At 70.2% G+C, this 57,393-nt stretch carries 48 protein-coding genes (1 of these 48 only partly in view); 29 read left to right on the top strand and 19 right to left on the bottom strand.

Annotated features, from left to right (window positions below; translation table 11 throughout):
* The 5 genes from ACIBK4_RS18510 to ACIBK4_RS18490 all read left to right on the top strand — a co-directional run.
* Window positions 1-504, top strand: partial view of an ATP-binding protein gene (locus ACIBK4_RS18510; protein WP_366436545.1) — the 3' portion only. It extends 24 nt beyond the left edge of the window; the window shows 504 of its 528 coding nt (coding positions 25-528); its start codon lies beyond the left edge, outside the window; it ends in the stop codon at window positions 502-504.
* Window positions 505-681: 177 nt separating this feature from the next.
* A complete protein-coding gene (locus tag ACIBK4_RS18505) occupies window positions 682-1,386 on the top strand; it encodes an LPXTG cell wall anchor domain-containing protein (protein ID WP_398995827.1) in 705 nt (234 codons plus the stop codon).
* Between the two features lie 51 nt (window positions 1,387-1,437).
* Window positions 1,438-2,301 carry a hypothetical protein gene (locus tag ACIBK4_RS18500; RefSeq protein WP_398995826.1) on the top strand — a complete coding sequence of 288 codons (864 nt, stop codon included), beginning with the start codon at window positions 1,438-1,440 and terminating at the stop codon, window positions 2,299-2,301.
* Window positions 2,298-3,410, top strand: coding sequence for a hypothetical protein (locus tag ACIBK4_RS18495; RefSeq protein WP_398995825.1), 1,113 nt, complete (start codon window positions 2,298-2,300; stop codon window positions 3,408-3,410). The genes ACIBK4_RS18500 and ACIBK4_RS18495 overlap by 4 nt, the downstream gene beginning before the upstream one ends.
* Window positions 3,407-4,744 carry a hypothetical protein gene (locus ACIBK4_RS18490; protein WP_398995824.1) on the top strand — a complete coding sequence of 446 codons (1,338 nt, stop codon included), beginning with the start codon at window positions 3,407-3,409 and terminating at the stop codon, window positions 4,742-4,744. Before ACIBK4_RS18495 ends, ACIBK4_RS18490 begins: the two co-directional genes overlap by 4 nt.
* A gap of 600 nt (window positions 4,745-5,344) precedes the next feature.
* Here the strand turns inward: ACIBK4_RS18490 and ACIBK4_RS18485 are convergent.
* The gene (locus ACIBK4_RS18485) at window positions 5,345-6,841 is read right to left on the bottom strand and encodes an oligopeptide:H+ symporter (RefSeq protein WP_398995823.1); all 1,497 of its coding nucleotides are present in this window, start codon (window positions 6,839-6,841) and stop codon (window positions 5,345-5,347) included.
* A 374-nt stretch (window positions 6,842-7,215) separates the two neighbouring features.
* Here ACIBK4_RS18485 and ACIBK4_RS18480 point away from each other — a divergent pair, with 374 nt between their 5' ends.
* Window positions 7,216-7,893 (top strand): response regulator transcription factor, encoded by a 678-nt coding sequence (locus tag ACIBK4_RS18480; protein ID WP_174447603.1) that lies wholly within the window; start codon window positions 7,216-7,218, stop codon window positions 7,891-7,893.
* A 143-nt stretch (window positions 7,894-8,036) separates the two neighbouring features.
* The gene (locus ACIBK4_RS18475) at window positions 8,037-9,314 is read left to right on the top strand and encodes an ATP-binding protein (RefSeq protein WP_398995822.1); all 1,278 of its coding nucleotides are present in this window, start codon (window positions 8,037-8,039) and stop codon (window positions 9,312-9,314) included.
* Window positions 9,315-9,327: 13 nt separating this feature from the next.
* On the opposite strand, the gene ACIBK4_RS18470 is transcribed toward ACIBK4_RS18475, so the two are convergent.
* The gene (locus ACIBK4_RS18470; protein ID WP_398995821.1) at window positions 9,328-9,840 is read right to left on the bottom strand and encodes a GtrA family protein; all 513 of its coding nucleotides are present in this window, start codon (window positions 9,838-9,840) and stop codon (window positions 9,328-9,330) included.
* A 163-nt stretch (window positions 9,841-10,003) separates the two neighbouring features.
* Between ACIBK4_RS18470 and ACIBK4_RS18465 the strand changes: the two genes are divergently transcribed.
* From ACIBK4_RS18465 to ACIBK4_RS18450, 4 genes are all read left to right on the top strand, one after another.
* Window positions 10,004-11,143 (top strand): 5-(carboxyamino)imidazole ribonucleotide synthase, encoded by a 1,140-nt coding sequence (locus tag ACIBK4_RS18465; RefSeq protein ID WP_398995820.1) that lies wholly within the window; start codon window positions 10,004-10,006, stop codon window positions 11,141-11,143.
* Window positions 11,140-11,679, top strand: a complete 540-nt coding sequence (purE, locus tag ACIBK4_RS18460; RefSeq protein ID WP_398995819.1) for a 5-(carboxyamino)imidazole ribonucleotide mutase — start codon at window positions 11,140-11,142, stop codon at window positions 11,677-11,679. The genes ACIBK4_RS18465 and purE overlap by 4 nt, the downstream gene beginning before the upstream one ends.
* A gap of 23 nt (window positions 11,680-11,702) precedes the next feature.
* A complete protein-coding gene (locus tag ACIBK4_RS18455) occupies window positions 11,703-12,881 on the top strand; it encodes a dipeptidase (RefSeq protein ID WP_398995818.1) in 1,179 nt (392 codons plus the stop codon).
* Window positions 12,882-13,023: 142 nt separating this feature from the next.
* Entirely contained in the window at window positions 13,024-14,166 is a 1,143-nt protein-coding gene (locus ACIBK4_RS18450) for a dipeptidase (protein WP_033286631.1), read from the top strand.
* 11 nt (window positions 14,167-14,177) lie between these two features.
* Here ACIBK4_RS18450 and ACIBK4_RS18445 read toward each other — a convergent pair whose 3' ends face one another.
* Together ACIBK4_RS18445 and ACIBK4_RS18440 are read right to left on the bottom strand one after the other, a co-directional pair.
* Window positions 14,178-14,561, bottom strand: a complete 384-nt coding sequence (locus tag ACIBK4_RS18445; RefSeq protein ID WP_398995817.1) for a VOC family protein — start codon at window positions 14,559-14,561, stop codon at window positions 14,178-14,180.
* 31 nt (window positions 14,562-14,592) lie between these two features.
* Window positions 14,593-14,958: a VOC family protein gene (locus tag ACIBK4_RS18440; protein ID WP_398995816.1), complete on the bottom strand. Its 366-nt coding sequence runs from the start codon at window positions 14,956-14,958 to the stop codon at window positions 14,593-14,595.
* Window positions 14,959-15,059: 101 nt separating this feature from the next.
* Here ACIBK4_RS18440 and ACIBK4_RS18435 point away from each other — a divergent pair, with 101 nt between their 5' ends.
* Complete coding sequence (locus tag ACIBK4_RS18435) at window positions 15,060-15,560, top strand: CGNR zinc finger domain-containing protein (RefSeq protein WP_398995815.1); 501 nt, start codon at window positions 15,060-15,062, stop codon at window positions 15,558-15,560.
* A 127-nt stretch (window positions 15,561-15,687) separates the two neighbouring features.
* Here ACIBK4_RS18435 and ACIBK4_RS18430 read toward each other — a convergent pair whose 3' ends face one another.
* Window positions 15,688-17,031, bottom strand: coding sequence for a UDP-glucose dehydrogenase family protein (locus ACIBK4_RS18430; protein WP_398995814.1), 1,344 nt, complete (start codon window positions 17,029-17,031; stop codon window positions 15,688-15,690).
* 178 nt (window positions 17,032-17,209) lie between these two features.
* Between ACIBK4_RS18430 and ACIBK4_RS18425 the strand changes: the two genes are divergently transcribed.
* Entirely contained in the window at window positions 17,210-18,367 is a 1,158-nt protein-coding gene (locus ACIBK4_RS18425; RefSeq protein WP_317885619.1) for an acyl-CoA dehydrogenase, read from the top strand.
* Window positions 18,368-18,441: 74 nt separating this feature from the next.
* Here ACIBK4_RS18425 and ACIBK4_RS18420 read toward each other — a convergent pair whose 3' ends face one another.
* Window positions 18,442-19,734, bottom strand: coding sequence for an LCP family protein (locus ACIBK4_RS18420; RefSeq protein WP_398995812.1), 1,293 nt, complete (start codon window positions 19,732-19,734; stop codon window positions 18,442-18,444).
* A 118-nt stretch (window positions 19,735-19,852) separates the two neighbouring features.
* Between ACIBK4_RS18420 and ACIBK4_RS18415 the strand changes: the two genes are divergently transcribed.
* The gene (locus ACIBK4_RS18415; RefSeq protein ID WP_390166224.1) at window positions 19,853-20,377 is read left to right on the top strand and encodes an acyl-CoA thioesterase; all 525 of its coding nucleotides are present in this window, start codon (window positions 19,853-19,855) and stop codon (window positions 20,375-20,377) included.
* A gap of 58 nt (window positions 20,378-20,435) precedes the next feature.
* Here ACIBK4_RS18415 and ACIBK4_RS18410 read toward each other — a convergent pair whose 3' ends face one another.
* Window positions 20,436-21,893: an LCP family protein gene (locus ACIBK4_RS18410; protein ID WP_398995811.1), complete on the bottom strand. Its 1,458-nt coding sequence runs from the start codon at window positions 21,891-21,893 to the stop codon at window positions 20,436-20,438.
* Window positions 21,894-22,019: 126 nt separating this feature from the next.
* Here ACIBK4_RS18410 and ACIBK4_RS18405 point away from each other — a divergent pair, with 126 nt between their 5' ends.
* The gene (locus tag ACIBK4_RS18405; RefSeq protein WP_398995810.1) at window positions 22,020-23,054 is read left to right on the top strand and encodes a glycosyltransferase family 2 protein; all 1,035 of its coding nucleotides are present in this window, start codon (window positions 22,020-22,022) and stop codon (window positions 23,052-23,054) included.
* 33 nt (window positions 23,055-23,087) lie between these two features.
* Here the strand turns inward: ACIBK4_RS18405 and ACIBK4_RS18400 are convergent, their stop codons facing one another.
* The 4 genes from ACIBK4_RS18400 to ACIBK4_RS18385 all read right to left on the bottom strand — a co-directional run bounded on the left by ACIBK4_RS18400 (window position 23,088) and on the right by ACIBK4_RS18385 (window position 28,868).
* Complete coding sequence (locus tag ACIBK4_RS18400; RefSeq protein WP_398995809.1) at window positions 23,088-24,659, bottom strand: LCP family protein; 1,572 nt, start codon at window positions 24,657-24,659, stop codon at window positions 23,088-23,090.
* 127 nt (window positions 24,660-24,786) lie between these two features.
* Window positions 24,787-26,514: an LCP family protein gene (locus ACIBK4_RS18395; RefSeq protein ID WP_398995807.1), complete on the bottom strand. Its 1,728-nt coding sequence runs from the start codon at window positions 26,512-26,514 to the stop codon at window positions 24,787-24,789.
* Between the two features lie 214 nt (window positions 26,515-26,728).
* A complete protein-coding gene (locus tag ACIBK4_RS18390; RefSeq protein ID WP_398995806.1) occupies window positions 26,729-27,913 on the bottom strand; it encodes an LCP family protein in 1,185 nt (394 codons plus the stop codon).
* Between the two features lie 217 nt (window positions 27,914-28,130).
* Window positions 28,131-28,868: a TIGR03089 family protein gene (locus ACIBK4_RS18385; RefSeq protein ID WP_398995804.1), complete on the bottom strand. Its 738-nt coding sequence runs from the start codon at window positions 28,866-28,868 to the stop codon at window positions 28,131-28,133.
* A 138-nt stretch (window positions 28,869-29,006) separates the two neighbouring features.
* Here ACIBK4_RS18385 and ACIBK4_RS18380 point away from each other — a divergent pair, with 138 nt between their 5' ends.
* Window positions 29,007-30,350 carry a peptidoglycan recognition protein gene (locus ACIBK4_RS18380; RefSeq protein WP_398995803.1) on the top strand — a complete coding sequence of 448 codons (1,344 nt, stop codon included), beginning with the start codon at window positions 29,007-29,009 and terminating at the stop codon, window positions 30,348-30,350.
* A 153-nt stretch (window positions 30,351-30,503) separates the two neighbouring features.
* A complete protein-coding gene (locus ACIBK4_RS18375; RefSeq protein WP_398995802.1) occupies window positions 30,504-31,586 on the top strand; it encodes a sugar phosphate nucleotidyltransferase in 1,083 nt (360 codons plus the stop codon).
* A 169-nt stretch (window positions 31,587-31,755) separates the two neighbouring features.
* Here ACIBK4_RS18375 and ACIBK4_RS18370 read toward each other — a convergent pair whose 3' ends face one another.
* From ACIBK4_RS18370 to ACIBK4_RS18355, 4 genes are all read right to left on the bottom strand, one after another.
* Window positions 31,756-32,760, bottom strand: coding sequence for a DNA-3-methyladenine glycosylase family protein (locus tag ACIBK4_RS18370; RefSeq protein WP_398995801.1), 1,005 nt, complete (start codon window positions 32,758-32,760; stop codon window positions 31,756-31,758).
* A gap of 162 nt (window positions 32,761-32,922) precedes the next feature.
* Window positions 32,923-34,239, bottom strand: coding sequence for a coenzyme F420-0:L-glutamate ligase (locus ACIBK4_RS18365; RefSeq protein ID WP_398995800.1), 1,317 nt, complete (start codon window positions 34,237-34,239; stop codon window positions 32,923-32,925).
* A complete protein-coding gene (gene cofD, locus ACIBK4_RS18360; protein ID WP_366436571.1) occupies window positions 34,236-35,195 on the bottom strand; it encodes a 2-phospho-L-lactate transferase in 960 nt (319 codons plus the stop codon). The genes ACIBK4_RS18365 and cofD overlap by 4 nt, the downstream gene beginning before the upstream one ends.
* Before the next feature lie 55 nt (window positions 35,196-35,250).
* Window positions 35,251-35,760 carry a cysteine dioxygenase gene (locus ACIBK4_RS18355; protein ID WP_398995799.1) on the bottom strand — a complete coding sequence of 170 codons (510 nt, stop codon included), beginning with the start codon at window positions 35,758-35,760 and terminating at the stop codon, window positions 35,251-35,253.
* 612 nt (window positions 35,761-36,372) lie between these two features.
* On the opposite strand from ACIBK4_RS18355, the gene ACIBK4_RS18350 reads away from it, so the two are divergent.
* The 3 genes from ACIBK4_RS18350 to ACIBK4_RS18340 all read left to right on the top strand — a co-directional run bounded on the left by ACIBK4_RS18350 (window position 36,373) and on the right by ACIBK4_RS18340 (window position 42,035).
* The gene (locus ACIBK4_RS18350) at window positions 36,373-36,636 is read left to right on the top strand and encodes a WhiB family transcriptional regulator (protein ID WP_003975777.1); all 264 of its coding nucleotides are present in this window, start codon (window positions 36,373-36,375) and stop codon (window positions 36,634-36,636) included.
* A gap of 186 nt (window positions 36,637-36,822) precedes the next feature.
* Window positions 36,823-40,551 (top strand): glycosyltransferase, encoded by a 3,729-nt coding sequence (locus tag ACIBK4_RS18345; protein WP_398995798.1) that lies wholly within the window; start codon window positions 36,823-36,825, stop codon window positions 40,549-40,551.
* Window positions 40,548-42,035 (top strand): DUF5719 family protein, encoded by a 1,488-nt coding sequence (locus ACIBK4_RS18340; protein WP_398995797.1) that lies wholly within the window; start codon window positions 40,548-40,550, stop codon window positions 42,033-42,035. Before ACIBK4_RS18345 ends, ACIBK4_RS18340 begins: the two co-directional genes overlap by 4 nt.
* A gap of 30 nt (window positions 42,036-42,065) precedes the next feature.
* Here the strand turns inward: ACIBK4_RS18340 and ACIBK4_RS18335 are convergent, their stop codons facing one another.
* Window positions 42,066-42,515, bottom strand: coding sequence for a metallopeptidase family protein (locus ACIBK4_RS18335; RefSeq protein WP_366436593.1), 450 nt, complete (start codon window positions 42,513-42,515; stop codon window positions 42,066-42,068).
* 278 nt (window positions 42,516-42,793) lie between these two features.
* On the opposite strand from ACIBK4_RS18335, the gene ACIBK4_RS18330 reads away from it, so the two are divergent.
* The 6 genes from ACIBK4_RS18330 (at window position 42,794) to ACIBK4_RS18305 (ending at window position 48,785) form a co-directional block, all read left to right on the top strand.
* A complete protein-coding gene (locus tag ACIBK4_RS18330; RefSeq protein ID WP_355925093.1) occupies window positions 42,794-43,219 on the top strand; it encodes a DUF3499 domain-containing protein in 426 nt (141 codons plus the stop codon).
* Window positions 43,220-43,442: 223 nt separating this feature from the next.
* Window positions 43,443-44,807: a phosphomannomutase/phosphoglucomutase gene (locus tag ACIBK4_RS18325; protein ID WP_398995796.1), complete on the top strand. Its 1,365-nt coding sequence runs from the start codon at window positions 43,443-43,445 to the stop codon at window positions 44,805-44,807.
* Between the two features lie 272 nt (window positions 44,808-45,079).
* The gene (locus tag ACIBK4_RS18320; RefSeq protein ID WP_019072213.1) at window positions 45,080-45,250 is read left to right on the top strand and encodes a Trm112 family protein; all 171 of its coding nucleotides are present in this window, start codon (window positions 45,080-45,082) and stop codon (window positions 45,248-45,250) included.
* Window positions 45,251-45,281: 31 nt separating this feature from the next.
* A complete protein-coding gene (locus tag ACIBK4_RS18315) occupies window positions 45,282-46,409 on the top strand; it encodes an SIS domain-containing protein (protein ID WP_398995795.1) in 1,128 nt (375 codons plus the stop codon).
* 96 nt (window positions 46,410-46,505) lie between these two features.
* Complete coding sequence (gene manA / locus ACIBK4_RS18310) at window positions 46,506-47,657, top strand: mannose-6-phosphate isomerase, class I (RefSeq protein WP_398995794.1); 1,152 nt, start codon at window positions 46,506-46,508, stop codon at window positions 47,655-47,657.
* A 147-nt stretch (window positions 47,658-47,804) separates the two neighbouring features.
* On the top strand, window positions 47,805-48,785 hold the full coding sequence (locus tag ACIBK4_RS18305) for a cation diffusion facilitator family transporter (RefSeq protein WP_398995793.1): 981 nt from the start codon (window positions 47,805-47,807) through the stop codon (window positions 48,783-48,785).
* Between the two features lie 61 nt (window positions 48,786-48,846).
* Here ACIBK4_RS18305 and lepB read toward each other — a convergent pair whose 3' ends face one another.
* Window positions 48,847-49,527: a signal peptidase I gene (gene lepB, locus ACIBK4_RS18300; RefSeq protein WP_398995792.1), complete on the bottom strand. Its 681-nt coding sequence runs from the start codon at window positions 49,525-49,527 to the stop codon at window positions 48,847-48,849.
* Between the two features lie 212 nt (window positions 49,528-49,739).
* Window positions 49,740-52,112, bottom strand: coding sequence for a fructose-specific PTS transporter subunit EIIC (locus ACIBK4_RS18295; RefSeq protein ID WP_398995791.1), 2,373 nt, complete (start codon window positions 52,110-52,112; stop codon window positions 49,740-49,742).
* Between the two features lie 483 nt (window positions 52,113-52,595).
* Between ACIBK4_RS18295 and ahcY the strand changes: the two genes are divergently transcribed.
* Together ahcY and ACIBK4_RS18285 are read left to right on the top strand one after the other, a co-directional pair.
* Window positions 52,596-54,053 carry an adenosylhomocysteinase gene (gene ahcY, locus ACIBK4_RS18290; RefSeq protein ID WP_398995790.1) on the top strand — a complete coding sequence of 486 codons (1,458 nt, stop codon included), beginning with the start codon at window positions 52,596-52,598 and terminating at the stop codon, window positions 54,051-54,053.
* Between the two features lie 177 nt (window positions 54,054-54,230).
* Window positions 54,231-54,845, top strand: a complete 615-nt coding sequence (locus ACIBK4_RS18285; RefSeq protein ID WP_398995789.1) for a hypothetical protein — start codon at window positions 54,231-54,233, stop codon at window positions 54,843-54,845.
* A 29-nt stretch (window positions 54,846-54,874) separates the two neighbouring features.
* Here the strand turns inward: ACIBK4_RS18285 and ACIBK4_RS18280 are convergent, their stop codons facing one another.
* Window positions 54,875-55,867, bottom strand: coding sequence for an RDD family protein (locus ACIBK4_RS18280; protein ID WP_398995788.1), 993 nt, complete (start codon window positions 55,865-55,867; stop codon window positions 54,875-54,877).
* 129 nt (window positions 55,868-55,996) lie between these two features.
* On the opposite strand from ACIBK4_RS18280, the gene ACIBK4_RS18275 reads away from it, so the two are divergent.
* On the top strand, window positions 55,997-57,004 hold the full coding sequence (locus ACIBK4_RS18275; RefSeq protein ID WP_398995787.1) for a stage II sporulation protein M: 1,008 nt from the start codon (window positions 55,997-55,999) through the stop codon (window positions 57,002-57,004).
* Window positions 57,005-57,393: the final 389 nt, after the last annotated feature.

Here is a 57,393-nt window from a genome sequence, read left to right as displayed (position 1 = left end):
CCGGGCGACCGCCCGGAGTCCGGTGGCGCCGCGGAGGCGCCCGCCGGAGGCGCTTCCGTGCCGTCCGTCGGGGACGACGCCGAACCGGCCGTGGGCCGGGACACCCGCAGGCTCAGTTTCGCGGGCGAGAGCGGGGTCGTACCGCTGGCCCGCGACTTCGCCCGCCAGGCCCTGTACGCCTGGGGCTGGCTGCCCGCCGAGGGCGCCGACCGGCGCGCCGCCGCCGAGGACGTGCTCCTCGTCGTCTCCGAGCTGGTCACCAACGCCTGTCTGCACGCCGAGGGCCCGGACGAGATGTGGATCACCTGCGACAACAAGGTGATCCGGGTCGAGGTCTCCGACCGCGGCACGGGCCAGCCCGCCCCCAGAACCCCGCACCGCGCGGGCCGCCCCGGCGGCCACGGCATGTTCATCGTGCAGCGGCTCTGCCTGGACTGGGGGGTCGTCCGCGCCCCGGGCGTCACCGGCAAGACGGTCTGGGCGGAGCTGGGCGCACCCGCCTAGCCCTGACCTGGCCCGCCGCCCGTCCACCTCGGGTTACCTGCGGTCACCCTCTCCACTCGGCCACCCCTTCGCACACGTCGGATCGTCACAACTCCGGCGTGCGCCTTGTCTTCCCTCCTCACGACCCCGGGCGTACCTTGACGGCCGATCTGATGTGCCGTCAGGAATGAGGGGACCGTGTCGTACCAGAAACGAACCGCAGCGCTCGCGTCCGTCGCGGCCCTGGCCGGCTCGGCGGTATTCATGGCCGCCCCCGCAGCCCGGGCCGACGTGGTCGACGTCAACTACAAGTGCCAGACGCCCATCGGCGTCAAGACCGCCGTATCGCCGATCGACATCAAGGGCGTCAAGAGCGGCAGCGCCTACAAACTCACCATGTCCTGGCAGAAGGGCGTCTCCTCCAGCCCCGTCGAACTCGGCAAGGGCGCGATGAGCCCGAGCGCCACCATCAAGGTGGGCGGCGCGGACAGCGGCACGGTCTCGGTGTCGGGCCCGGCCAACCAGGCCGCGATCCCCGCCAACACCCCCATCAAAATCAACGACTTGACGGGTACGTACACCCCGAAGGCGTCCGGCAAGGTCACGTTCACGGCGGCCGTCCTCACCATCAAGGCCCTCGGTACGACGACGACGTGCACCCCCACCAACAGCCCTGGCCCGTCCCTCACGCTGGACGTCACGGCGGCCGGCGGTTCGTCCGGCGGTTCGACCGGTTCAACCGGCACCGGCACCGGTACGGACTCCAGCGGCACGCTCCCGAAGACCGGCCCCGACGACTCGGTCATCGCCCTCGGCACCCTCGGCGGCACGGTCCTGCTCGCGGGCGCGGCGGGCACCCTGTGGCTGACCCGGCGCAACCAGACGGCCCACACCCGCCGTTAGGCGCTCCGCCGAAGTGCCGGGAAGTGCCGTCGATCGGCTATGGAGCCGCCCATGCTGTCAACCGCCCGCGTCCTGTGCCTGTCCCTCCTCGCCCTCCTGACGGCCACACCGACCGCAACGGCCGCCGGGGGATGGACCGTTGCGCCCGCGGGCGGCGGCCGCCCGACGTTCTACGCGGAGGGCGAGCCCGGCACGACCTTGCAGGACACGGTGTCCGTGACCAACCCGACCGCCCGCCCGATCACGGTACGTCTGCGCGCTGTGGGCGTCCCGATCACCTTCGCGGACACGGGAGTTGGGGTACCGGCCCGCACCCGGGCAGACATCCCCTTCACGGTGAACGTCCCGGCGACCGCGGCCCCCGGCGACCACACCGCCACGATCACCGCGCGGGACGCGAGCGGCCGCGAGGCGACGACACGCCTCCAACTCCACGTGTCCGGCCCGGCGTTGTCGGCCCTGACCGTCGAACACGTGGCGTTCCACGGCAACCGCATCTCCTACGACCTGGTCAACCGCGGCACGACCCCCCTCACCCCGAAACTCGCCGTCCACGCCACCGGCATCCTCGGCACCGTCCTGAACCGCACCCCCCGCACCCTCCCGGTCCAACTCCCGCCGGGCCAACGCCTGAAGCTGACGGAACCCTGGCCCGACCACCCCACCCTGGACGCGGTCGACGTACGCCTCACGGTCACCGCGACGGGCGGCGCCCACGACACGGCGGACGTGTCGACGAGGTTCGTGCCGTGGGGCGTGGTGGCGGGGGCCGGGGGAGTGGTGACGGCCGGGGGAGCGCTGCTTCTCGTACGACTACGACTACGACTACTACGTCGACGGCGCCGTGCGGATGAAGGCGACGAGGCGGCCGAACCCCCGTACACACGGACTGAGTTGACGGGAGTGGGGACGTGAGCGGGAAGGTGCGGATTCCGGCGCTGGTGGCGGTACTCGCGCTGCTCCTGCTGCCGTTGGCGGGGACGACGACTGCCGCGGCGGCAGTCGGTCCCAGCGTGAAACTCTCCAAGCCGCAGGCGGGGACGGGCGGTTCGCTCACGGTCTCCGGGAGCGGCTGGCGGCCGCACGCGCTGCTGATGATGCTGATCTGCGGACAGGCGACACCGGCGCGCGGGGTGATCGGCGGCACCAACTCCTGTGCGAACGCGGACGGTAGAGCCGTGACGACCGACGCCAAGGGCATCTTCAGCAAGAAGCTGCCGGTGTCGGAGCCGCCGGTGCCGTGCCCGTGCGTGGTGCATGTGGCGACGGTGACGGGGGCGAGCGAGTCGGCGGACACGGCGTTCCAGGTGGCGGGCCACGCGGTCGAACCCCTCCCCGCGGAGTCGTCGGCCGGCCGCCTCTCGGTCCTCTCCGACACCCGGCTGGACGGTTCGAGCGGGCTGCTGACCTGGTTCGGGGCACCACCGTCCCGCACGCTGGTCTTCACCGTGGGCAACGCGGGCTCGTCCCCGGTCAAGAACCCGGTGTTCCAAGTCGGCACCTCCCACGGGGTGTTCGCGCCGCAGTGGGACGACCAGCAGTTCAGCGGCACGATCGCGCCCGGCGGAAAGGCGGAGATCAAACTCCCGGTCGAACTCGCGGCCGGAGCGCACGGCGACTACACCGTCTCGATGAAGTACGGCGGCCGGGTACTCGCCGAAGAACCGTGGGGCGTCGGCCGCCCCTGGGGCGTGACCCTGTTCTGGGTCCTGGTCTGCGTGGTCGTACCGGCGGCGGTGTTCCGCATCGGAATGGCCGTGGTGGATCGCCTACGGCCACGCAAGGCGGCCCGCAGCATGGGCCCGCCCCGGCACAGGGCCCTGCACATGCCCGCCCAAGTCACCCTGCGCATGCCGAAGTTGGGCAAGGCGGCCGCCTCCCAGGAAGCAGCTGCCCCTACGACCTCGACCCTGCCGTGGTTCACCCCGGACTCCGATCCGGGCACGGCGGCCGGTCGACTCTCCGCACCGCACGACGACAGCCCGACGAGTCCGACGACTCCCACCAGGAAGGGACTTACGTGAGCAAGCGAAGGAGAGTCATACCGGCCGGCGGAGGCGGTGTACGGAGAGCGGGCGCGGCCACGTTCGCGCTGGTCCTCGGCGGCGCGGGCCTCGCGCTCGGCCTGACCGCCGGGTCCGCGCAGGCCGCCGAGGTGTCCTACGCCACCCACTGCGTGCCGCCCGCCGGAATCGACCCGGTCGACGGCACCACCAAGGTCGAGATCACCGCGCCCGCCACGGCCAAGGTGGGCGACACGGTCGACGTCGTCTGGAAGTTCACCCAGGCCGCGTCCAAGAACCCCGACATCATCGACCTGCCCGCCAACTCGGTCCAGCCGTCCGGGATTCTGAAGGCGGCCGGCGCACAGACCGCCGACATCGCGATGCAGGGCCCGCGCACGAACCCGGCGATCCCCAAGGGCGCGGTGATGACCCTGTCCGACATGAAGGGCTCGTTGAAGCTGACGACGGCGGGGTCGGTGACGCTGACTCCGGACGCGTACACGGTCAACGCGTTCTCGACGGACACGAAGTGCACACCGACGGCGACGGTTTCGCCGTCGGCGACGATCAATGTGACGGCGGGGGACGGCAGTTCGTCCAGCACGTCCCCAACTCCATCGGATTCGACGACGACTTCGGCATCGGCGTCGGAATCAACGTCGGAGTCCGCGTCACCCAGTGATTCGACCTCGGCATCGGCGAGCGACGGCACTGGCACCGGCCAAACCGACTTCACCGGCAAGGAGGTCTCCGTCCCGTACGCGTGCAAGACCCCGATCGGCGACAAGAACGCGACCTCTCCCGTGCAGATCAACGCCACGAAGGACGGCGGGAGTTACGCCCTCACCGTGAAGTTCAACGGGTCGGTGATGGACAGCCCGGCCGACATCCCTGCGGACTCCGTGAAGCCGTCGATGGAGGTGGTCCTGGGCGGAGCGGACAAGGGCACGGTCCACGTAGAGGGCCCGACCAACTCCGCCGCCATCAAGTCCGGCGACCCGATAGAGATCCCGGACCTGACCGGCACATACAAACCGGGCGCGAGCGGTACGTCGACACTGTCCCCCGGCGTCCTGACGGTCAACGCCCTTGGCACGACGACGACTTGCACCCCCACGAAGTCCGAGGTCTCCCTGACCCTGGACACGACGGAACAGGCAAGCGGCGCGTCCGGCGGCTCTTCGACATCGGGCGGTACGTCGTCATCGTCGACATCCACTTCAGGGGGCTTGGCGGAGACGGGCTCGGACAGCCATGGCGGCCTGAAGGCGCTGGGCCTGGTCTCCGGTACGGCAATCCTGCTCGGCGTGGCGGTGTTCACGTTCCTGCCGGGGCGGAGGCGACTGCGCTGACAAGTACGGGTTGGCCGCCCGCTTCTTGTCCAGTGTCGGGATTGCGGGAGCCGAGTAAAGGGCGCTCCCTGCGGTCGCGTCGGCTGCGCCGATTCCGCTGCGCTCCACCCTTGACTCGTCTCCCGCAATCCCGTTTCAGAAGCGAGCGGGCGGCCCCGAGGGATGGGTGGCCCAGCCATGAACACCCTTGCCTGTACTGGGTCGGCGGCCGGTGTTGAGGGGTGCGCGTCCGCGTCTCGCCAGCACTCCACTTCGGCTTAGCGGCCAACTGTGGATGGGTGGGGACAACGGCCAGCGGCGGGTGGGTGGTTGCTGGAAGCCGGGGTTTTTTCTAACCAGTCAATGGGCGTGAGGGTGGTTAGTTTTACCTACGGCTTCCCGCAACCACCCGACCGGGGTTGGCCGCTGAGCCGAGGCGGCGTGCCGCCGAGACGCGAACGCGCCCCTCAACACAGGCCGCCGACATAGTTCAGGCAAGGGAATCCCCACCTGGCAAAGAAGCGAGTGGCCCAACGTCCACTGAGAAACGCCGGGACACGACACGGGCCGCCGTACCCCGAAGGATCCAGCGGCCCGTGTCACCGTTGCCGTAGACGAACGTCAGTGGACGTCGCCCATGAGTTCCCTGACCCTCTTGCGGTACATCCAGACCGCCGCGCCCGCGAGGACCGCCAGGGCGGCCTGCAGCGTGACGATGCCCGTCTTGTTGAGGTCTACGCCGGCGATGGACAGGAGGCCTGTCGTGGCGTCGCCTGCCGTGACCGCCAGGAACCAGACGCCCATCATCTGGGAGGCGTACTTCGCGGGAGCCATCTTCGTGGTGACGGAGAGGCCGACGGGGGAGAGGGTCAACTCGCCGACCGTCTGGACGAAGTAGATCGCCACCAGCCACATCGCCGCCGCCTTGTGACCGCCGTCGGCGATCGCGAGCGGGGCCAGGAAGAGGAAGAAGGACGCGCCGATCAGGATCAGGCCCATCGCGAACTTGGTCGCCGTGCTCGGCTCCTTGCCGCGGCGGGCCAGGGCCAGCCAGGCCCAGGCGAAGACCGGGGCGAGGGCCATGATGAGGACCGGGTTGACCGACTGGTACCAGGAGATCGGGAAGTTCCAGCCGAAGATGGTGTTCTTCGCCGAGGAGTCGGCGAACAGGGACACCGTCGAGCCGCCCTGGTCGTAGATCATCCAGAACACGGCCGCGGCGACGAAGAACCAGATGTACGCGGACATCTTCGACTGCTCGGAGCGGTCGAGGTCCTTGTCGCGCTTGATGCGGGCGATGACCAGGACCGGGATCAGCAGACCGGCGATCGTGATCGGGACCAGCAGCCAGTTCAGCGTGTAGTGGCCGGAGAAGCCGACGACCGCGTAGAAGACGACCGCGACGGCCGCCCAGAACGCCGACTTGCGGAGCGTGGTCGCCTTCTCCTCCGCGGACAGCGGCGTGGGGACGATGTCCGAGCGGGAGCTGAGGTGACGCGTGCCGATCAGGTACTGGGCGAGGCCGATGGCCATGCCGACCGCGGCGAGCGCGAAGCCGAGGTGCCAGTTGTAGTTCTCGCCGACCGTGCCGATCATCAGCGGCGCGGCGAACGCGCCGATGTTGATGCCGATGTAGAAGAGCGTGAAGCCACCGTCGCGGCGCGGGTCGTCCGGGCCCTCGTAGAGGTGGCCGACCATCGTCGAGATGTTGGCCTTCAGGAGACCGGAGCCGATCGCCACCAGGCCGAGGCCCGCGAAGAACGTGCCCGAGGACGGCAGGGCCAGGGTGAGGTGGCCGAGCATGATGATCACGCCCGCTACGGCGACCGTCTTGCGGGGGCCGAGGACGCGGTCCGCGAACCAGCCGCCGGGGAGGGCGAGCAGGTACACGAGCGACAGGTACACCGAGTAGATCGCGGTCGCGGTGGCCGCGCTCATGTGCAGGCCGCCCGGTGCCACCAGGTACAGCGGGAGCAGAGCCTTCATGCCGTAGTAGGAGAATCGCTCCCACATCTCGGTCATGAAGAGAGTGGCCAGTCCGCGGGGGTGGCCGAAGAAGGTCTTCTCGGAACCGGGGGTGCCCGGAGTCACCGAGTCCTTCGTCAGGCTGGACGCCATGGTCGTTCCTTGCTGCTGTGGGGGGGCGGCCGGCACCGGCGGCCACGGGTCATTCCTTTCAAGGCTGGCAATGGCCAGCCCGCACACAAAAGAGACCTTCAGCAGGAAATGCTCGCCAAAGGTCCCCGGTGTCGCTACAGGCGGTCAGGTCACCATACGGCAGGACACTGCCGGAAATGGAAGGACTTGAGACATCGATCACAGGGTGAAGTGGAACCGCGGGCGACTTTTCTAAGGTGGATACAAGGATGGCATCCCACAGGCACAGGTTCGGACCGGAATCTTCACCGCGGCGAATCCGACTTGCCCCAAGGTAAGAATCACTCGTGGCGATCACACCCCGACCGCTGTCCGAGGCGGACTACCATCACCTCATGACCCGTGTACTGCTCGCCGAGGACGACGCGTCCATCTCGGAGCCGCTGGCCCGCGCTTTGCGACGGGAAGGTTACGAGGTCGAGGTGCGCGAGGACGGACCGACAGCGCTCGACGCCGGCATCCAGGGCGGCATCGACCTGTGTGTCCTGGACCTGGGCCTGCCCGGCATGGACGGCCTGGAAGTCGCCCGCCGACTGCGCGCCGAGGGCCACACCGTCCCCATCCTCATCCTGACCGCGCGCGCCGACGAGGTGGACACCGTCGTCGGCCTCGACGCGGGCGCCGACGACTACGTCACCAAACCCTTCCGGCTCGCCGAACTGCTCGCGCGTGTCCGGGCCCTGCTCCGGCGCGGCGCGGCCGAGCCCGCGCAGCCGCCCGCCACGCACGGCGTCCGTATCGACGTCGAGTCCCACCGGGCGTGGATGGGCGACGAGGAACTCCAGCTCACCGCCAAGGAGTTCGACCTGTTGCGGGTGCTTGTGCGGGATGCCGGGCGGGTGGTGACGCGTGACCAGTTGATGCGCGAGGTGTGGGACACGACGTGGTGGTCGTCGACCAAGACCCTCGACATGCACATCTCCTGGCTGCGGAAGAAGCTCGGTGACGATGCGGCCAACCCTCGGTACATCGCCACGGTCCGGGGTGTCGGGTTCCGGTTCGAGAAGAGCTAGCCGGGTTTACGCGCGTCGTCGCCATGGTGGCTTGTGTGGGTGCGCGGGTGCGGGCCGGCTGTGGCTGGTCGCGCAGTTCCCCGCGCCCCTAAAAAGGGCGCTGCCCACACCGGTTCTTAAAAAGTCACCGCCCGGAGGGGCCCGTGCGTCGTCGTCTTATTCAGTCCACCCTCGCCGTGGTGCTGGTGGTCATCGCCGTGTTCGGTGTGTCCCTCGTCATCGTGGAGACACGCACCATCAGCAACAGTGCTCAAGAGCGCGTGGATTCCGAGGCGTTGCGGCTGGCCAGCATCGTGGACAGTCGGATTCTCGGGGCGGAGATCGTCGACTCCGAGGTGTTGCGGACGCAGGTCACGGAGGATCGGTACGCCGTGATCCGGATCCCGGGCGACCCGGTGATCGAGGTGGGCACCAAGCCGGCCGGTGACGTCATCCGCTCCACCGCGAAGGGCGAGGAGGGCGAGACGGTCACCGTGGAGGAGCCGCGGTCGACCGTCACCCGGGAGGTCGGGCGGACGCTGCTGATCATCGGCGCCGTCGCCCTGCTCGCCGTGGTCGCCGCCGTGCTGCTCGCCGTACGGCAGGCCAACCGGCTCGCCTCGCCGCTCACCGACCTCGCGGAGACCGCGGAGCGGCTCGGTTCGGGTGACCCGCGGCCCCGGCACAAGCGGTACAGCGTCCCGGAGTTGGACCGGGTCGCCGATGTTCTCGACTCGTCCGCCGAGCGCATCGCCCGCATGCTCACCGCCGAGCGACGGCTGGCGGCGGATGCCTCGCACCAGTTGCGTACGCCGCTGACCGCGCTGTCCATGCGGCTGGAGGAGATCACCCTCACGGATGACCCGGACACCGTGAAGGAGGAGGCGACGATCGCGCTGACGCAGGTCGAGCGGCTGACGGATGTCGTGGAGCGGCTGCTGACGAACGCGCGTGACCCTCGTACCGGATCCGCCGTCTCCTTCGATCTCGACGAGGTCATTCAGCAGCAGCTCGCCGAGTGGCGGCCCGCCTACCGCAGCGCAGGGCGCGCGATCGTCAGCTCGGGCAAGCGGCATCTCCAGGCCGTCGGCACCCCGGGCGCCGTCGCGCAGGTGCTGGCCGCGCTGATCGAGAACTCCCTGATGCACGGCGGCGGCACGGTCGCCCTGCGCACCCGCGTCACCGGCAACCAGGCCGTCGTAGAGGTCACGGACGAGGGGCCCGGGGTCCCGACCGACCTCGGCGCCCGGATCTTCGAGCGGACGATCAGCGGGCGTAACTCCACGGGGATCGGGCTGGCCGTCGCCCGGGATCTCGCCGAGGCGGACGGGGGGCGGCTGGAGATGTTGCAGGCGCAGCCGCCGGTGTTCGGGCTGTTCCTGTCGCGTACGCCGCCGGCCAAGCGGCTGCCCGTGGACGACGAGGAGCCCACGGTCCGCTGAGGGTGCGGGCGGTTCAGCTCACGTGCTGCTTGGGGCGGGGCACCGGCTCCGACTGCGGCGCCGGGAAGGCCTTGGGCTCCCCGGCTTCCTCGTCCTCCACCGGCAGCGCCTTGAACACCCAGCTGCGGTACGACCAGAAGCGGAACAGCGTCGCGATGCCGATGCCGAGCACCTTGAAGACGTTGCGCTGCAGCGAGCTGTCCCAGCCGAAGCCGTAGATCGCGGCGAACAGGATGCCGTTCTCGATCACCAGGCCGACCAGGCTGAACGCCAGGAACAGGCTGAGTTCCTTGGTGCGGGCGCTCTTGTCGCGGTCACGGTAGGTGAAGTACCGGAAGCCGATGTAGTTGCACCCGATGGCGACGATCGTCGCGATCACGTTGGCGCGCACAGCCTGCAGGCTGGTCAGATGCCACAGCAGATTGGAGACCGCGAAGTTCACCACGGTGCCCACCACGCCCACCGCGCCGAACTTGGCGACCTCGCGGGCTAGCCGTTTGAAAGGCCCTTCGGAACCAGGCTCCATGGTTGTGCGGGCCCCTGTCTTCTCGGATTCTCGACCCAGCCATGCTAACCACCGCTTTCCCCCGCCGCCCGCGAAGCCGCTCACAGGTCGGGAAGAGACCCGGAAAAGAACGGTAAGAGGTACGGAAATCAGGCCGCCGTGGCGTGACCGATACCCTGGGGGAGTGACGTTCCCGGTAGTCGGCATGGTCGGCGGGGGGCAGCTCGCTCGTATGACACACGAGGCGGGCATCCCGCTCGGCATCAAATTCAAGCTCCTCAGTGACACCCCTCAGGATTCCGCGGCGCAGGTCGTCGGCGATGTCGTCATCGGCGACTACCGCGACCTCGACACGCTGCGTGACTTCGCGCGGGGCTGCGACGTGATCACCTTCGATCACGAACACGTACCCACCGAGCATCTACGCGCCCTGGAGGCGGACGGCATCCCCGTGCGCCCCGGCCCGGACGCGCTCGTGCACGCCCAGGACAAGGGCGTGATGCGGGCCAAGCTCCTGGAGATCGGCGTGCCGTGCCCGCGGCACCGGCTCGTGAGCGACCCTGCGGATGTCGTCGCGTTCGCCGGGGAAGGGGACGGCTTTCCCGTCGTCCTCAAGACCGTCCGCGGCGGCTACGACGGCAAGGGTGTGTGGGTCGTCGACTCCGCGGAGGAGGCCGCCGACCCGTTCCGCGCCGGCGTCCCCGTGCTCGCCGAGGAGAAGGTCGACTTCGTGCGCGAGCTGGCGGCGAACGTCGTCCGCTCCCCGCACGGGCAGGCCGTCGCCTATCCCGTCGTCGAGTCCCAGCAGGTCAACGGCGTCTGCGACACGGTCATCGCGCCCGCCCCCGACCTGGACGAGGCCCTCGCGCTGCACGCCGAGGAGATGGCCCTGCGCATCGCCAAGGAACTCGGGGTCGTCGGCCATCTCGCCGTCGAGCTGTTCCAGACCCGCGACGGCCGCATCCTCGTCAACGAACTCGCCATGCGCCCGCACAACTCCGGTCACTGGACCCAGGACGGCGCGATCACCAGCCAGTTCGCGAACCACGTCCGCGCGGTCCTCGACCTCCCGCTGGGCGATCCGCGCACCCGGGCCCCCTGGACCGTGATGTGTAACGTTCTCGGCGGCGACTACCCGGACATGTACTCCGCGTACCTGCACTGCATGGCCCGGGACCCCCAGCTGAAGATCCACATGTACGGCAAGGACGTGAAGCCCGGCCGCAAGGTGGGCCACGTCAACACCTACGGCGACGACCTGGACGACGTCCTGGACCGCGCCCGTCACGCAGCCGGCTATCTGAGAGGCACGATCACCGAATGAGCCCCGTCGCAGGACCCGTCGTAGGAATCGTCATGGGGTCGGACTCCGACTGGCCCGTCATGGAGGGCGCCGCGAAGGCCCTCGACGAGTTCGAGATCGCGTACGAGGTCGACGTCGTCTCCGCGCACCGCATGCCCCGCGAGATGATCACGTACGGCGAGCGGGCCGACGGCCGCGGCCTCAAGGTGATCATCGCGGGCGCGGGCGGCGCCGCCCACCTCCCCGGCATGCTCGCCTCGGTGACCCCGCTGCCGGTGATCGGCGTGCCCGTGCCGCTGAAGTACCTGGACGGCATGGACTCGCTGCTGTCCATCGTGCAGATGCCGGCCGGTGTCCCCGTCGCCACCGTCTCGGTCGCCGGCGCGCGCAACGCGGGCCTGCTCGCCGCCCGCATCCTGGCCACGCACGACGACGAACTCCTCGTCCGCATGAGGGAGTTCCAGCAGGAGCTGAACGACCAGGCCACCGAGAAGGGCAAGCGGCTGCGCGCCAAGGTCGAGGGCGCGAGCGGCAGCGGCTTCGGCTTCGGGAAGTGACAGGGATGACGGGGGACACAGGCATGACGTCACTGGACCGAGCCCGGGAGCTGCTCCGCGAGTTCCCGGTCGTCGACGGGCACAACGACCTGCCCTGGGCGCTGCGCAAGCAGGTCACCTACGACCTCGACGCCCGCGACATCGCCGTCCACCAGAACGCCCATCTGCACACCGACATCCCGCGCCTGCGCGAGGGTGGCGTCGCCGCGCAGTACTGGTCGGTGTACGTGCGCTCGGACCTGCCCGACCCGGTGTCGATGACCCTCGAACAGATCGACTGCGTACGGCAGTTGCTCGCCCGCTACCCGCAGGACCTGGCGCCCGCGCTGACCGCCGCGGACATGGAGTCGGCGCGCGCGGAGGGCCGTATCGCCTCCCTTATGGGTGCGGAGGGCGGGCACTCGATCGCCAACTCCCTCGGCACGCTACGGGGGTTGTACGCCCTCGGCGTCCGCTACATGACGCTCACCCACAACGACAACGTGGCGTGGGCGGACTCGGCGACCGACGAACCGGGGGTCGGCGGACTGTCGGCGTTCGGCCGTGAGGTCGTGCGGGAGATGAACCGCGAGGGCATGCTCGTCGACCTCTCGCACGTGGCGGCGACGACGATGCGCGACGCGCTGGACACGTCGACGGCCCCGGTGATCTTCTCCCACTCGTCGTCCCGGGCCGTCTGCGACCACCCGCGCAACATCCCCGACGACGTCCTGGAACGCCTCCCCGGCAACGGCGGCATGGCGATGGTGACGTTCGTACCGAAGTTCGTGCTCCAGGCCGCCGTCGACTGGACGGCCGCGGCCGACGACAACATGCGCGCGCACGGCCTGCACCACCTGGAGACCACCGCCGAGGCGATGAAGGTGCACCACGCCTTCGAGGAACTCAACCCGCGCCCCGTCGCCACGGTCTCCACCGTCGCCGACCACCTCGACCACATGCGCGAGGTCGCCGGCATCGACCACCTCGGCATCGGCGGTGACTACGACGGCACGGCCTTCACCCCCGACGGCCTGAACGACGTCTCCGGCTACCCGAACCTCGTCGCGGAACTCCTCGACCGAGGCTGGTCCACGTCCGACCTGGCCAAGCTCACCTGGAAGAACGCGGTACGGGTGCTGGGCGCGGCGGAGGACGTGGCGCGGGGGATCCGGGCGACGCGGGGGCCGTCGAACGCGACGATCGAGTCGCTGGACGGCTGACCGAGCGGTTCGCATCAGGGCGGGACGGCCTCCGCACGACCGGCCGTTCCGCCCCCGTACCCCGAACGCCCCGCTCACCAGGTAGCCCCCTCGTCCGCGTGCGACGGTGACCGTACTGCCGTAACGACGTACGGAGCCCGCCATGGCCGACCTCCAGGACCAACTGCACGCGACGACCGAGGTCGGCGAGCTCGACGACTTGGTCCACGAGCCCTTTCCCGGTGGGGTCTTCCCGCCGGACACCGAGGAACCGTACGACCCCGTCTCCGACCCGGCCGCCGCCCCGCTGGAGCGCGCGCACGCCATCCTCGCCGCGCATCCGGTCGCGGACGGCTACAGCGGGCTGCCGTGGGCGCTGCGGCATCTGCCGTGGTTCGACCTGGAGCTGGGGGAGAGTTCCGTGGACACCGATGTGCCGCGGCTGCGCGAGGGGCATGTCGGCGCGCTGTTCTGGTCGCTGCACCTGCCCGAGGGGCTGGCCGGGGACCGGGCGGTCGGCGCCACCCTGGAGCAGCTCGACCTGGTCAACACGGTGGTCCGCGCCCACCCCGAGGGCCTGCGCCTCGCGTACACCGCCGGCGAGACCACCGACGTGCGCCACTGCGGCCGTATCGCCGTGCTGCTCGGCCCCGCCGGAGCCGCCGCGCTCGGCGACTCACTCGGCATCCTGCGGTCCCTGCACGCGCTGGGTCTACGGGTCCTCACGCTGTCCGGGGTGTCCTGGGCGAGCGAGGCGGGGCTGACCCGGTTCGGGGAGGAGGTCGTGCGCGAGATGAACCGGCTCGGCGTGCTCGCGGACCTCTCGGGCGCCTCCGACGGCACGATCCGCCGCACGCTGGCGGTCTCGAAGGCGCCGGTGCTGTTCACCCGCTCCGCCGCCCGCACGCTGCGCCCGCACCCGGCGAACCTCTCCGACGAACTCCTCGCCGCGGTCGGCGCCGCGAAGGGCCTGTGCATGGTGCCGCTCACCGCCGAGCAGACCGGGCCGTCCGTCCGGGACGTCGCCGACCATCTCGACCACGTCCACGAGGTCGCGGGCCGCGAGTGCGTCGCCCTGTCCGGCACGTACGACGCCGGTACGGCCCACCCGCAGGACCTCGCCGACGCCTCCTGCTACCCGAACCTCATCGCCGAGCTCCTCCACCGCGGCTGGTCCGAGCCCGACCTCGCCCTGCTCAGCTGGGGCAACGTCCAACGCGCCCTGCGCAGCGCCGACTTCACGGCCCGCGCCGCCCAGCAGCGCCGCGAGCCGTCGACGGCGAAGATCGCCGAGCTGGACGGGTAACACCCCGGGTTCTACGGGTGGTCGATCCGGCAGAGGCAGAAGGGATGCCCTGCCGGATCGGCGTACACCCGGAAGTCCTCCTTGTCCTGCCTGTCCAACTCCCGCGCGCCGAGCGCCAGTACGGCACTCTCCGCCGCCTCGATCTCCTCCCAGGTCGACCCGGCGTCGAAGTCGAGATGGAACTGCTGCGGCCGGTCCGCGCGCGGCCACTCCGGCGGGGTGTAGTCCGCCACCCGCTGGAAGGCGAGCCGCGGACCGTCCGGGATGGTGAGTACGACCCACTCGTCGTCGGCGGCATGGGGCGTGCCGCCGAGGATCCCGGCGTAGAACGCGGCGAGCGCGAGCGGGTCGGGGCAGTCGAGCACGGTGGAACGGAAATGTGCGACGGGGGGCATGGCGATCTCCCTGGTGGCGGTGGCGGTGAGGTCAGCAGGCGCAGAGGCAGAACGGGTGCCCCGCCGGGTCCGCGTACACACGCCACGCGCGCGAGCGGTCCTCGGTGTCCAACGGCGTCGCGCCCAGCGCCAGGACGCCCTTCTCGGCCGCGTCCAGGTCCGTGACGGTGAGGTCGAGATGGAACTGCTGCGAGTCGCCGGCCGCGGGCCACTTCGGCGGTACGTACCCCGGGGCCTCCTGGAACGCGAGCGACCGCCCCGCGGGCAGCTTCAGGTCCACCCAGCGGCCGTCGTCGTCCCCTTCGACGGTGCCGCCCAGGATCCCGGCGTAGAAACCGGCGAGCGCGTGGGGGTCGGGACAGTCCAGGACGACGGCGCCCAGTTCGGCGATGGCCATGACTGACTCCTCCTAGTTACCCATAGATGGCGTCATGCAGTAACGGTTACTGCATGCTCCCGCATTGGAGGTAACGTCGCAAGCATGAAGTGGTCGCAACCATGAGTGAGAGAGTTCCCGCGCCTGGCGGCCTGGCCCTGATCCAGGCCCTGGTGAACACGCTGGACATCGAGGCGGGAGCCGACGCGCTCGACACGGAGGACGGCCGGACCCCCTTCGGACTCACCGCACACCAGGTCCCGCACGCCCGCGAACTCCGCGAGTCCCTGCGCGCCACGCTGCTGGCCCACGCGGGCCACCCCGCGCACCAGGACGTGACCCCGCTCGGTGAACTCCTCGCGCGGGCCCCGCTGGTGATCGAACTCGACGCCCACGACGGCTCCGCCCGCCTCGCCCCCGCCGACGCTGAACCCCTGCTCTCCCGGGTGGCGGCGGCGATCGCCGGGTCACTGGTCGAGGGCACCTGGCCCCGCCTCAAGGCCTGCGAGGCGCCGACCTGCCACTGGGCGTACTACGACCGCAGCCCGGCGGGCCGGGGCCGCTGGTGCTCGATGGCGGTCTGCGGGGCACGCGCGAAGATGCGCCGCTACCGTGCCAAGTAGCCCTGAATGAAGGCGACTTGAACAGTCACGACGCCGAGCACAGCCCAGTGGTGCAGAATGCACCCAGACGCCGGTCCGGCCGACTGAGCCTCGGCCGGACCGGCGTCGCTCGTCTCCGGACGGCTGCCTATGCCGTGGGACGCCCCATCGCGCGGAACGTCCACCCCGCCTTGCGCCACAGCGCCGGGTCGAGCGCGTTACGGCCGTCCAGGACCACCCGGGCGCGTACGGCCTCGCCGAGCATCGCCGGGTCCAGCTCGCGGAACTCCCGCCACTCCGTGAGGTGCAGGACGACATCGGCGCCGCGCACGGCCTCGACGGCGGTGTCGGCGTACCCGAGCGTCGGGAACAGCCGTAGCGCGTTGGGCATGCCCTTCGGGTCGTAGACGGTGACCTGGCCGCCCTGGAGGTGGATCTGGCCGGCGACGTTCAGGGCGGGGGAGTCGCGGACGTCGTCGGAGTCGGGCTTGAAGGTGGCGCCGAGGACGGCGACCCGCTTGCCGAGGAAGGAGCCGCCGCCGAGTGCCTCGCGGGTCATCTCGACCATCTGGCCGCGGCGCCGCATGTTGATGGAGTCGATCTCGCGGAGGAAGGTCAGCGCCTGGTCGGCGCCGAGTTCACCGGCGCGGGCCATGAACGCCCGGATGTCCTTCGGGAGGCAGCCGCCGCCGAAGCCGATGCCGGCCCGCAGGAACTTCTTGCCGATCCGCTCGTCGTGCCCGATCGCCTCCGCCAGCTTCACGACATCGCCGTCGGCGGCCTCGCAGACCTCGGCCATCGCGTTGATGAAGGAGATCTTCGTGGCGAGGAAGGAGTTCGCGGCCGTCTTCACCAGCTCGGCGGTCGGGAAGTCCGTCACGACGAACGGCGACCCGGCCGCGATCGGCGGGGCGTACACCTCGCGCAGCAGCCGCTCGGCCCGCTCGCTGCGGACACCGACCACGATCCGGTCGGGGTGCAGCGTGTCCTGGACGGCGAAGCCCTCGCGCAGGAACTCCGGGTTCCAGGCCAGCTCGGCGTCCTCGCCGGCGGGCGCGTGCTCGGCGAGGTAGGCGGCCAGCCGGTCCGCCGAACCCACCGGCACCGTGGACTTGCCGACGACCAGCGCGGGGCGCGTCAGATGCGGGGCGAGCAGCTCGAAGGCCCGGTCGACGTACGACATGTCGCAGGCGTACTCCCCGTGCTTCTGCGGGGTGTTCGTGCACATGAAGTGGACGTCGCCGAACTCCGCGACCTCGGCCCAGTCCATGGTGAAGCGCAGCCGCCCGGTGGAACCCTCGATCCCGGCGACGTGCTTGCGCAGCAGCCCCTCCAGCCCCGGCTCGAACATCGGGACCTCACCCCGCTGAAGCATCTCGATCTTCTCGGGGACGACGTCCAGACCCAGTACCTCGTAGCCCAGCTCGGCCATGGCCGCGGCGTGCGTGGCGCCGAGATAGCCGGTGCCGATCACGGTGATCTTGAGGGCCATGAGTGCTCCAGAAGGGGTACGGGGGCGATGCGCGCCCGAGCATAACCGGCGCTCTCACCGGGCACCTTTCCCCCTGTCGCCAAGCTCACGTATCCCTCCCGTGGGCGGGCCCCTAAAATTTGGGTTACTTAACGGTAATTAGCACTGTGATCACAGCGTCCTTGGAGCGTGAGAGACCTTGGCCGGATCGGCTGACTTCGACCTGTACCGCCCGTCCGAGGAGCACGACATGCTCCGCGACGCGATCCGTTCACTGGCCGAGGCGAAGATCGCGCCGTACGCCGCAGCGGTGGACGAGGAGTCCCGCTTCCCCCAGGAGGCCCTCGACGCCCTCGTCGCGAACGACCTGCACGCCGTCCACGTCCCCGAGGAGTACGGCGGCACCGGCGCCGACGCGCTGGCCACGGTGATCGTGATCGAAGAGGTGGCACGCGTGTGTGCCTCCTCCTCCCTCATCCCCGCGGTGAACAAGCTGGGCTCGCTCCCGGTCATCCTCTCCGGCTCCGAGGACCTGAAGAAGCGGTACATGACCCCGCTCGCCAAGGGCGACGCGATGTTCTCGTACGCCCTCTCCGAGCCGGACGCCGGCTCCGACGCGGCCGGCATGAAGACGAAGGCCGTCCGCGACGGAGACCACTACATCCTCAACGGCGTGAAGCGCTGGATCACCAACGCGGGCGTGAGCGAGTACTACACGGTGATGGCCGTGACCGACCCCGAGAAGCGCTCCAAGGGCATCAGCGCGTTCGTCGTCGAGAAGTCCGACGAGGGCGTCTCCTTCGGCGCCCCGGAGAAGAAGCTCGGCATCAAGGGCTCCCCGACCCGCGAGGTCTACCTCGACAACGTTCGCATCCCGGCCGACCGCATGATCGGCGCCGAGGGCACGGGCTTCGCCACCGCGATGAAGACCCTGGACCACACCCGCATCACCATCGCGGCCCAGGCCCTCGGCATCGCCCAGGGCGCCCTCGACTACGCCAAGGGCTACGTCAAGGAACGCAAGCAGTTCGGCAAGCCGATCGCCGACTTCCAGGGCATCCAGTTCATGCTCGCCGACATGGCCATGAAGATCGAGGCCGCCCGCGCCCTCACCTACCAGGCCGCGGCGGCCTCGGAACGCGGCGACAAGAACCTCACCTTCCAGGGCGCGGCGGCCAAGTGCTTCGCCTCGGACGTCGCCATGGAGGTCACGGTCGACGCCGTCCAACTCCTCGGCGGCTACGGCTACACCCGCGACTACCCGGTCGAGCGCATGATGCGCGACGCGAAGATCACCCAGATCTACGAAGGCACGAACCAGGTCCAGCGCATCGTGATGGCGCGCAACCTGCCGTAGCCACAAGGGAGTTGACGTGACGAAGGGGCCCTTGTCCAAGGGCCCCTTCGTCGTGCCGTGTGCCGCCGGTCGCGTCAGTTGCCGGAGACCGTGACCTTCTGGTCGTTGTTCAGCTCGTTCACCAGGGTCTTGACCTTCGCCTTGTCCCAGATGAGGTTGCCGCCGGTGGAGCCGGAGATCGGCATGTTCATGGACGTGCCGTCGCCGCCGCTGACGCCCTTCATCGCCCAGAACATGGACGCCAGGTCCCACAGCGACATGTCCTTGTCGACGCTCAGCGAGTCCAGGCCCGCGCCCAGTGTCGGGTAGAGCTTGAAGGGGTTCAGGAGGGTGCCCGGGGTCGCCACCTGGTGGGCCAGGGCCGACAGGAACTTCTGCTGGTTCTTCGTGCGCTGGAGGTCCGACGCGGCGAACGCGTGCCGGGTGCGGACGAAGGCCAGGGCCTCCTCGCCGTTCAGGGTCTGCTTGCCGGCCTTGAAGTCGGCGCCCGAGTACGAGTCCTTGAAGCCCTTGTCGATGTCGATCGTGACCCCGCCGACCGCGTCCACGATGTCCGCGAAGCCGTTGAAGCCGATCTCGACGTAGTGGTCGATGTGCAGGCCCATGTTGTATTCGATGGTGCGGACGAGGAGCGTCGGCCCGTCCGTCGCGTACGTCGCGTTGAGCTTCTCCTGCTTGCCCGTGCCCGGGTACGTCTTGCCGGAGGTGGACCCCACGAACGTCGGGATCGTCACGTTCGAGTCGCGCGGCAGCGAGATCAGGGTGTCGCCGCTGTCGCCCACGTGCAGGATCATCATCGAGTCCGTGCGCTTGCCCTCGGCGGAGCCGGTGTGCAGCTTCTTCTTCTCGGCCGCGGTCAGCCCCTCGCGGCTGTCGGAGCCGACGATCAGATAGTTCGTGCCGTCGCCCGCCTCCGGCCGGTCGATCACCTTCGACAGGTCGACGTCGCGGTTCAGCTTGGAGTCGGCCCAGAAGTAGGTCGCCACGGACGTCACGACCAGCACGGTGACCAGGGTGATCGCGGTCCACTTGATACGACGGCGCCAGTTCGGCGGCCGGCGCGGGCCACGGCCGCCCGGGCCCTCGGGACCGCCGGAGCCGCCACCGCCGTAGACCTGGCCGGTGTTGTAGCCGTCGTACCCGTTGTTGTCGTAGCCGCCCTGGCCGTAGCCGTTCTGGCCCTCGTCATAGCCCTGGCCGCCCGTGTACGACGGCTGCGGCGGGACTCCGGCGCCGTACGGCGGAGCCTGCGGGCCGCGTCGTACCTGGCGCATCACACGTGCGCTTTCCGGCTGTGCGTTCGCGCTACCGCGTCCGTACTGATTGCCGCGGTCGTCGCCGGACCATGCCTCGGGCCAATCGTTCATGGGGCCCAGTGTGCAGGTAGCGGCCATGTCGTTTACAAGGGTCGTAGGAAAATCAGGGCACTGCTGTTGCGAAGCCAACACAAAGTCCGCAGATGTCCCCTCACATAGGGTGGCGTCCATGACAGAACTGCCGGGCAAGCCGACGTCCGCCTCCCGGACCACCCTCAGCCACATCATGACGAACGCCGACACGAACCTGCTGGGGACCGTGCACGGCGGGGTCATCATGAAGCTGGTCGACGACGCGGCGGGCGCCGTCGCCGGGCGGCACAGCGGCGGACCGGCCGTGACCGCGTCGATGGACGAGATGGCGTTCCTGGAACCGGTCCGCGTCGGCGACCTCGTCCATGTGAAGGCACAGGTCAACTGGACCGGCCGGAGCTCCATGGAGGTCGGCGTCCGGGTCCTGGCCGAGCGGTGGAACGAGTCGACCCCGGCCACCCAGGTCGGCTCCGCGTACCTCGTCTTCGCCGCCGTCGACGCCGACGGCAAGCCCCGCGCGGTGCCGCCGGTGATCCCGGAGACGGAGCGCGACGAGCGCCGCTACCAGGAGGCCCAGATCCGCCGCACCCACCGCCTGGCCCGCCGCCGCGCGATCATGGAACTGCGCGAGAAGCGGGCCGCGGAGGGCCTCGACGACTGAGGCCCGTCCGCCGGTGCTGTTACAAAACGCCCCACTTCGTTAAGAAGACCCCGTCTCGCTACGAACACCCCACCTCGTCCCCGGTCACCACCCCGAACTCACCCTGCTGCACATCCGTCGCCCGCACCCGTGTGACCTGCTTGAAGTCACTCCCGGCGATCACCTTCAGCACCGGCCCCTGCCCCTTCACCGCGCGCAACTCGCTCCCGGGCAGCGCCGCCGCGAGCGACTTGGCGGAACGGTCCCAGCGGGGGTCGTAGACCACGACCGTCCGTCGTACGGCGTGGTCGGCGGCGCTCGTCGGCACGTGCGTCGTACGGAAGCCGGTCGCCGCCAGCGCCGCGTCCACGCGCTTGCCGAGACCGCCGGTCGCCGTCCCGTTCTCCACCTGGACCTGGATCTGCTGCGGGGCCACGTCCACCTTCACGGCGTTGGCGCGCGGCGCCTTGTGCACGGCCAGGGGCTTGTCGTCGCGCAGGGCCTGGAAGAGCTTGTCCGCCTTCGCCTGGTCCCATTTCAGCGTGGAGCCGATGCCCTTCACGACGTATCCCATCTGACCGATCGGGACCGTGGTGAACTCGGAGGAGGACGGGGAGAAGTTGCGCATCGCCCGCCCCAGATCGAGCAGTTCGTCCGTGCCGAAGCCCTTGTCCGCGCGGACCGAGCCGAGCACCGCGCGGGTCACGTCGCGGAACTTCAGCGGGTTCAGCAGCACCCCGGAGGAGGTGGCCTGGTCGATCAGCGCCGCCAGGAAACGCTGCTGGCGCTTCATCCGGCCGAGGTCGGAGGCGCCGTCGACGTGCCGCGAGCGGACGTACTGGAGGGCCTGCCCGCCCATCAGGGTGTGCGTGCCGGCGGGCAGGTCGAGACCCGTGTACGAGTCCTTCAGCGGCTCGGCGGTGCAGATCTTCACCCCGCCCAGCACGTCGACCGTCTTCATGAAGCTGGTGAAATCGACCTCCAAGTAGTGGTCGATTTTCACGTGGGTCATGGACTCGACGGTCTGGACGGTGAGGTTCGGGCCGCCCTCCGCGTACGCCGCGTTGATCTTGATGGGGTGCGGGCCGTGGTGCTCGCCGGTGGTCTGGTCGGTGTGCGGGGGCGTCATGGCGTAGGAGTCGCGGGGGAGGCTGACGACGCTGGCGTGCTCCCGGTCCTCCGAGATGTGCACGATCATGATCGTGTCGGTGCAGTGGCAGGGCGCGCCGCCGAGGTGGTACTGGCGCCGCTCCTGCTCGGTGATCTTGTCGCGGCCGTCCGTGCCGACGAGCAGGACGTTCATGCCGTGGCCCGCGCGCGGGCGGTTCTTCATGTCCTTGAAGGGGTCGACGCGGGCGATGTCCGCGTCGAGGCTGGTGACCACCGCGTGCCCGATCCCGGCGGACGCGAGGACGACCACGGAGAGCGTGGTCGCCGCCCGCATGGCCCAGCGCGGCTTCTTCTTCGGTCGTACGGGTGGCCGTGGGCGCCGCTGCGGTGGACGGGCGGCGGGGGAGCGGCGGGGTGGCGTGGGCATGGGGGACACCTCCGCGAGGGCCGTACGTGGGATCTTGAGCACCGTAGGCCGATACGATCTGATACCACCGCAGACGCCCGGGCGGGGCGCGTCCGTGTCCCCCGTTCGCGGTAACGTGAGCCCCCTATGAACGCCATTCCCGACGTGCGACTCCCCGCCGTTTCTGTGATCATGCCCGTCCTCGACGAGGAGCGGCATCTGCGCGGAGCCGTCCAAGCGATCCTCGCGCAGGAGTACGCCGGCGAGATGGAGGTCGTGATCGCCCTCGGTCCCTCGAAGGACCGTACGGACGAGATCGCGGCCGAGCTCGTACGCGAAGACCCGCGTGTGCACACCGTCCCGAATCCGACCGGCCGCACGCCCGCCGCTCTCAACGCCGCGATCAAGGCCTCCCGCCATCCGATCGTCGTCCGCGTCGACGGCCACGGCATCCTCTCGCCGAACTACATCGCCACCGCCGTACGCCTCCTGGAGGAGACCGGCGCGCAGAACGTCGGCGGCATCATGCACGCCGAGGGCGAGAACGCCTGGGAGGACGCGGTCGCCGCCGCGATGACCTCGAAGATCGGCGTGGGCAACGCGGCCTTCCACACGGGAGGGGAGGCGGGCTCCGCCGAGACGGTCTACCTCGGGGTGTTCCGCCGCGAGGCCCTGGAGCAACAGGGCGGCTACAACGAGGAGTTCATCCGCGCCCAGGACTGGGAGCTGAACTTCCGCATCCGCGAGGCCGGCGGCCTGATCTGGTTCTCACCGGAGCTGCGGGTGTCGTACCGCCCCCGCCCGTCGGTGAAGGCGCTGGCCAAGCAGTACAAGGACTACGGGCGTTGGCGGCACGTCGTCGCCCGCTACCACGAGGGCTCGATCAACCTGCGCTACCTCGCCCCGCCGACCGCCGTCTGCGCGATCGCGGCCGGCATCGTGGTGGGCGCGGCCCTGACGCCCTGGGGCTTCCTGGTCCCCGGCGGCTACCTCGCGGCGATCGCGCTCGGCTCGCTCCCGGCAGGCAAGGGCCTGTCCCTCAAGGCCCGCCTCCAGATCCCGGTGGCCCTCGCCACCATGCACATGTCCTGGGGCTACGGCTTCCTCACCAGCCCCAAGTCCCTTGCGCGCAGGGTCATCGCGTCCCGCCGCCCCGCGGTGCTCAGCCCGACCGGCAGCTGAACCGAGCACCGCCGCACACGACGACCCGGACTGCTACCAGATGTAGTTCGGGTCGACGTGCATGCACGCCGTGGTGTCCGAACCGTTGAGGGCGTCCGCCGAGGTCGGGGTCTTGTCGTCCGCCGCCGGGGCCTTGTACTTCGTGCCGGTTTTCCAGTCCGCGCCGACGACCAGGGTGACCCCGGAGACGCTCGTGGACTTCTTCACCGCGCTGGTCGGGATGCCGAGGGCCTTGGCGACCCGCTGGGCGTCGCCCTCCAGGTCGGCGCTCGGGTAGCGGACGACCGTCGTGGCCTGGCTGGGGGTCGTCGAGGAGTCGGCCACCGCCTCCTTGAAGCCCTTGCCGACGAGGAGTTGGGCCACCGAGGTCGCCCGCCCGCGCACCGCGCTCGTCGTGTCGGTCCGGGTGCCGTTCTCCACCTGGACGGCGATCTTGTCGTCGGCGGCGGCCGGATCGGTCGGCGCCGCGGTCGCCGTAACCGCCGTCTTCTTCTTGTCCTTGCCGTCCAGCGCGATGTCCTCGCGGACCAGCCGGAACAGCTGGTCGGCGTCCGTCGGTTTGGGCACCACTCGGCCGCTGCTGCCCGAGTACTCCCACGGCATCGTCGTCATGGTGATGCGGTTCGTCGGAACCTTCTTCAGTTCCTTGCTCAGGTCGTACAACTCGGCGACGGTACCGAGGGAGTTGTCGACCGTGAGCGCCTTCGTGGCCGTCTCGGCGAGGCTGCGCAGCTTCGTCGGATTGCTCAGCGTGGCGTTCTCCCGCAACTGCCGGACCATCGAGTTCATGTACTGGTGCTGCGCCTTGGTCCGGGCGATGTCGGTGTCGTCCTCGAAACCGTAGCGCGTGCGCAGCCACTGCAGGGCCTGCTTGCCCTTGACCGCGGTGGTGCCCTTCTTCAGCTTCAGGCCGGAGCCCTTGCCGGAGGAGGTGTGCGAGTAGATGTTGGCGTCCACGCAGACCGGCACCCCGCCGATCGCGTCCGCCATCGACACGACACCCGCGAAGTCGACCATCATGAAGTGGTCGATGTGGATGTCGGTCAGCTTCTCCCAGGTCGCCACCGTGCAGCCGGGGCCGCCGCGGCCCAGCGAGTCGTTCGTGATGACGTCCGTCTCGGCCGCGTACGTCTTGCCGGTGTCCGGGTCCGTGCACTTGGGGATGTCCGTCAGGGTGTCGCGCGGCATGCTCACGACCGACATGTTGGAGCGGTCCGCCGAGACGTGCAGCAGCATCTGTACGTCGGCGCGGGGCGCGGTGTTGAACGTGTCCTTCGCGCCGCCGAGCTCCTGGTTCTCCGCGGAGTCCCGCGCGTCCGAACCGATCAGCAGGATGTTCAACGGCTTCTGCCCGGCCGCGTTGGCCTTGGACTCGGCCGCCCGGTCCTTCTCGTCCCCGATGTTCAGGGGGTCTTTCTTTATGTTGTGGTTGAGGTGCTCGTAATACAGGTATCCGGCGCCGGCCGTCCCGATTATGACCACCGCGAGGACACTCGCCGACCAGCGCAGGGCCCGGCGTCTACGGCCCTTGCGTCTGCCGCCGTCCCCGTCCGCGTCCCCCTTTCCTTCCGACGGTCTCTTCCCGTCCGCCGGCGTGAGCGACATCGTGTCCTCAACCGCCGGCACCTCCCCACGCACGCTCTGAGTCAAGTCCCCACCCCTCCCACGCCGCGCCCTGACACACGGGTCCGCCCCGCGCCCTGTTAGACGCGGAACGGACCCGTGTGGTCACTTACTTGGCGCACTCAACCTTGTCCGCCGTGGACTTCTGGACCCCCTCCGGCGTCGACCCCGCGGTCGAGGTGAGCGGGACGCCGGCCCCCTTGAAGTCCTTGCCCAGGGTCAGCGTCATTGCCGGCAGTCCCTGGGAATTCGTCACGCTCTTGCCCGGCTTCATCGCGGACCCCGAGAGGCCCATGATGGCGGCGAGCCTGCGAGCCTGGTCCGCCTGGTCGGGTGCGTACTCAAGGGTCGTCTTCGCGAGCGCCGCCGGAGCGTTGCCCGCGTTCTCGGACTTGAGCACGCCCTCATCATTCTGCAGCCACGTAAGAGTTTCCTGTGCGCTGCCGGCGACGGCCCCTCCGTTGAGGATCCGCACCCGCACCGCGGAGGCGGCGGACTTGGTGCCCTTGAGCCGGGCGGCCACGGCGGCCTTCTCCTTCGCGGCCTGTTGCTTGACCGCGGTGAAGGAGGTGTCGCTCTTGATCAGCGAGAAGACCTGCGGGGCGGTCGAGTCGTTGAGGACGACCGTCACCGGGGTCTTCTCCGCCGGGTTGTCGACGACCGGCACGGTGGTGAAGGTCAGGTTCTTCGGGTTGAGCTTGCCCAGCTCCAGACCGAGGTCCTTCAGCTTGCCGATGGAGTCGAGGTTGTCGTCGACGGTCAGCGCCTTGGTGCCCGCCTCGGCCAGCTTCAGCATCTTCGAGGGGCTGGTGAGCGTGGAGTTGGACTTCAGCTTCCGCATCAGCGCGCTCAGGAACTGCTGCTGAAGCGTGATCCGGCTCAGGTCACCGCCGAAGCCGACCGAGTGCCGGGTCCGCACGAAGGCCAGCGCCTGCTCGCCCGAGAGATTGTGCGTGCCCTTGGACAGCTTCAGGTGCGAGTCGGAGTCGTCGATGTTCTTGGCCAGACACACCTCGACCCCGCCGACCGCGTCCGTCAGCGTCTTCACGGCGTTGAAGTCGGCCACCATGAAGTCGTCGGCCTGGATCCCGGTCAGTTCGGTGACCGTCCGCACGGTGCAGCTCGCCGTACGGCCGTCCTGGCCGAGGCTGGTGTTGAAGCGGACGCTCGTCGTGCCCGGGATGACCTTGGTCGTGCCGTCCGACTGGGTCGTCTGGCAGTCCGGCACGTCGGTGATCAGGTCACGGGGGATGCTGAGCGCGGTCGCGTTCGAGCGGTCCTTGGAGACGTGCAGCAGGATCGTGGTGTCCGCGTGGCCGACGCTGCCGGCGTCGCCGTAGCCCTCGTTGCCCGCGCCGGTGCGCTTGTCGGTGCCGATGACCAGCAGGTTGATGGCCTTGCCCTTGCTGAAGCCACCGGTGCTCGCGCCGTCGTCGGAGACGGCCGTGATGTTGTCGTTGAGGTGCTGGACGTAGAGGTACGCGGCCGCGGAGACGGCGACCAGCACGAAGGCCAGCCCGCCGCCGGTCCACATCAGGATCTTCTTGCCCTTGGCCTTCTTCTTCACCGGGCGGCGACCGCGCCGGGCCGGGGGCTCCTCGGGCGCGCCCCGCCGTCTGCGCGGCGGCGGCACCTCACGCCCCGGACTCCTCGGGACCGTCTCCCGCTCCGGCGCCGCGACACTGCGGTTCTGCGCAGTGGCTCTACGGGGCCCCGGCACCGCTGACTGCGGTGTGGAAGGAGTCAGTCGCAGTTCGTATTCACCAGTGTTCGGATTGAGTACCCACTGGTCTGCGGGGTCGATGTTGTCCGCCCGCCCACGGCCTTGCGCGTCCACGGTTTACCGAATCCTCCGTCGGGGCCACGCGGCGCCTTCCCCCTCCAGGCGCTCGGGTCTCGTACATCCGGTGCGCAAGCACACAGCCCACCGGATCGCTCACACTATCCGTCCAGTTGAGCGGCAAGTGACTGCGGTGACAAATTCCACGTCCCTACAACCGGTCAATCCGTCCTATTTTTCGGAACAAAAGTTCGTCGACTTGGTGATCGCTTTACCCGCAGGTGTCCTCGGCGGCGGTGTTCCCACGGAACGTGGGCGCGGGCGAGACCCCTGAACTGGGCGCCGTATTAAGGGCGTTTGCGACGGAATCCTGCGGAACCTGCTTCCGCACGGCGACGGTCCGGTCCGCCCGCAGCCGGGCGAACAGTTTTTCGGCCTCGGGCTCCACGAGCTGGTCGCGATTCGCGTTGTAAATGTACGACTCCCGCGGAACGGTGAGGAATTGCACATGTTCGGTAGGGATGTTCCGCAGCCCGCGCACCAGTTCGTACAAACCGCGCAGACTGGCCAATTCCGGATCGGTGGTGAGCGAAGAGGTAGCGGCGTCCAGCACGGGATACAGCTTCACCGGATTGAACAGCACGTCATCGCTCTGCACCTTGTTGACGAGCGCCCCCAGAAACCCCTGCTGGCGGTCCATCCGATCGGTGTCACTCCCGTTCCCGAGCGACTTCCGGGCCCGCACGTACCCAAGAGCCTGCTCCCCGTCGAGCGTGACCTTGCCCGCAGGCAGCCTCAGCCGGGCAGCCTTGTCACGAATAGGACGCTTCAGACAGACCTCCACCCCGTCAACGGCGTCGACCATGTCCTTGAACCCATGGAAGTCCACGACCATGTGATGGTCGATCCGCACGTTGGTCAGCTTCTCCACGGTCCGGATCGTGCACCCCGAACCCCCCACCTGGAACGCGTAGTTGAACATCGCGAACATCGGCTCGGTCCGCGTCCCGTCCGGCCGCAGACACCCCGGCACATCCACCATCAGGTCCCGAGGCAACGACACGGCGGTCGCGCTGCGCCGGTCCGCCGCCAGATGCAACAGGATCGTCGTGTCCGACCGCTCGGTCCCCGAGTCCCGCCCGTACTCCGCGTTCCCGTCCCCCGACCGCGAGTCGGACCCGATCAGCAGAATGTTCTGCGCCCCCTTCACCAGGGCGGTGGGCCGCTCCTTCTCGTACCGGGCGAGCTCGGCGGCGGCAGCGTTGTCGGGCGTGATGTTCGAGTCCAGCTTCGCGTAGACCCCCCACCCGACCCCGGCGGCGGCTACGACGACCACCCCCACCCCGGCCGAGACCCCCCGCACCCACCGCCGACGCCGCCGACGTATGAGCCCCGCCCCGGAAGCGGAGGCCCCCACACCCGGCCCGAGAACGCCTCCTACGGTGTCGTCGAACACGTGCGGTTCCACCCCTCATGGCCGAGTGCGAGCGCGTGGTTCTGCGTGTGGTTCTGCTCTTACGACCATGGCGTGGATGGGGTGGGGAGGCGGGGGATGGTGACCCATTCGGGTGACTGGCCAGCTCCGGGCGACGGGTCGCTTTTAAGGGGCGCGGGGAACTGCGCGACCAGCCCCCACCGGCCGAAACTCGCCAAACAACCCGCGCCACCCCCTCTCAGAGGCGCGAATCAGTCACCCGCTCACTCTCAACCCGCTTGGCCAACGACTCCTCGCTCAGCTGATCGAGATTCCGGCACAACACCACGGACCCCCCGGAGGAGAGCGGCGCATACAACCCCGAGCTCAACCCCTCCCACGTGTCATACGACAGCCCCGACAACACCCGAGCCCCCGCAACCCCGTCGACCCGAGCCTGCTCAACAACCTCGCCCCCCGTGAACTCCCGCCCACCGACGACCAACGCAAGCTCCTCAGGATCCACCGGCGAGAACGCAACAAACCGATCCCCCTGCCCCGGCACCTCAACGGCATAGTCGACAAACCCGGCCGGAGTCTGCGGAAACCTCCCCCCGAGCGGCCGCAAGGCAAGAGCAACCCGCTCCCCACCACAGGCCCGAGCCGCGTCCAAGGACTCCGGCCCACTCACCACCACATCGGCGACGGCAGGGTCACCCCCCACGTCAGCGACCACCCCCACGGACGAACACGCCAACAACCACACCGCCGTCTGCCAGTGCGCCGGCAACAACACCGAGACCCGATCACCGGGCCCGGCCCCAAGATCCCCCTGAAGCAGATTCGCGGTCTTGGCCACCCAATTGGCGAAGGTGGCCACGGACAATTCGACACGTTCCCCCGTGGCATCGTCGTAGAAGGTCACCAGGGGACGGCCGGGATCCGCGCCAAGCGCGGAACGCAGCAGGTCGGCAGGGGTGCGATCGATGGCGTTCACCCGCGCAAGCGTACGGGGACGCCCGCCGACGCCGACCCTCGCACCGGGTGCCGGACCACCGGTTCGGACGAACCGCAGCCGACGGTCCGTCAATTCCCGGATGGGCAGATATGTATGACTATGTTCAGAATCAGGGGCATGCGTGGATTCCTTGCTTCCTCGATCGGCGTCACCTGTGCGGCCGCACTGGCCCTCCCGCTCACCCTGCCCGCGTCCGCGGCACCGTCCGCGGCGCCGGCGACGCAGTCGACGAGCGGCGCGAGACCCGCGTCGACGACCGCCGCCGCCCCGGACCTCCCCGGCAGCACCCAGTCGCTGCCCCTCACCCCCCGTACCCGCGACCGCACGTTCGGCGCGGCCCCCGAACAGGGCCTCACCCGCGCCGACGTGCACCGCTTCTCCCTCGTCGGCGTCACCTGGGCCGACCCCGACACCGAACTGCACGGCCGGGTCCAGGTCCGCACCCGGGCCACCGCCACCGGCGACTGGTCCGGCTGGCAGGACATCGACACCCACAACGAGGACCACGGCGCCGACCCCGGCACCGCCGAACGCGACTCCGGCCACGTCCACGGCTCCACGGCCCCGCTGTGGGTGGGCGACTCGGACGGAGTGGACGTACGCGTAAGAGCGGACACGGCGGAGACACGGACCGTAGGAAACAACAGTGAACCGGCGTCAGGTCTGCCCACCGGACTGCACCTGGAACTGGTGGACCCGGGCGCGGCACAGGCCCCACTCGCGGGCGCCCGAGCAACCACCAACCGCAGCCACAACCGCACCGCCACCCCCCGCCTCGCCGCCACCGAGCTCCCGGCGCTGAGCAAGCAGGCCACGGAACGGGAGCTGGTCGCCCTGGGCCACAAGGCGCAGCCGTACATCGGCCCGCGCCCGCGGATCGTCACCCGGCACGGCTGGGGAGCCGACGAGAAGCTGCGGGAGAAGGGGTTCGTGTACACGAAGAAGGTCAAGGCGGCCTTCGTGCACCACACCGCGACCGGCAACAACTACCGCTGCTCGCAAGCGCCTTCAGTCATTCGCGGTATCTACCGCTACCACGTCAAGAGCAGTGGCTGGCGCGACATCGGCTACAACTTCCTCGTCGACAAGTGCGGGACCATCTACGAGGGCCGCGCCGGGGGAGTGGCGAAGGCGGTCATGGGCGCCCACACCCTCGGTTTCAACACCAACAGCATGGGGATCGCGGTCCTCGGAACCTTCGGCAGCGCCAAACCGTCCTCGGCGGCAGTGACCGCCATCGCCAAGCTCACCGCCTGGAAGCTCGGGCTCTACGGAGTCAATCCGCGCGGCAAGACATACCTGAAGTCCGGTGGTGGCAATCTCTACCGAAAAGGAAAGAACGTACGACTCAATGTGATCTCCGGCCATCGGGACGGGTTCGCCACGGAGTGCCCAGGACGGCAGCTCTACGGCAAGCTCGGCTCGGCCCGCTCCACATCGGCCCGGTACCAGGGCCGCTGACCGGGCGGACCGACAGGTGGGGGGCCGGAGAAGGGTCTGCGGAACACCTGCGCCGCCGCACAGAGACGCGCGGCGGCGCAGATCCACGGTCTGCATACACTGGCCGGCCGAAAAAACCCTTCGGCCGGTCCCGGCAGGAAGCAGAGACGACAGGTGACAGAAGCGATCCTCCTGGTCGGCGGCAAGGGCACCCGGTTGCGCCCGCTCACGGTGCACACCCCGAAGCCGATGGTCAGGGCGGCGGGGGTGCCGTTCCTCACGCATCAGCTGGCGAGAGCGAGAGCGGCGGGCGTGGACCACATCGTCCTGGCCACTTCCTATCTGGCGGAGGTGTTCGAACCGCACTTCGGTGACGGTTCGGCCCTCGGCCTCCACATCGAGTACGTCACGGAGGACGAGCCCCTCGGCACGGGCGGCGCGATCCGCAATGTGGCCTCGCGCCTCCACTCGGGTCCCGACGACCCGGTTCTGATCTTCAACGGCGACATCCTGACGGGCCTGGACATCCGGGCCCTGGTCCGCACCCACGAGACAACGGGCGCGGACGTCTCCCTCCACCTCACGAAGGTCACGGACCCGCGCGCGTACGGCCTGGTCCCCACGGACGGGACGGGCAGGGTCCTGGCCTTCCTGGAGAAGCCCCAGACCCCCGAGGAGATCGTCACCGACCAGATCAACGCGGGCGCCTACGTCTTCCGCCGCTCGATCATCGACACGATCCCGGCGGGCCGCCCGGTCTCGGTGGAACGGGAGACATTCCCGGACCTGTTGGCAGCAGGAGCCCATCTCCAAGGCCTGGTGGACTCGACGTACTGGCTGGACCTCGGCACCCCGGCGGCCTTCGTCCGAGGCTCGGCGGACCTGGTCCTGGGCCGAGCCCCGTCCCCGGCGATCCCGGGCCGCTGCGGCGACCGCCTGGTCCTTCCTACGGCCCGGGTCGCCGCCGACGCCAAGCTGACGGGCGGCACGGTGGTGGGCGAGGGCGCGTTCGTGGCGGAGGGCGCGAGGGTCTTCGGCTCGACGATCCTCCCGGGTGCGGTGATCGAACCGGGCGCGGTCATCACCGACTCCCTCATCGGCACCCGGGCCCGAGTTGGCGAACGCTCCGTCCTCACCGGCACGGTCATCGGAGACGGCGCGATCATCGGCGCCGACAACGAACTCCGGGACGGCATGCGGGTGTGGTGCGATGCGCGGATTCCGGCGGGGGCGGTGCGGTTCTCTTCTGACCAGTGAGGGGGTTGGGGGTGCCTGGGGGGTGCCTTCTAGGTGTGTCGGCTCGGTAGTGCGGTGCTTCTAGGCCTACCGAGTCGGGTGGTGGGTGGGCATAGGCCTGGGGATCTGGGGGCGGAGCCCCCAGGGACGGCAACCGACGCCCGCCCCGGCAACCGACGCCCCCGGCACCTCACAACGCCCCGATGTCACCCCGAGGCATCTTCGGCGCCCGCCGCGCAGGCGTACGCCCGCTCAGCAGAATCAACCGCGCCGCCCGATGCCGCTGCCCCGCATACGGCTCCAGCAACGACAACATCACGGAGTCGTCCGCGTCCCGGTCCCCGGCCAACGCCCACCCCACGATCCCCGGCAGATGCAGATCCCCCACGGTCACCGCATCCGCCGCCCCATGACTCCGCTGCACGGTCTCCGCGGACGTCCACGGCCCCACCCCCGGCACGACCTCCAACCGAGCCCGCGCATCCTCCGCCGACATCGACACCGCCTGCTCAAGCCGCGCGGCAACCCGTACGGCACGCAGAATCGTCGAGGCCCGCTTGTCGTCGACCCCGGCGCGATGCCACTCCCACGACGGAATCAACGCCCACGCACGCGGCGCAGGCATCACCCACATCCGCCCCCCGACAGGCCCGGGCGCCGACACCCCGAACTTCCGCACCAACAACCGCCAGGCCCGATACGCCTCGTCGGTCGTCACCTTCTGCTCCAACACCGACGGAATCAACGACTCCAGCACCAGCCCGGTCCGCGTCAACCGCAACCCGGGCCGCCGATGCTGAGCGACGGCCACGAGCCGATGCCGGGGCACGAACGCGCCAGGATCGTCAGCGGCACCCAGCATCTCCGGCAACCGCTCCAACAACCACTCCGCCCCGGGCCCCCAGGCCTCCCCGCGCACCTCACTCCCGTGCGCGGACACCCGCAAGGTCCCCGGCCCGACAGGCGTAAGACTGGCCCGCCACACGGACCCGTCGGCCATCGCCCGAAACGTGGGATCCCCGGGCCCCCGCCGCAACGGCCCGAGCACGAGCCCGAGATCGAGCGCTCCGTCCGGCGCCCAACTTCGCACCCGTCCCGCTGCCGCCGAAGCCTGCCGAGGCACACCCCCAGGCACGACAACATCCCCACCCCGCACAGTCGTACGAGTGGGCCGAGGAGCAAAACGTCCGGCCACGGCGAGTTCCAGGGGTGAGATGAGAGGCCTGAGAGTGTGACGAGCCTAGGCGGTAGCGCCCCTTTCAGGGGCGCGGGGCTGTGTCTATGTGCGGCTCCGCCGCGTGGGCGCGCTCAGCCCCCACCGACCCGCACTCGCATACGACCTCCCCCCAACGGCGCTTCACCGCACCTCGATAAACGCCCCCGCATCCCGCTCAGCCCGAGCCGCAGGCGACCCGGCCGCATGCCCAACCGCAATCGCCCCCATCGGATCCCACCCCGACGGCAACCCCAACACATCCCGCACAACATCCCGGCAGAACATCGTCGAGGAAACCCACGCCGATCCCAACCGCTCCCCGGCCAGCGCCACGAGAAAGTTCTGCACCCCCGCCCCCGCAGCCACCACGAACATCTCCCGCTCCGCCCCGTCCCGCCGCACATCCCCATACGTGTGCGACCCGTCCATGACGAGACACGGCACCACGAGATACGGCGCCCCCCGCAACACATCCCCGCGCCGCACCCGCTTCGCGATGGACTCCTCGGACTTCCCGTCCCGCCGCAGATCCGCGACCCAGGCATCCCGCATCGCATCCAGCAGCGAGGTCCGGGACTCCGCGGACTCCAGCAGCACGAACCGCCACGGCGTCGTGTGATGCGGCGCAGGCGCGGTCACGGCCGCGGCCACGGCCCGCCGTACGGCACCGGGATCGACCGCCTCGTCCGTGAAGGCCCGCACCGTACGCCGCTGGGTCACCGCCTCCCGTACCGCCTCCGACGTCCCGAGCCGGAACATGTCGTCACGCCCGCCCCGCACCATGGCCCGCGCGCCCGACTCGTCATCCTCAGAGGTCACGACATGCGGCAGCCCGCGCACCACGGCGACGGGCAGCCCGGCAGCCTTGCCCTTGACGAGATCACCGGCGGCGGCCAGTTCATCCGCCGTTGCCACGACCGTCGCGCTCAGCGGATTGCCGTAGGCATCCACACCCCCGCGCAGATCGTCCAGCACACGCACCCCGGCGGCGCCGATCGCGACGTCCGTGAGCCCCGTGCGCCACGGTCGCCCGAAGGTGTCGGTGACGACGACGCCGACGGTGACGCCGAGCGCGTCCCGCAGCCCGTCGCGGATCGCGCGCGCGGACGCGTCCGGGTTCTCGGGCAGCAACAGCACGGTCCCGGCAGGGGTGTTGGAGGCGTCGACGCCGGCGGCGGCCATGATGAGCCCCTGCCGGTTCTCCACGATCCGCAGGGCCCCGCGCCGCGCCACGACCCGTACGGTCTCGGCGTCGATCGCGGCCTCCCGGTCGGCCGCTTCTACGATCCGCCCCTCCGCCTTGGACACGATCTTCGAGGTGACGAGGAGCACGTCCCCGTCGACGAGCCCCGGCTCGGCGCCAGCGATCAGCTTGGCGAGGTCGTCGCCCGCCGCGACCTCCGGCATCCCGGGCACGGCCCAGACCCGGTACCCCTCCACGGGTGCCACCTCGCTCATGCCGCCCGCACCTCCTCCGCCAACGCCAGCGCCTCCCGCGCCATCCGCGCGGTCGCCTCGGTGTCGGTCATCATCAGCGGTACGGCCCGACAGCGGATGCCGGCCGCCTCGACGTCCGCTACGGAGGCGGCGTCCACGGTGTCGACGAGCCAGCCGTCGAGCAGCCCCGAGCCGTAGTGCTCGGCGACCGCCGTGGCCGTGGACTCGACGCCCACCGCCGCGAGGACCTTGTCGGCCATCCCGCGCACGGGCGCGTCCCCGACGATGGGGGAGAGGCCGACCACGGGCACCCCGGCCTCGGCGATCGCCTCCCGGATGCCGGGCACGGCGAGGATGGTGCCCACGGAGACGACCGGGTTGGACGGCGGGAAGAGGATGACGTCCGCCTCCGCGATCGCCTCCAGGACCCCGGGCGCGGGCTTGGCCTGCTCGGCCCCGACCGGCACGACCGCCTCGGCGGCGACCGACGCGCGCAGCCGGACCCAGTACTCCTGGAAGTGGATTACCTTGCGCTCGCCGTCCACCTCGACGGCGACATGCGTCTCGACGCGGTCGTCGGTCATGGGGATCAGCCGTACCCCGGGCTTCCACCGGTCGCACAGCGCCTCGGTGACCGCGCTCAGCGGGAACCCGGCGCCGATCATCTGGGTCCGCACGATGTGCGTGGCGAAGTCCCGGTCGCCGAGCCCGAACCACTCGGGTCCGACCCCGTACGCCCCGAGCTCCTCCTTGAGGTGGAAGGTCTCGTCGGCCCGGCCCCAGCCCTGCTCCTCGTTGATGCCGCCGCCGAGCGTGTACATCACCGTGTCGAGGTCCGGGCAGACCTTCAGCCCGAAGAGGTGGATGTCGTCCCCCGTGTTGCCGATCACCGTGATGTCCGCGTCCGGCACGGCCTGCTTGAGACCGCGCAGGAACCGGGCACCACCGATACCGCCTGCCAGAACCACAATGCGCATGGGGACAAGTCTCGCAGGCGGGTCTGACAACGCGGCAGGCAGTCACCGCATCGCGTCAGGCGGTCACGGCGTCGACCGCTTCCGACCCGTTGCGCCGCGCGCACGCCGTGTGCATCGGCATCTCGGTCAGGCCCGGGAAGTAGACGTGCAGGCTTATGGCCGGTTCGAGGGTGTCGTTGACGACCTCGTGGACGTACCCCGGCGCGAACACCCGCTGCGCGCCCGCCCCCAACGCGCGCGTGCCCCGCTCGGTGCGCTCGGTCAGGGTGCCGTCCAGGACGGTCAGCACCCCGGAGGAGCGGCCGTGGTCGTGCAGTCCGCTGCCCTGTCCGGGCACCCAGGACAGCAGCCACACCTCATAGCCGGGGCCCGTGCTCAGCCGGTGGTACCAGCGGGTCGTCGCGTCGTACTCGACGAGGTGCTCCCACTGGGCGCGGTCGGCCGCGACGGAGCGCGCCAGGCCGACGAACTCGGCCACGGTGGACGGGTGTTCGCGCGGCGGCTGGAGGAGGTGCGGGACTTCGAGGATGTCGCCGGCGATCTGGAGGTCGCTGTCGCTGTTCATGGGGGTGCGGTGGTTCCTCGGCGTAAGTAAGCAACGGCGGGGGCTGGGTGTCACCAAATGAAGAGAGGCGCGTACGGCTGGAGCGAGTGGGCTCAACAGCCGGAGCAGCAACAACAGCTACAGCGAGCGTGGGCAGCACCGAGGGACCCGGCGGTGCGGGTCGAGGTGAGTGCCGAGTTCGCGAGCATGCCCACAAGGACAGCGGTTCACACCCGCAGTGTCAACTCGACGCCCGGTATGTGGGACATGTTTCACCTCATCCGGTTCATCTCCGAGATGAAAGGTTTGTTCAGGCGTCTACCGGGACACATGGCGCACAACCGGGCGCACAAACCCCAGTGGAACGAGATCGAACTCCTGGGCGTCCTCCCCCGTACAGGCTCCGTCTCGGGGTAGGAGGCGCTCGGGGGGTCTCCTCTGCTTGTCAAGGTTTATGCCGATTTGAACACTTTCCGCTAGCCCTTGGTTCCGCAGAGTGAATAAGGGGCCCAATAGCAGATCTCGGCTTGACTCGCCCGGAGCAGCACACTTGTAATTTCACTCGTGTCGTTCAGCCGACATCGGTAACGGCGGCCACATCACGGGGACGCGAAAGACAGACGAGGGGCGCACATGACCGAGCTGGTGCAGCAACTGCTGGTCGACGACGCGGACGAGGAACTCGGCTGGCAGGAGCGCGCGCTGTGCGCCCAGACCGACCCCGAGTCCTTCTTCCCCGAGAAGGGCGGCTCCACCCGCGAGGCCAAGAAGGTCTGCCTGGCCTGTGAGGTCCGCTCCGAATGCCTCGAATACGCCCTCGCCAACGACGAACGCTTCGGCATCTGGGGCGGCCTCTCCGAGCGGGAACGCCGTCGGCTCAAGAAGGCCGCCGTCTGAAGCCGGACGGCACACCTCGGGACATACCTCGGGACCTACCGAACGGCCCGTCGCAGCTGGGTTATCCACAGGCGGCGGGCCGTCGCCATGCCCAGCCGATAGTGTGGGCGCTCGTCCGAGACGTATCGCTGTCCCCTCGGGACGCGGTCGTCCACCGCAGTCCATCGAACCGGGGCCCGTACCTCGATGTCCGTGCAGAGCCACACGGCAGGCCAACACGACGCTGCCACTCCTGAGTTCCCGCGTCACGTGGTGACCGCGGTGCTCGTCTCCCACGACGGCGCCCGCTGGCTGCCCGACGCGCTCGCCGGGCTGCTCGGCCAGGAGCGCCCCGTGCAGAGCGTCATGGCCGCCGACACCGGCAGCGCCGACGACTCCGCCCAGCTGGTCACCGACGCCCTCGGCGCCGACCGCGTGCTCCACCTCGCCCGGCGCACCGGCTTCGGCCAGGCCGTCGAGGAGGCCAACCGCACGTCGCCTCTGCTGACCCCGGACGAGCTGCCGTACCTGAAGCGCCCCAGCGGCTGGGACCCCGTCACGCGCACGTGGCGCGACGACGCCTACGACATGCCCGAACTCCCGTACGGCGAGCCCGTCCAGTGGCTGTGGCTGCTGCACGACGACTCCGCCCCGGAGCCGGACGCCCTGGCGCAGCTGCTGCGGGTGGTGGACCAGGAGTACGAACTGGGCCGCGACGACGTGGCCGTCGTAGGCCCCAAGCTGCGCGGCTGGTACGACCGGCGGCAGTTGCTGGAGGTCGGCGTCACCATCGCCCACTCCGGCCGCCGTTGGACCGGCCTGGACCGCCGCGAACAGGACCAGGGCCAGCACGACCACGTACGGCCCGTGCTGTCCGTGTCCACCGCCGGGATGCTGATCCGGCGCGACGTCTTCGACGAACTCGGCGGGTTCGACCGCCGGTTGCCCCTGATGCGCGACGACGTCGACCTGTGCTGGCGCGCCACCGCCGCCGGCCACCGCGTCCTGGTCGCCCCCGAGGCGGTCGTCCGGCACGCCGAGGCGGCCTCCCGCGAGCGCCGCGCCGTCGACTGCGCGGGCCGCACCGTCGCCTCCCCGCACAAGGTCGACAAGGCCGGCGCCGTCTACACCCTGCTCGTCAACAGCCGTACGGCTGTGCTGCCCTGGGTCCTCTTCAGGGTCGTCGTCGGCACCCTGCTGCGGACCGTCGCCAACCTCGTCGGCAAGGTCCCCGGACAGGCCCTCGACGAGATCCGCGGCCTCCTGGGCACCCTGCTGCGCCCCGAGCGGATCCTCGCCGGCCGGCGCAGGCGCTCCGGCGCCCAGATCGACAAGGCCGAACTGCGGCCCCTGTTCCCGCCGCCCGGCGCGACCGTGCGGGCCACCTTCGAACAGGTCGCCGGAAGCTTCGTCGACACCTCCGACCCCGAGATCACCTCCGGAGCCGGCCGGCACGGCGGCGCCGTCGAGTCCGGACCCGGCGGCGACGACGCGGACTTCCTGGAGATCGAGCAGTTCGCGCGCGTGAAGCGCATCGCCCGCAAGCCGGGCCCGGTGCTGTTCCTGGTGCTGTTGCTCGTCTCGCTCGTCGCCTGCCGCGACCTGCTCGGCAGCGGCGCGCTCACGGGCGGCGCGCTGCTGCCCGCCCCGGGCGACTCCAGTGAGCTGTGGTCCCGCTTCCTGGACTCCTGGCACCCGGTCGGCGCCGGCGGTACCCCGTCCGCGCCGCCCTACCTCGCGCTCGTCGCGATGCTCTCCTCGCTGCTCTTCGGCTCGACCGGCCTCGCGGTCACGGTCCTGCTGGTCGCCTCGGTCCCGCTGGCCGGGTTCACCGCCTACTTCGCGTCCCGCCCGCTCGTCGAATCGCGCCTCCTGCGCGCGTGGGCGGCCGTCGTCTACGCCTTCCTGCCCGCCGCCACCGGCGCCCTCGCGGGCGGCCACATCGGTACCGCCGTACTCGCCGTACTGCTCCCGCTGATGGCCCGCGCGGGCATCGCGGCCAGCGGTCTGACGCACTCCTCCGGGGCCCGCGGCAGCTGGCGCGCCACCTGGGCGTACGCCCTGCTCCTGACGATCACCACCGCCTTCACGCCGATCATCTGGCCCATCACGCTGATCCTCGGCATCGCGCTGCTGGCCGTCCGCCGCGGCGACCTCGTCGGCTACGGCCCGCGCTTCCTGGCCCAGTACGGCACCCCGCTGCTGATCCTGGCCCCCTGGTCGCTCACCCTGCTCCCGTTCGGCTTCTTCCAGCAGGCGGGCCTGGAGTTCGGCTCCGGGTCCGCGTCCCCCCTCGACCTGCTCGGCGCCAGCCCGGGCGGCCCCGGCACGGTCAGCGGCCTGATGCTCATCGGCATCGTCCTGGCAGCCCTCGCCGCCCTGCTGCGCAGCGAGCGTCAGTTCGGCATCTGGACGGCCTGGGGCGTCGCCCTGGTGGGCCTCGTCTTCGCCGTCCTGTCCAACAGCTCCACCTGGGCGGGCCCCGCGACCCTCGTCTACGGCCTCGCCCTCCTCGCCGCCGCCGCGCTCGGCGCCGACGGGGCACGCGCGCGTGTCGCCGAGCAGAGCTTCGGCTGGCGCCAGCCGGTCGCCGTGCTGATCGCCTTCGCCTCGGCCGCGGGCCCGCTGCTCGTCGCCGCCGGCTGGATGATCCGCGGCGCCGACGGCCCCCTGGAGCGCCACGACCCGACCCAGGTGCCCGCGTTCGTCGCCGAGGAGAGCGGCACCCAGGACCAGGCCCGCACCCTCGTCCTCGACAGCGACTCCGCCGCCCACGTCGGCTACATGCTGGTGCGCGGTTCCGGCGCCCGCATGGGAGACGGCGAGTTCGCCGCTGCGGACGGCGAGAACACCAAGCTCGACAAGGTCGTCGCCAACCTCGTCGCCGGCTCCGGCGCCGACCAGGCCGACGAACTCGGCGGCTTCGCCGTGCGCTACGTCCTCGTCCACAAGGGCGCGCCCCGCGAGGTCAGCCGCGTCCTGGACGCCACCCCCGGCCTCAGCAGGCTCAGCCAGGCCGACGGCAGCGCCCTGTGGCGGGTCGACGAGGAGGTCTCCCGCGCGGCGATCGTCGCCGGAACCGCCGCTCCGAAGCCCGTCGCCGCCGGACCCGTCGACATCCACACCAAGATCGCGTCCGGCGCCACCGGCCGCGTCCTGCGCCTCGCCGACTCCGCCGCCGCGGGCTGGACGGCCACCCTGGACGGCAAGCCGCTCACCCGCACCACGGTCGACGGCTGGGCCCAGGGCTTCGAACTCCCCGCCTCCGGCGGCACGTTGGACGTCACCTACGACGACCCGATCGGGCACACCGCCTGGCTGTGGACCCAGGGCGCACTCGCCCTCGTCCTCGTCGTGCTCGCCCTCCCGGGCCGCCGCCGCGAGATCGACGACGACCTCCCCGAGGAGGAGCTGATCCCGGCCCAGGCGGTCGCGGGCGAGGGCCGCCGGGCCCGCCGCCTGCGCGCCCAGGCGGAGGCCGAGACCGAGACCGCCGACCAGACCGACGAGACCGCCGACACCGGGCAGTTCGACGCGTTCGCCGCGGGCGCCACGCCTCCTCCGGAGGAGGAGGCCGTCGCCGCGATCCCGCAGCAGCAGTCCTACGGAGAGTGGGACGCGGCGAGCTACGCGGGCGCCGAGTACGGCACCTACGGCGGCGAGCAGCAGTACCAGACCAACGAGCAGTACCCGGCGGGCACTTACGACCAGTCGTACCAGGCGGACCCCTACCAGGGCGGTCAGCCCGGCCAGTACGACCCGTACGCCTACGGAGGCCAGCCCCAGGCACCGGCCTACGACCCGACGTACGACCCGGGCTACGACCAGAACCAGGGCTACGACCCGAACTACGACCCCGCCTACGACCCGAACTACGACCCGGCCCAGCAGCAACAACCGCACGGCAATGAGCGCCCCGACGGGAGCCAGCAGTGAACCGCCCCGCCCTCTCCCTCCTCGCCGGCGTGGTCGCACTCGCCGCCGTCACCGGGTTCGCCGAGATGAAGTCACCGGCCGCGTCCGGCGCCGGCACCGCCAAGGCGGCCGCCCAGCTGCCCGTGGAGCGCACCAGCCTGCTCTGCCCGGCGCCGAGCACCTCGGACCTCGCCGACACGTCGTACACGTCCTTCACGCCCGTTACCGAGGGCACGGACAGCAGCGGCAAGGCCGAACTCCAGTCCGGCACTGAGGAGTCGGGCGACGGCACGAGCAGCAAGAAGAAGCCCGCCAAGCCCGTCCTGGAACCCAAGGACCCCGGCACTCCGGCCACCGGCGACAGCTCCGGCGCCGACTCGCCCGCGCTGCTCGGCACTGCCGAGGGCAAGTACGCGCCCGGGTGGACCGTCCAGGAGACCACCGAGGTCGCCGCGGGCAACGGCCGCGGCCTCCAGGGCGTCAACTGCACCGCCCCGGACACCGAGTTCTGGTTCCCGGGCGCCAGCACCGCCACCGGCCGCACCGACTACGTGCACCTCACCAACCCGGACGACTCCGCCGCCGTCGTGGACATCGAGCTCTACGGCAAGGACGGCGACCTCAAGTCGACGGTGGGGGAGGGCATCACGGTCGAGCCGCACGCCAGCGAGCCGATCCTGCTGTCCACGCTCACCGACGCCCAGGAGACCGACCTGACGGTGCACGTGAGCGTGCGCAGCGGCCGGGTCGGCGCGTCCGTGCAGGCCCTCGACGCCAAGCTCGGCGGCGACTGGCTGGCCGCGTCCACGGACCCGGCGGGCAGCCTGGTCATGCCGGGCATCCCGAAGGACGCCACTTCGGTGCGGCTGATCGCCTTCACGCCGGGCGACTCGGACGCCGACCTGAAGGTGCGGCTGTCGTCACCCACGGGGATGATCACGCCGGCCGGGAACGAGACCGTGCACGTGAAGGCGGGCATGACGACCGCCGTCGACCTGGGCGACGTCACGCGCGGCGACCCGGGCTCCCTGGTCCTGACCCCGACCGACCAGTCCGTGCCGATCGTCGCCGCCCTGAAGGTCGTACGCGGAAAGGGCAGCAAGCAGGAGACGGCGTTCATCCCGGCGACGAGCGCGGTCGGCACGCGCGCGACGTCCGCCGACAACAGCGCCAAGGGCTCCACGCTGTCCCTGGTCGCTCCCACCCGCACCGCCACGGTCAAGGTCACCGCGTCGGCGGGCAGCGGCGGCGGTACGCCCGTCTCGAAGACGTACACGATCAAGGCCGGTACCACCGAGGACGTCGAACTCCCGGTCCCCGCAGGCCTGAAGGGCACCTACGCGCTCACGGTCGAACCGCAGTCGGGCGGCCCGGTGTACGCGGCCCGGACGCTGGCGGCGACCGAGGAGGGCGTCCCGGGCTTCACGATCCAGACGCTGCCCGACGACCGGGGGACGGTGTCGGTGCCGCAGACGGACGAGGACCTGTCGGTGCTCCAGAAGTAGCGGTTGGCGGCACGCGCGCGGGGAGGGTGTTCAGTCCTCCCCGTAGCGCGGATCGACCGTCTCCGGGGTGAGCCCCAGGAGTTCGGCGACCTGCTCCACGACGATCTCGTGGACGAGGGCGGCCCGTTCGTCGCGCCCCTTCGTACGGATCTCGACCGGGCGCCGATAGATGACCACGCGCGCGGGCTGCCCCTCGCGGGCGGCGATCGTGCCCCCCAGGGGCACCGACTCGTCGTTCCAGCCCTCGCCCGCACCACCCAGTCGAGGGACTTCCAGGACGAGGAAATCGATCTCGGACAACTGCGGCCAGCGTCGCTCCAGGCGCTCCACGGAGTCCTGCACCAGATCGGCGAACGCCTCGGCGCGGCTCGCGGCGAGCGGAACCTGGGGCGGTGCGATCGGGCCGCGCATGCCCCGGCCGTGGCGATCGCGGCGGCGGGGCCCGGGGCCGGCGGCGGAGGGCGGTACGGGGGTGTCCATCACTGGTGAAGCGTAGTCCCCGCCGGGTCCGCCCGCCCGCCTCCACCCGCCGCCGGAGCTCCGCACGGCATGTCGCCGGATGACCATTCCGGCCAAGGTTGGGCTCGATTCCGTATGTCTCGAAGACCGTCCCTCTCAAGGCAATTGACGGTGTTTGTGCCGAGTGGTGACCGGGTTCGATCCCGTTCGAGATCTCGTGAGGGGGTGTTCGCGCAGGTCAGAGGCGTGTTGCCGGTGAGGTGTGTGGGGCGTTTCACAGCCCGACACGGTGGGGTGACCTGGGGGAGAGTCGTCGCGGCCCGCTCAAGAGTGCGGTACCGTCCAACGTCGTGAGCCCTGTACGTCGCTGTTCGCGCACCGCTTGCGGCCGCCCCGCCGTCGCGACGCTGACGTACGTCTACGCCGACTCGACCGCGGTCCTCGGCCCGCTCGCCACCTACGCCGAACCCCACTGCTACGACCTGTGCGCCGAGCACTCCGAGCGCCTCACCGCGCCCCGCGGCTGGGAAGTCGTCCGCCTCCTCGACAGCTCCGCTCCGGCCCGCCCGAGCGGCGACGACCTGGAGGCCCTCGCCAACGCCGTGCGCGAGGCGGCCCGCCCCCAGGAGCGCGCGGCAGGCGGCGGAGGCGGGGCCCGCACGGCGGACCCGATGGAGGTCGCACGCCGGGGTCACCTCCGGGTGCTGCGTTCACCGGACAACTGACAGCGTCCGCTGGCGAGTTCGTTCAACAATTCTTTCGTACGGTGCTGAGATCGTTCAACGATCCACTCGGCCCGCCCGCCCAACTCGCCGACATCGTCGCCTCCTTGGTGGATGCCGCCCTGAGCTGAGGTAACGGTGTGTGGACGGCTCGGTTGCCGCACGTCGCATGTCAGCCCTGGCGGGTAGTTTGGGGCGACCGATGGAACTTTCTGGAGGGTTGGCCGTGTCTGCTGATCTGTCGCAGCTCGTGAAGGCGTACGACGTACGGGGCGTCGTCCCGGACCAGTGGGACGAGTCGTTGGCCGAGCTGTTCGGAGCGGCCTTCGTCCAAGTGACCGGCGCGAGCGCGATCGTGACCGGGCACGACATGCGGCCCTCGTCCCCGGGCCTGTCCGCGGCCTTCGCGCGCGGGGCGGCGGCGCGCGGTGTCGACGTGACCGAGATCGGCCTGTGCTCCACGGACCAGCTGTACTACGCGTCGGGCGCGTTCGACCTCCCCGGCGCGATGTTCACGGCCTCGCACAACCCGGCGAAGTACAACGGCATCAAGATGTGCCGTGCGGGCGCGGCTCCCGTGGGCCAGGACACCGGCCTCGCCGAGATCCGCCAACTCGTCGAGTCCTGGCTGGACTCGGGCGCGCCGGAGGTCTCCGGACCGACGGGAACGATCACGCAACGGGACACGTTGAAGGACTACGCTGCGCACCTCCGCGGCCTCGTCGACCTGACCTCCATCCGCCCCCTGAAGGTCGTCGTCGACGCGGGCAACGGCATGGGCGGCCACACGGTCCCGACGGTGTTCGCCGGCCTGCCGCTCACCCTGGTCCCGATGTACTTCGAGCTGGACGGCACCTTCCCGAACCACGAGGCCAACCCCCTCGACCCGGCCAACATCGTCGACCTCCAGGCACGCGTCCGCGAGGAGGGCGCCGACCTGGGCATCGCGTTCGACGGAGACGCCGACCGCTGCTTCGTGGTCGACGAGAACGGCGACCCGGTCTCCCCGTCCGCGATCACCGCCTTGGTGGCCTCCCGCGAGCTGGCGAGGAACGGCGGCAAGGGCGTGATCATCCACAACCTGATCACGTCCTGGTCGGTCCCCGAGGTCGTCAAGGAGAACGGCGGCACGCCGGTCCGCACGCGCGTGGGCCACTCCTTCATCAAGGCCGAGATGGCGAAGGCCGGCGCGATCTTCGGCGGCGAGCACTCCGCGCACTACTACTTCAAGGACTTCTGGAACGCCGACACGGGCATGCTGGCCGCCCTCCACGTCCTCGCAGCCCTGGGCGGCCAGGACGGCCCCCTCTCCGCCCTCGTGGCCCAGTACGACCGCTACGTGGGCTCCGGCGAGATCAACTCCACGGTCGACGACCAGCAGGCCCGCCTCGCGGCGATCCGCACCGCCTACGAGAACCAGACCGACCTCACCCTCGACGACCTCGACGGCCTCACCGTCTCCTCCACCGACTGGTGGTTCAACGTCCGCCCCTCCAACACGGAACCGCTGCTGCGGCTCAACGCGGAGGCGCGGGACGAGGCGACGATGGGGAAGGTGCGGGACGAGGTGCTGGGGATCATCAGGGGTTGAGGGTTCTTCGGCTGACGGTGCTTGTGGGTGCCGGTCGGGACACACAACCCTTCCGGCGCTCGCCTGTGATTCCTGCTGATTCCGGCCGGCATCATCCAGCCCGTCCGGCGTTTGAGGGCGAGGCCGTTCAGGCCGAAAGGGGGTCTGGGGGCGCAGCCCCCAGGGACGTCGGCCCCAACTCCGGCAAGCCTCCTCAACCGGCGGTACCCTGACCAGGCACATCCGCCCAAGCGTCGCAGACAGTCGTAGACACCCCCTCGGAGGAACACCCCATGCCGCTCGAAGCCGGCCTCCTGGAGATCCTGGCCTGCCCGGCCTGCCACGCCCCCCTCAAGGAGCAGGACACCGAGCTGATCTGCACCGGCGAGGACTGCGGCCTGGCCTACCCCGTCCGGGACGGCATCCCCGTACTGCTCGTCGACGAGGCCCGCCACCCCGCGTAACCGACGACGACGCGTTCGGAGGCTGCCGCCCATGCTCGACGAATCGCTGCTCGACACCCCTGAGGCACTGGCCGAGGCCGACCGCCGAGCCCTGCTCCGCGGTGCCGCCGAAGCCGGCGCCCGGGTGCGCACCGCCGCCCGGCACGCCGCCGAGGCCGGCGTCCACGACCTGAAACCGGACGGCCGCCCCCGCGCCATCCTGATCGCGGGCCCCGGCGCCGCCGCCACCTGCGTCGCCGACCTGCTCGGCACCCTCGCCGGCGCCGCCAGCCCCGTCACCCGCCTCGCACCCACCGGCGTAGCCCCCGCGGCCGGCGCCCTGCGCTGGGAACTCCCGGGCTGGGCAGGCTCCGTGGACCTCCTGCTGATCACCACCCCGGACGGCACCGAACCCGGCCTGTCCCTCCTCGCCGAGCAGGCGTACCGCCGCGGCTGCACCGTCGTCGCCGTAGCACCGACCCGCAGCCCGCTCACCGAGGCGGTGGACGGCGCCCACGGCCTCTTCGTACCGATGGCGACCGCACCGTACGAGCACGACGAGCCCTTGGCCGCCTCCGCCCCCGGAGTCCTCTGGGCGCTGCTCACCCCGCTGCTCGCGATCCTGGACCGCACAGGCCTGCTCAGTGCGCCTCCGGAGGCCTTGGAGAAGGTCGCCGACCGGCTCGACCAGGTCGCCGAGCGCTGCGGGCCCGCCATCGCGACGTACAGCAATCCCGCGAAGACCCTCGCCTCCGAACTCGCCGACTCGCTCCCGGTGATCTGGACCGAGGGCACCTCGGCCGGTCCGGCGGGCCGTCGATTCGCCGCCGCGCTCGCGGAGTTGGCCGGTCGCCCCGCGCTCGTCTCCGAGCTGCCCGAGGCGCTCGCCGAGCACAACGCGCTGCTGGCCGGCCCGCTCGCCGCGAGCGCCGACCCCGACGACTTCTTCAGGGACCGCGTCGACGAGGCACCCGCGCTGCACGCACGCGTGGTGCTGCTCCGGGACCGTCCGATCGGCGGCCTCACCGCCGCGCCCACCGCCCGTGACCTGGCCCTCAGTCACGACACGCCGATCAGCGAGCTGGAGCCGGAGGAGGGCGGCGAGTTGGAGACCCTCGCCGAGCTGATCGCCATGACGGATTTCGCCGCCGTTTACCTGGCGCTCGCCTCGGGCGCCTGATCTTGTCGTCGAAGCCCTGAGCCGCCGTACACCGTCGTACGTGGCGCGAATCCACGTCGTACCCAAGTCGTACGCAGAGAGAACCGGTAGACCCGCATGGACCGCCTCGACAACACGATCCGCCCCTACGCCTGGGGTTCGACGACCGCCATCCCGAAGTTGCTCGGCGTCGAGCCCAGTGGCGAACCACAGGCGGAGATGTGGATGGGCGCCCACCCGGGCGCACCCTCACGTACCGCGCGCGGGACGCTCGTCGAGGTCATCGAGGCGTCTCCGGAGCGGGAGTTGGGCGACAAGGCGGTCGCGAAGTTCGGCCCCCGGCTGCCCTTCCTGCTGAAGATCCTCGCCGCCGGCGCCCCCCTCTCCCTCCAGGTGCACCCCAACTTGGCGCAGGCGAAGGAGGGTTACGCCGACGAGGAGCGCCGGGGCATCCCCGTGGACGCCCCGCACCGCAACTACAAGGACGCCAACCACAAGCCCGAACTGATCTGCGCGCTCACCGAGTTCGACGGCCTGTGCGGCTTCCGCGACCCGCTGCACGCCGCCGACCTGCTGGCCGGCCTGGGCGTCGACTCCCTGAAGCCGTACGTCGACCTCCTGCACGCGCACCCCGAGGAAGCCGCCCTGCGCGAGGTCCTCACGGCGATCCTCACCGCCGACCCCGAGGAGATGCGCCACACGGTCACCGCGGCGGCGACCGCCTGCACCCGCCTGGGCGGCGACTACGAGCCCTACGCAGACATCGCCCACCACTACCCGGGCGACCCGGGTGTCATCGCGGCCATGCTCCTCAACTACGTCCGACTCCAGCCCGGCGAGGCCCTGTTCCTCGGCGCCGGCATCCCGCACGCCTACCTCAACGGCCTCGGCGTCGAGATCATGGCCAACTCCGACAACGTCCTGCGCTGCGGCCTCACCCCCAAGCACGTCGACGTCCCCGAACTCCTGCGCGTCGTCCGCTTCGAGGCGAGCGACCCCGGAGTGCTGCGCCCCGAGGCGTCCCCCGACGGCGAGGAGGTCTACGAGACCCCCATCGACGAGTTCCGGCTGTCCCGGTACGTCCTCCCGGAGGGCACCGGCGCCCACGACCTCACCCTCGACACCCCGCAGATCCTGCTCTGCACGGCGGGTGCGGTGAAGGCGGGCGAGTTCGAACTGGCGCCCGGTCAGTCGATGTTCGTCCCGGCGGGAGACAAGGCCGAGGTGTCCGGCGCGGGCACGGTCTTCCGGGCCACTGTGATCGTATGACCGGGCCTGTGGATACCTGACGCGCCGTCGTCGGGCAGGGCTGCAAGAATGGCTCACCGGCAAAGGACGGGCAAAGACGGTCGGACGGCCCATCAGTGGGCAGACGTCCGGCGTAGACGTACGAAGGCGAAGGGACACCGCGAACACATGAGCGCGTCAGGCGGCACCAAGGCGATCGTGGCGGCACTCGGTGCCAACCTCGCGATCGCGGCATCGAAGTTCGTCGCGTTCGCCTTCAGCGGCTCGTCCTCGATGCTCGCCGAGGGCGTCCACTCCCTCGCCGACTCCGGCAACCAGGCCCTGCTCCTGATCGGCGGCAAGAAGGCCCAGCGCGAGGCCACCCCGCAACACCCCTTCGGCTACGGCCGCGAGCGGTACATCTACGCCTTCCTCGTCTCGATCGTCCTCTTCTCGGTCGGCGGCATGTTCGCCGTCTACGAGGGCTACGAGAAGATCAAGCACCCGCACGAACTGGAGCACTGGTACTGGCCGGTGGGCGTCCTGGTGTTCGCGATCATCGCCGAGGGCTTCTCGTTCCGTACGGCCATCAAGGAGTCGAACGAACTGCGCGGCGCGCACTCCTGGTCGCAGTTCATCCGCCGCGCCAAGGCCCCCGAGCTGCCGGTCGTCCTCCTGGAGGACTTCGGCGCGCTCATCGGTCTGGTCCTCGCCCTCGGCGGCGTCGGCATGGCCCTGCTCACCGGTGACGGCATCTGGGACGGCATCGGCACCCTCTGCATCGGCATCCTGCTCATCCTGATCGCCCTGGTCCTGGCAGCCGAGACCAAGTCCCTCCTGCTCGGCGAGTCCGCCGGCATCGAGGACGTCAAGAAGATCGAGGCTGCGATCGTCGACGGTCACACGGTCACCGGCATCATCCACATGCGCACGCTCCACCTCGGCCCCGAGGAACTGCTCGTCGCCGCCAAGATCGCCGTCCAGCACGACGACACGGCCACCGAGGTCGCCACGGCGATCAACGCCGCCGAGTCCCGCATCCGCGAAGCCGTCCCGATCGCCCGCGTGATCTACCTCGAACCCGACATCTACAGCGAGTCCGAAGCCACGAAGGGCGCGGACCGCGAGGCGACTCCGGGAGGCCCGGCCCAGCACCCCGCCGAACACTGACCCACTCCGCCGCTACGACAGCGGGGCCCGCCGAGACGTCCGACGAGCCCCGCGGCTCCAACTAGCCCTGCTGAACGGGCCACGGCGCCACCGGCACCGCCCGCTGCTGCCGCCGCCGTACGACGAACGCGGCGATCCCCAGGCCGATGCCGACCAGGACGAGCACGACCCCGCCGATGACGGCCGCCCCGAAGCCGGAGGCGACCGTACGGGCGTCGGTCACCCGGCCCCGGACGGCGGAGTCGGCCACCGTGCCGTCGTGGTCGCTCGCGAAGAAACGCGAGTCCATCGAGTTCGCGCGGTTGTCGCCGAGCAGGAACAGCCGCCCCTTCGGGACCGTCACGTCGTACGTCTTGTGCACACCATCGACATCGCCCTGCTTCACATAGGGCTCCGCCAGCGGCTTTCCGTTCACGGTGATCCGCGCGGCCGTGCCCGACCCCGTGCAGCACACCACACGGTCGCCGCCCACCCCGACGACCCGCTGCATCACGCTCGCGCTGAACCCGTAGCGGTCCGGCGCCGAGAACAGCACGACGTCACCGCGGTGCACCTCGCCGCCGCCGACCTGCTCGTAGATGATCCGGTCGCCCGGCTTGTACGTCGGTGCCATGCTCTGACTGCTGATGGTGGAACTGCCGTAGGAATTCCGCACGTACGCGAGCGCGCCCACCGTCAGCACCACCCCCAACAGCCCCACCACGACGGCCGCGACCCCAAGTCCCCGCCCCTTGCCCGACATCGTTTCCCTCCCCGTGCGGCACTTCCGCGGGGGCGAGGGTAGCGGGCGTCTGTGAACGGTCTGTGCGGGCCCGCGCCCCACGAGAGGCGCGGACCCGCACCGGCTGAGTCCCGTCCGCGGACCAGGCCGCAGGGAATCGGCGGGCCTGATCATCATCGCCGCAGACGGGCGCGTCAGGCCCCGCGTCTACGACAGGATCCGCCGGACAGGCCCTAACCGACCTCGCTCAACACCCCGAGCACGGCCGACTCATCACCGGCGGCCAGCAGCCGCTCCCGGAACCCGGCATCCATCAACTTCCGTGACAGCAGCGCCAGAATCCGCAGATGCTCATCACCGGCGGCCGCCTCCGGCACGGCGATCATGAACACCAGCCGGGCCTTCGTACCGTCCAGGGAACCCCACTCGACCCCCTCCACCGACCGCGCGAACCCGACGACCGGCGCACTCACCGCATCCGTCTTGGCATGCGGAATCGCGATCTCCTCCCCGAGCCCGGTCGTCCCCTGCGCCTCCCGCCGCAGCGCGGTCGCCACCAACTCCTCGACGTCCACGACCTTCCCGGTCCGCGCCAACAGCCCGGCCATCTCCCGGATCGCGGCCTCCTTGCCGTCAGCGTCGAGCCGCACCTTGACGGTCCGCTCGGTGAGGTAGCCGGAGAGGACTTCGGGGACACCATCAGGGAGAGTCTCCGGGGAAATTCCGGGGTGGGTCTCCGGGGCGGGGGAGTCGGAAGCGGAACCGGACTCGGAACGGGAATCGGCACCGGGGGCGCTTTCGGCGCCGGCCGAGCCAGAGTTGGCCGAGCGGACATCGGCCGAGTCGGCGCTGCCCAGGTCGGCCTTGCTCAAGTCACCGTTGGACAAGCCCGAGTTGGCCAAACCGGGGTCGAGCAAACCCGAGTCGGCCGAGTCATCGTCGACCGTGGCCCCAACGGCAGCCGCAGCCCCCGCACTTGACCTGCCCGACCCGCCCGTACCGATCACACCGTCCGCAGCCGCGCCCCCACGCGAAACCCCTTCCGCTACGACGACCCCGGCGCCCGGCACTCCGGACCCGGACCCAACCCCCGCCCCGACCAACGCAGGCGCGGATTCGCCCATGCCGACAACGTGCCCAGCAGACTCCCCGCGCCGCTTCCGTTCACTCACGTCGACCAGCGCGACCGTCGTCACCGCGGTGACCGTCGTACCGATGGCGACCGCGACGAAGAACATCGGTACGCCGCTCACCGCGCCCAGTACCGCCACGATCGGCCCGCCGTGCGGCACCGCGTCCTTCACCCCGGCGAGCCCGGCGACCGCACCGGCGACCGCGCCGCCCAGCATGTTGGCGGGGATGACCTGCGCGGGCCGTGCCGCCGCGAACGGGATCGCGCCCTCGGAGATGCCGAAGCAGCCCATGAACAGCGAGGCCAGACCGGTCTCCCGCTCCTGGTCGGTGTAGAGGCGTTGCCGTATCAACGTGGCCAGGCCCTGGCCGAGCGGCATCACCGGGATCGCGGCCGCGCACATGCCCATGACGGCCTGGTTGCCGGTCGCGATGAGCCCCGCGCCGAAGAGGAACGCCGTCTTGTTGACCGGCCCGCCCATGTCGAACGCGATCATCAGCCCCAGGATCGTGCCGAGCAGGATCGCACTGGTTCCGGTCATTCCGCCGAGCCAGCTGGTGAGGTGCTCGAACACCCAGGAGATCGGCTTCCCGATCACGTTGATGAAGAACAGCCCGAGCGCCGTCGTCGCCACGATCGGGATCACGATGATCGGCATGATCGGCTGGACGAACTTCGGGACCTGGACCTTCTTGATCCACAGCACCAGATACCCGGCGAGGAACCCGGTCACGATCGCCCCGATGAACCCGGCGCCCGCCTTCGAGTCGTACAGCGAACCGGTGTTGGCGATCCAGCCGCCGATCATGCCCGGCACGAGCGCGGGCCGGTCGCCGATCGCGTAGGCGATGTAGCCGGACAGGATCGGCACCATCAGCGTGAAACCGATCACGCCGATGTTGTTCACGTCCATCCAGAAGGAGCCCTTCGGGATGACCAGACCGCCCGAGGGGTCCGGGTGGCCGCCGAGCGACAGCGAGATCGCGATCAGCAGCCCGCCGACCACGACGAACGGGATCATGTAACTGACCCCGTTCATCAGCGCCTTGTACGCGACGCTCCGCTCCCGGCTGCCGGGCGGGGTGGCCGCCGCCGTCGTACCGGCCGCCGTGTGCACGGGCGCGGACCGCACCTGCTCGATCAGCCGCTCGGGATGCCGGATGCCCTCCGCGACCCCGACCATGAGGACCCGCTTGCCGACGAAACGGCTCAGGTCCACGTCCTTGTCTGCGGCGACGATGACGCCGTCCGCAGTGCTGACATCGTTGTCATCCAGGATGTTTTCAGCCCCGATGGAACCCTGCGTCTCCACCTTCATGTCGATGCCGCGGCTCTCGGCGGCCTGGGCGAGTTTCTCCGCCGCCATGTACGTGTGGGCGATGCCGGTCGGGCACGCGGTCACCGCGAGCAGCCTCAACCGCTGCGGCTCGCCGTCGCCGTGGCCCGTGGGGGGAGGGCCGGCCGTACTCGTCACGTCGTTCTCCTAACACCTTCGTCCAACACTTGCGTCGCGCGGAACGCCGTCCCGGACGTCCCGCGAGATCGATCAGAGGTTCCTGATCTCCGTGCATCCTGCAACATCGGACGCCCGACTCAAAGACGCGAAAGTCCCTGGTCGCCGTCGTCCGTTCCACTCCGCCCACTGCTCGTGGGGGTTCTGCTGCGGCTCCCCCGGAAACCCGATCCGACACCGGTCGACCCCGTGAGTTCGGCCGGATCCGTCCGGAGGTGGGCTGGGGGCGGCCGGGTTCACCGGTGTAGCTTGGGTGGGAGCCAGACGTCGCTGCTGATGGCGGTCGGGCGGTTCCTCCGCGGACCGGCCGAGGGAGAGAGGGCCTCCGACGGACTGCGCTGCGCGTACGCGGGCATTCCTGTGCCCTCCTTCGGGCACCCCTGTGTCCGCCGCCGCGCAGACCAGCCGTATCCACCAGGCCCCAACCCCGAGGAGCACCTCTCCATGACGACTGTCGACAACCGACAGGACTTCAAGGTCGCCGATCTCTCCCTGGCCGAGTTCGGCCGCAAGGAGATCACCCTCGCCGAGCACGAGATGCCCGGCCTGATGTCGATCCGCCGCGAGTTCGCCGCCAGCCAGCCGCTGGCCGGTGCCCGCATCATGGGCTCGCTGCACATGACCGTGCAGACCGCCGTCCTGATCGAGACCCTGGTCGCCCTGGGCGCCGAGGTCCGCTGGGTCTCCTGCAACATCTTCTCCACCCAGGACCACGCGGCCGCCGCCATCGCCGTCGGCCCGAACGGCACGCCCGAGAACCCCCAGGGCATCCCGGTCTTCGCCTGGAAGGGCGAGACCCTGGAGGAGTACTGGTGGTGCACGGAGCAGGCGCTGACCTGGCCGAACACCCCCACCGGCGGCCCGAACATGATCCTGGACGACGGCGGCGACGCCACGATGCTCGTCCACAAGGGCGTCGAGTACGAGAAGGACGGCAAGGTCCCCTCCCTCGACACCGCCGAGTCCGACGAGCACCGCGTCGTCCTCCAGGTCCTGCAGCGCACCATCTCCGAGGGCTCGCAGAAGTGGACCCAGCTCGCCTCGGAGATCCGCGGCGTGACCGAGGAGACCACGACCGGCGTGCACCGTCTCTACGAGATGCACCGCGACGGCACCCTCCTGTTCCCGGCGATCAACGTGAACGACGCCGTCACCAAGTCGAAGTTCGACAACAAGTACGGCTGCCGCCACTCCCTGATCGACGGCATCAACCGCGCCACCGACGTCCTCATCGGCGGCAAGACCGCGGTCGTCCTCGGCTACGGCGACGTGGGCAAGGGCTGCGCGGAGTCCCTGCGCGGACAGGGCGCCCGCGTGATCGTCACCGAGATCGACCCGATCTGCGCGCTGCAGGCGGCGATGGACGGCTACCAGGTCACGACGCTGGACGAGGTCGTCGACAAGGCCGACATCTTCGTCACCACGACCGGCAACAAGGACATCATCATGGCCGCGGACATGGCCAAGATGAAGCACCAGGCGATCGTCGGCAACATCGGTCACTTCGACAACGAGATCGACATGGCCGGCCTGGCGAAGATCCCGGGCATCGTCAAGGACGAGGTCAAGCCGCAGGTCCACACCTGGAAGTTCCCCGACGGCAAGGTCCTCATCGTGCTGTCCGAGGGCCGCCTGCTGAACCTGGGCAACGCCACCGGCCACCCCTCGTTCGTGATGTCCAACTCCTTCGCGGACCAGACCCTGGCCCAGATCGAGCTGTTCACCAAGCCCGAGGAGTACCCGACCGACGTCTACGTGCTGCCCAAGCACCTCGACGAGAAGGTCGCCCGCCTCCACCTGGACGCGCTCGGCGTGAAGCTGACCACGCTCAGCCCGGAGCAGGCGGCGTACATCGGCGTCGAGGTCGAGGGCCCGTACAAGTCGGACCACTACCGCTACTGATCCGGCGACCCCGCCGGCTGTGACCCCGCCCGCTGTGACCGCGTCCGTGCACTGACGCGGCCTCAGCGGCAGGTCCTCAGCAGCAGATCCTCCGAGGCAGGCCCCCGCACCCCCGTGCCGGGGGCCTGCCCCTTTGGCTCCATCGGCCGGACCGGCCCGTCAAGACCCAGGACCCCGATGCCCCGCGGCCGTTATTCGCTCCACGATCCGCACGATCACACCCCCCTCGCTGACGAACACTTCCACTGCGCCCCCGGCCCCTCCGGCTGGCGTTATGTCTCCCAACTCACCACCCCCTCGGGCGACCACAGCGGTTCCGTCGACCTCACGCTCGACGAACTCGGCCGCCCCATCCGGCTGGAACTCCACGCCGCGAGCTGGCAGGTGCGCGGCGCCGCTCTCGACGGCGTCACCTGGGTCCGCACCGACCCCACCGGCACCGATGCCGCCGAAGGCAACGTGCGCGCCCACGCCTTCACCGGCACCTCCCCCGCGTTCCTCATCGCCACCACCCGTCTCCTGCGCCTCACCCCTTCCTCCGCCGCGACCCGCGTCCGCCTGGTCAGCCTCACGGAACCGGTCCTCGCCCCCCGCACCGTGGACCAGTCCTGGGCTCTGCTGAAAAGAGAAACACACGGCACTGACAACGGCCCTCTGACCGTGGACGAATACCAGGTCACAGCCCTGGACACGGGCGAGCAGCACGCCGTGCACATCGCCGGCGACGTGGTCCTCGCGGCACCCGGCATCGAGTTGGAGGAGTTGGAGTCACCGCCGTCGGTCTTCGCCTGAGCGGCGGTGATCCCGGGCGGTCGCGGAGGTCAGGCGGGCGGCGCGAATCCCGTGGAGGGCCGGGGGGCGGCGGTCTGCGGCGCCGGGGGCTGGGGGCTGGGCGCGACCGGTTGGGCTCCCGCACCTGCGGCGGGAGCGGTCCAAGCCGGGGGAGCAGACGCGGGAACGGAACCGTACGGCTGCTGAGGAGCCGGCGACGGCTGGAACGCCGAGTTGCCGAAAGCGCCCGGCACACCCGCCGCAGGCCCGAGCCCGCCGCCCGCCATGCCCGCGCCGTTCCCGAAGGCCCGCCGAACATCCCGAGCCTGCCGCTCCTGCACCACCGCCGCCAGATACGCGGCCGGCGGAACCCCCTGCGGAGCCGGAGCCCCCGTACGCGCCACGAGGTCCGTCGCGAGCCGCTGAGCCATGGCCCAGCCGACCTGCGGATCCAACTGCTGCATCCGCGTCAGATACTGCCGGATCGCCAGCCACAGCCCGTCCGGAACGGCGGACAGATCAAGCTCGGCGAAACGTCCCGTCAACCACGGCGGCGGAGGCGGCACAAAGGCTGTCTGCCCGGCGGACACCCTTTCCCGTACGACCAGAGTGCCCGCGAACACATCTCCGAGCCGCCGACCGCGCGCCGAGACGAGCGAGGCGATACAGGCGACGACCCCGAAGGTCATCAGGATCTCGACCACACCGATCGCACCCCGCACGAGCGCGTGCCGGAACCGGATCGGCCCGCCGTCGTCCCGCACCACGCGCAGTCCGAACGCCAGCTTCCCGAGCGAACGCCCATGACTCAGGGTCTCCACCGCTATGGGCCCGCCCACCAGGATCAGCACAAAGGCCGCGATCGACATCGCGACCTGCGCCGCGACGTCCAACGAGGCGGTGGAAAACATCAGCGCCACGGTGACGCCGGTGTAAGCGGCGATGACCACGATCAGATCGAGCAACACCGCCAGTGCCCTGCTGGGCAGCCTCGCGGGGCGCAACTCCAACGCCACCGCCTCGCCCGTCACCAGCTCACTCACGCCTGCCGCCCTTCCCCTGCCCTGCCCCTGGAACAGCCAGTCTGCCAAGCTGAGGGCACATCGCGCCCCAGTACGACAAGCTGATCCCCGGACCAGTAGTCGACGAGCAGCCGAGGAGCAGGCAACCAGATGGACCTCGACGTCTTCGTCTCGGCCCACCGCGCCGAGTGGGACCGCCTCGACGCGTTGCTCCGCCGCCAGCGTCGCCTCAACGGTGCCGAGGCCGACGAACTCGTCGCGCTGTACCAGCGCACGGCGACCCACCTCTCCCTGATCCAGTCCAGCGCCCCGGACCCCCAGCTCACCGGTCGGCTCAGCCAACTCGTGGCACGCGCGCGTAGTGCGGTGACAGGAACCCGTCGTGCCTCCTGGCGCGATGTCACACGCTTCCTGGGACAGAGTTTTCCGGCGGCGGTGTACAGAGCACGCCACTGGTGGGTCCCGACCGCGCTGTTGTCGACGGCGATCGGGATCCTCCTGGGCTGGTGGATAGGCACCCACCCCGAGGTGCAGTCCTCCATCGCGGCCCCGAGCCAACTGCGCCAACTCACCCGCCCCGGCGGCGAATACGAGACCTACTACTCCAGCCACCCGGCGGCGGCCTTCGCGGCACAGGTCTGGACGAACAACGCCAAGGCCGCCGCGATGTGCCTGGTCCTGGGCGTCTTCCTGGGCCTGCCGGTCCTCTGGATCCTCTTCGAGAACATGCTCAACCTGGGCGTCGGCATCGGCCTGATGTCGTCGGCCGGCCGGCTCGACACATTCCTCGGCCTGATCCTCCCGCACGGCCTGCTCGAACTCACGGCGGTCTTCGTAGCCGCCGGCACGGGGCTGCGCCTCGGCTGGACCCTCATCGACCCGGGCCCACGCTCGCGCCGCACAGCCCTGGCCGAAGAAGGCCGAGCAGCCGTGGGCATGGCGATCGGCCTTGCCCTGGTCCTGTTCGTCTCCGGCGCCATCGAAGGCTTCGTCACCCCGTCGGGCCTCCCCACGTGGGCCCGCATCGGCATTGGCATCCTCGCGGAAGGGGCCTTCCTGACGTACGTCTACGTCCTGGGCGGTCGCGCCGTACGCGCCGGTGAGACGGGCGACGTCGAGGCGGCAGAGCGCAGCTCCTCCGTCCCGACAGCCGCCTGATGTGCGGGCACTCCCGCTGAGCTGCTAGTCTCCTCTTCGCCCCACAGGAGCCGTTGACACGGACCGATCGGGGAGGTAGATTCGAACAGTTGCCTAGAACTGGATCTGATCCGGTCGGCGACAGTGAGTGTCTGTCTGCTTCTGGAAACATCGATGGAAACCTCGATTTCAAAGAAGCCACACTCCCGATGAATTCGGAAAAGAGCGGCCGGTAAGTCCGGCCCCGAACTTCTGATAAAGTCGGAACCGCCGGAAAGGGAAACGCGGAAGCGGAAACCTGGAAAGCGCCGAGGAAATCGGGACCGGAAACGGTCTGATAGAGTCGGAAACGCAAGACCGAAGGGAAAAGCCCGGAGGAAAGCCCGAGAGGGTGAGTACAAAGGAAGCGT

Source organism: Streptomyces sp. NPDC050528, assembly GCF_044457795.1.
GTDB lineage: Bacteria > Actinomycetota > Actinomycetes > Streptomycetales > Streptomycetaceae > Streptomyces.
Note: the sequence above shows the minus strand (reverse complement) of the source record. Positions and strands in the feature narration are given on the sequence as shown.

Bases quoted from the DNA above. Each gene is read 5' to 3' on its own strand.
- ACIBK4_RS18500 (WP_398995826.1), top strand. From the start codon at position 1,438: ATGCTGTCAACCGCCCGCGTCCTGTGCCTGTCCCTCCTCGCCCTCCTG.
- ACIBK4_RS18485 (WP_398995823.1), bottom strand. From the start codon at position 6,841: ATGGCGTCCAGCCTGACGAAGGACTCGGTGACTCCGGGCACCCCCGGT.
- ACIBK4_RS18480 (WP_174447603.1), top strand. From the start codon at position 7,216: ATGACCCGTGTACTGCTCGCCGAGGACGACGCGTCCATCTCGGAGCCG.
- ACIBK4_RS18470 (WP_398995821.1), bottom strand. From the start codon at position 9,840: ATGGAGCCTGGTTCCGAAGGGCCTTTCAAACGGCTAGCCCGCGAGGTC.
- purE (WP_398995819.1), top strand. From the start codon at position 11,140: ATGAGCCCCGTCGCAGGACCCGTCGTAGGAATCGTCATGGGGTCGGAC.
- ACIBK4_RS18455 (WP_398995818.1), top strand. From the start codon at position 11,703: ATGACGTCACTGGACCGAGCCCGGGAGCTGCTCCGCGAGTTCCCGGTC.
- ACIBK4_RS18450 (WP_033286631.1), top strand. From the start codon at position 13,024: ATGGCCGACCTCCAGGACCAACTGCACGCGACGACCGAGGTCGGCGAG.
- ACIBK4_RS18445 (WP_398995817.1), bottom strand. From the start codon at position 14,561: ATGCCCCCCGTCGCACATTTCCGTTCCACCGTGCTCGACTGCCCCGAC.
- ACIBK4_RS18440 (WP_398995816.1), bottom strand. From the start codon at position 14,958: ATGGCCATCGCCGAACTGGGCGCCGTCGTCCTGGACTGTCCCGACCCC.
- ACIBK4_RS18435 (WP_398995815.1), top strand. From the start codon at position 15,060: ATGAGTGAGAGAGTTCCCGCGCCTGGCGGCCTGGCCCTGATCCAGGCC.
- ACIBK4_RS18430 (WP_398995814.1), bottom strand. From the start codon at position 17,031: ATGGCCCTCAAGATCACCGTGATCGGCACCGGCTATCTCGGCGCCACG.
- ACIBK4_RS18420 (WP_398995812.1), bottom strand. From the start codon at position 19,734: ATGAACGATTGGCCCGAGGCATGGTCCGGCGACGACCGCGGCAATCAG.
- ACIBK4_RS18415 (WP_390166224.1), top strand. From the start codon at position 19,853: ATGACAGAACTGCCGGGCAAGCCGACGTCCGCCTCCCGGACCACCCTC.
- ACIBK4_RS18410 (WP_398995811.1), bottom strand. From the start codon at position 21,893: ATGCCCACGCCACCCCGCCGCTCCCCCGCCGCCCGTCCACCGCAGCGG.
- ACIBK4_RS18405 (WP_398995810.1), top strand. From the start codon at position 22,020: ATGAACGCCATTCCCGACGTGCGACTCCCCGCCGTTTCTGTGATCATG.
- ACIBK4_RS18400 (WP_398995809.1), bottom strand. From the start codon at position 24,659: ATGTCGCTCACGCCGGCGGACGGGAAGAGACCGTCGGAAGGAAAGGGG.
- ACIBK4_RS18380 (WP_398995803.1), top strand. From the start codon at position 29,007: ATGCGTGGATTCCTTGCTTCCTCGATCGGCGTCACCTGTGCGGCCGCA.
- ACIBK4_RS18365 (WP_398995800.1), bottom strand. From the start codon at position 34,239: ATGAGCGAGGTGGCACCCGTGGAGGGGTACCGGGTCTGGGCCGTGCCC.
- cofD (WP_366436571.1), bottom strand. From the start codon at position 35,195: ATGCGCATTGTGGTTCTGGCAGGCGGTATCGGTGGTGCCCGGTTCCTG.
- ACIBK4_RS18355 (WP_398995799.1), bottom strand. From the start codon at position 35,760: ATGAACAGCGACAGCGACCTCCAGATCGCCGGCGACATCCTCGAAGTC.
- ACIBK4_RS18350 (WP_003975777.1), top strand. From the start codon at position 36,373: ATGACCGAGCTGGTGCAGCAACTGCTGGTCGACGACGCGGACGAGGAA.
- ACIBK4_RS18345 (WP_398995798.1), top strand. From the start codon at position 36,823: ATGTCCGTGCAGAGCCACACGGCAGGCCAACACGACGCTGCCACTCCT.
- ACIBK4_RS18335 (WP_366436593.1), bottom strand. From the start codon at position 42,515: ATGGACACCCCCGTACCGCCCTCCGCCGCCGGCCCCGGGCCCCGCCGC.
- ACIBK4_RS18320 (WP_019072213.1), top strand. From the start codon at position 45,080: ATGCCGCTCGAAGCCGGCCTCCTGGAGATCCTGGCCTGCCCGGCCTGC.
- ACIBK4_RS18315 (WP_398995795.1), top strand. From the start codon at position 45,282: ATGCTCGACGAATCGCTGCTCGACACCCCTGAGGCACTGGCCGAGGCC.
- manA (WP_398995794.1), top strand. From the start codon at position 46,506: ATGGACCGCCTCGACAACACGATCCGCCCCTACGCCTGGGGTTCGACG.
- ACIBK4_RS18305 (WP_398995793.1), top strand. From the start codon at position 47,805: ATGAGCGCGTCAGGCGGCACCAAGGCGATCGTGGCGGCACTCGGTGCC.
- lepB (WP_398995792.1), bottom strand. From the start codon at position 49,527: ATGTCGGGCAAGGGGCGGGGACTTGGGGTCGCGGCCGTCGTGGTGGGG.
- ahcY (WP_398995790.1), top strand. From the start codon at position 52,596: ATGACGACTGTCGACAACCGACAGGACTTCAAGGTCGCCGATCTCTCC.
- ACIBK4_RS18285 (WP_398995789.1), top strand. From the start codon at position 54,231: ATGCCCCGCGGCCGTTATTCGCTCCACGATCCGCACGATCACACCCCC.
- ACIBK4_RS18275 (WP_398995787.1), top strand. From the start codon at position 55,997: ATGGACCTCGACGTCTTCGTCTCGGCCCACCGCGCCGAGTGGGACCGC.